Raw genomic sequence first — 57671 nt, 5'->3', positions numbered from 1 at the left:
CTATAGTAAGGTTTTACCTTTGTTTTGTGATGAATTTCATGATATTGTGATGAGCGTATTCAAAAAAAGTATCCAAGATTGATTATTTGCAACCTTGAATACTTTAAAATAGTAGTTAGTAATCTTTCCAAATTTTAATTAGAAAACACTTGTCTTTAATAAACATTGTTATTATTCATCTTGTACCTCTAATTTTTCTATATCTTCTTCAGTTAGTTCAAATATACTATTGATATCAAATCCTACACTTTCATTTGCCATTTCTACTGCCGTTGCTATTGTGTCATCCACTGAGTTAGTTTCTGAATCATCTGTTATAATCGCGCTATATTTATTTAAAAAAACTTCAATATCTAATAACTTGGCATAAGCTGTTGTATGCTGATATGCAGCTTGCCCAAAAAATCGAGTTATATTTTCAAGATTTCCTATACTTGAATGCAATGATTTAGGTATATATTTACTATTATACAATTTTGTAATGCCTTTTAAGAGTTTAAATTTACTTTTAATAACATCATCTATTGCATCGTCAAACGTCCCTTTTTTAAGTTCTATCCCTTTTACATGCTTGTATATGTATTGTTTCCCTGCTTCACTTTTTTTATTTGACTTTTTAAATATATTAAGTACAGCTATAAGAGCAGCATTTCCAAAACTTACATCTTCTATATTTCTATCTTTATCTTCATTTTTATAAAGACTTGGTATTGTTGCTAAATCTGTTCTATTCCAAGCTAAAGGCACAATATCTAAGCTATTTTTAATACCATGACATTTTATCCTTTTATCATTAATTTGGCTTTCAAAATAGTCAGTAAAACTCTTTCCTGTTTCACCTAATGGCCATGAATAAATTTTATGAACTCCTATTGTTGGTCCAGCAGTTGGGTATGTTGAAATTTCCATAGATTTTTTAGGATCCCATTCTGATTGTTTATCAGATAAGTATAATGCTAATGCTGGAGAAAGTGCACCACCTAAACTATGTCCAGTAACAGCTACTTCAGCTAATTTGATATTGTTTGTGGCAATAAAATCTTTTAGTCCCGTTAAAAGAGTTTTATTTTTATACTTCATTGTATCTCTAAGTATGTTTAGTCCAGTAGCAGTTCCTTGTGAAATGTTTCCATACCCTTTTCCTGAAATATCTTTCCATACGGCAGTTTTATTTACATGAAAATCTTCTTTCATCCAGCCAAAACTTGAGATAGAATTTGTTCCTGCAATAGCGATCACAAATAAATTTTGTGACTTTGAATAGTATGCTCCCATCGTATTATCAGCTACAGCGAATGAAGAATTCTGATCATGAGAATATACTACTGGTCCCCAAACAGTTTCCCAATCGTCCCCAATTAGTTTTTTTATTTCTTCATCTAGGAATACTTTCTCAGATACTTCTGTTACAAAGTTTTGTAGTTTCTCATATGATTTTTTACAAGTTGATTCGTCTTCAAAAACTTTTTTGAATGCTGAGTTACTCGCAAATGATAAACTGTGTATGATTTGTGTTTTGTTATATTGTGGTTTCATTATTTTTATATTTTAAATTGAATTTGTTTTTATGTAAAGAAAACTATTCATTACCAACGCATTTAAATAACATTACTAACATAGTATATGGCACCATGTTAGTAATGACATTTGTTTAATGATTTTTAGCAATAATTTTCTCAGTAATTAATTTCACCTAGGATCTTTTATTTTTTTTCCATTTTCCTTTTCCTCCTACTTGAAAAACTCCTACTCCAATCGCAACTGAATTAAATTGTCCAATTGGATCATTATTTCGGTCAAACCATGTAATTTGGTATACTCCTCCAGCTTTTGCTATTCCTTGTGCATGATAGCTTCGAGCTTCTCTAAAAAATCTTTCCCAATCACTATCTTCATATACATTATACATTGTTCCAAGTGAAGTAAAACCTGCTCCTCCAACTCCCCAAGCACTTTCTGCGAAAGAATAAGGCATATTAGATACATCGCAAGTAACTCTTCCATAAATAGCAAGCATTATAATACCGCCCGTTGCTTCAATGAATCTTGAATCTGCCAAACCACTTGGTTGTTTGACTGAATCATCTATATTTTTTAGTAGGTTATATAGTTTTACATCATCAACTTTATCTTTAAAAGCTTCAATAGTGGCTTCTTTGTAAGCAACTATAAGTTCTTGTTCTCGTAATAATTCTGTTGTCATAATGGTTTTTTTAATTGGTTCTCCTACTCTATTTAGGCTTTTCAGATTTCGCCATAAGAAGCTTTAAGTGACGCCATTTAGTTGCTTTTTACAATGTAAATGTAGACATGAATCTAATCCATAAGATGAAATATTCAATGAACGCAGAAGAATGTATCGTGAGTGATTAAAAGTGAGGAGTGAAAGAAAATTTACGAATTAACGAATAGTTTTTTGAAGCTACTTTGTATTGTATTTGATGTTGCGTAAGGGATTGAGCGATTTGTTGAAGCTCCTCCCAATAAAATTGGGAGAGCGACTCGCGAAAGCCCGACCTGAGTTTTCCACGAAGGTTACGCCCAAATTATAATTAAAAAAAGTATTCAAAATCATAGATAATATGATCTTGAATACTTTATCGTGCAGTAATAATAGTTAAAACCACAAATAATTGAAGCGTTAACAAATATAAACGCAACTCCTTGAAGGTATATAATTATCAGTATTAGTTTTATCATCTGTCATATCTGATGTTGGGTCTGTAGTTACTATTACACAGGTTGCATCTGGATTATTTACATCGCTTTCTAAATTTGTTCCTCCATATATGCTTTTTCTGTTATATAGATTTACAATTTTTGTTTTGTTAAATATTAATGTTTTCAATCGCTTTTTCATCTATTTATTTTTTAAATTTTGCAATGAAACTATAAAAAATACAGTGTACAGACAGTATAATTTACCATGATAAAGTACAGATTCATGAATCTGTAGTTTTTTATTTGCGCTTTATGAAGTTTGATTTACTTTTTTTAGTTCTCTAATGAAATAAGAAGGCTTAATACCTTTAACGTTATAAAATGCTTTTGAAAACGATTGTACATTATTAAAACCAACTTCTGCTGCAATCGCTTTTATGGTATAACGCATATATGTTTGATTATTTTTAAGCTGTTCTATTGTGTATTCAACACGTAAGTGATTGATATAGCTTGAAAAAGAACATTTTTTGTAATGATTTACAATTTTGGAAAGGTAGTTTGGATTGGTATTAAATTCTTTTGCTAACGAATTGAGTGTAATTTCATTTGATGTAAATGCAGCTTCTTGTTCAAATGTTTCTAGTTTTTGTAATATATATTCGATAATATCTTCCGGAACTGCAATTTTTTGTTCTTTTCTTAATTGACGCTGCGTATTTTTTTTCGTTTTAGGTGAATTGATAGCTTCTTTAAAGCGAAGTTGATACACTTTTTGTTTTTTATATTGTATTGCAAAACCAATTCCTAGTACTAGAATTAGCAAAAATAATATGATCACAATGGTTTTGAATATTTTTTTTTGTTGTTGTTTTTGCGATGCTAAATTTTCTTTTTCAGCTTTTAATTTTGGAATTTCATATCCTTTAAAAATCAATTTATTTAAATACAACTCATCAGCTTTCAAAATACTATCAACTTTTATCATTTGATTTTTATAGATCAGTTGATTCTTTAAGTCGCCTTTATTTTTATAATATGTATCTAATCGCACATATGCCTTTCTAGTAATTGGAAAGATCGATTGTGTTTTTTGAAAGATTGAATCTACTTTTTTATAATACTGAATTGCTTTTTTTTGTTGATGAACCGCAAAATATAGTTCGCCTGAATAATAATAAACAAATACTAACTTATCATCGTCCTGAGCATTTTCAAAGTATGGAGTATATGTTGAAATACTATCCATTGCTACTTGATATTCTTTTTTGTGATAATTTGTAACACCTTCATTAAATCCAAAATGATTTTTATATGATTCCTTCTGCAAGCGCGTAGCTTCTTTATAGCCCAGTTTATTATAATAGCTAGCAGAATCTATATTTTGTATATCATTGAATATGTTTGCCAATGCTGTGATAGAGTTTAAGTACTTCCTTGCATTGATCTTTTCACTATTTTCTTGACAGTATGAAAAATTTTTTCGATATAATTCCAATGCTTCTTCTGTATTCCCTGTACGTCTTTTTACAACACCTAAGTTATAATTGGCGCGTGCAACCATTCCTTTTTGATCAAATTGTTGTGCGTAGTTATAAAATTGAAGGTAATTATCTAATGCGCGTTGATATGCACGTTTTTGATAATAAAAATCTCCTTTCTTTTCATAAGCAATAGCTGGATAGTATGTGTTTGGATTTTTAGATGTCATTGCAATAATACTATCACTATACGCCAACACGTATTCGTCTGTATGTGTTACGGAAAGCATACGATATGCTTGAAGCGTTCTAGAAGTATTGTTTTCGTTTTTAGCTTTTTCTAGAAAACGTTTGGCAAAGAAAATCTTTTCCTGCTCCGTTTTAGCTTCTGAAAACATGTTATCTATTTCATTATAATCTTTTTTTTCAATTTGAGCATCAACGTTTATGCCTTCACAACTAAAGCATATAAAAGACAGCAAAAGTATAAGAGATTGAAAACTAACTTCTCGAAGTGAAAATTGGTTTTTCTTTATAAAATATAATATCAAGATGGCAGGCTTTTTCAGTTATGTAAAAAATGATAACTAAAAATACTCTTTTTTGAAGAAAAAAATACAGATTCATGAATTCATACTACATATTCATGAATGTCACCTACTATGTTTTGCATGTTGATTTTATGAATTGTTGTTTTGTAATGCATTGATTTAATGCACTTAGACACAAACAGTAAGTGTCTTAAACTGTTTACTGTTATATCAATTATTAAACATTTTATTCATGAAAAAAAACATTTTAAACATCGGAACTGTTTTAAACAAAGAAGCACAAAGAAACATTAATGGAGGAAATTCTTTAACAAACCTTCAAGAATATTGTGCATCACTTTCCATTGTATATCACTCATTAACAAATGATCCTGAAGGAGATGGAATTAGTCCTGAAAATGACTCGTTAGCAACACAAACATTGATACAATGGAATAGGCATTGTATAGGTGTAAACTAATATGCTTTTCTTGTTCTTAACAACTAAGTATACTGTATAAAGTAAAGGCTTTGAAAATTGTTTCGAAGTCTTTACTATGATAACAATGTATTGCTACGATAATTATTTTCATCATTTATTAACCAATAAAATTTAAAAACTTATTATCATGAAAAAACAAAAAACTAACCATTTATCTATCCAGAAAAAAACTATTTCTAACTTAAACAAGGCTAACTTAAAAGGTGGAACGAATATTCCTTTTACTGCTAACCATTTAGATTCACGATGTGTTTGTCGTACAGATGCATATCTATGCTTACTATCTTATCCTTATTGTGTTGGTTAAAAAACGTTAACTATATAAATATATGATGAGTTATAGATGTACTCACCAAAAAATTAATTTTTAAATTTTAATAGTATGAAACAACATATTTTAAATATCGGAAAAGAATTGACTAAGAATGAACAACGCACTATTTATGGTGGTTTTGGCGAAGAATGCGAACCACTTTTAGGCGAATGTACAAGTGATGAACAATGTCATCCTGTTCACAACGGTTTTCGAGCGTATTGTGAGTTTGGCTGTTGTGTAACTCCAATTTAATAGAAAATATTAGAAGACTCTGAAACTTTCAGAGTCTTCGGTATTTTTCTGGAAATGATCGATTGATTATTCAAAAATTAATTATTTACCATTCATTATGAAAGAACCTGTGTTCCTTTTCTCATTGCATTCAAAATAATCCCTAATACCATACTAATTAGTCTTGCTTCAAGGAATTCCGGTATAATTGGTATGTTAATCATCCGATTAATAATAGGAGTCAATCTTTTTTCTAAGACAGCAACTTCTTCATTTGTTACACCATCTTTGATATCATGAATACATTCAGTTAATTCTTTTGGCAGATAAAGTGTTAGTGCCTTATCTATTAATCGAATTCCAGCTAAGAAAACTTTCTTTTCACGTCTCTCACTCATAAAAGGAATATTTATTGCTCTGTTTACTGTATCTGCAATTCTTCCTTCTTCTTGAGGAGTTAAAACTCCATCATTATTATAATTTTCTTTTTCTTCACTAACGGTGTTGTATGGTAATGCCATAACAGTAATTTTTTTTGACATATTTTATAGTTTTTAATTGGTTCTCCTACTCTATTTGGGCTTTTCGGATTTCGCCTTAAGCAGCTTTAAAATGACGTCTTTTAGCGCTATTACAGGGTAAATGTAGCTACCTAATTGATGTAGGATTTATTATTTTCGTGAATGAAGAGAAAAGTTTCGTGAACGAAGAAATGTTAAGAGTAAAGTGATTCTCGGTTTTGGGTTTTGGGTGCAGTAAAGAATTCTGGATATATGTTAAAGGTGATGTTCTTCGATTGTAATTTATTTTTAGTTGTAATTGCCCATTTTTGTAGAATAAATAGGCAAAAATACAACGCACATTATTTGATAATTGTGAAGAGTTCTAATAGTAATTTTCGATGACGCTGACTTACAGGTAAGGTTTTATTATTTTTAAGTGTAAGCGTATAATCTGTTGGATACACCGATAGAATTTGATTCGTATTGACTACATATTTCCTATGCAATGCCACAAAGTTATTAGGCAATGTTTCAGAAAAACTTTTTAAACTTTTTTGGACTAAAAAACTAGAATCTTCCGTATGAATGAAGCAATATTTATCATCCGATTCTACATAATAAATATCGTTGATCGCTACTTTGACTAATACATTTCCTTTTTTAATGAGCAGTGTATTATTAATTTGCAATGCAGCTTCTTCTTTTGTAGATAATTGCCCAATTTGATTCACGTACTTTTCCAGAGCTAATTCTATTGAAAACCTAATTCCAAAAGGATCAACAGGTTTTAGTAAGTAATTATATGGTTGCTGTTTTTTGGCAGCAATAAACGATATTTTATCTTTTGAATTAGTCAGAAATAAAATAGGAATTGGTCTACTTTTGTTGATATAATCCGCAAATTTAATTCCGTCGCGTTCACCATCTATAAAGATATCGAGTATGGCGATGTCAGGAGATTTTTCATCATACAACTTTACAGCTTCTTCATAATTTGCAGCAATTCCCGAAATGTTGTAATGTTCAGAGAGTATTTCTGCGAGTATTGAAGCTTCTTCTGGACTATCTTCAAGAATTAGAATATCAATTTTCTCCATAGTAATTTATGCTACATTTTTATAAGGTAATGATATATTTACAATTGTTCCTCCATTTGGATTTTGCTTTATTTTTATTGTTCCGCCATTGAGCTGAATCATCGATTTTGTGAGCATTAACCCTAAACCTGAACTTTTTCTTCCTGTAGTATCTTTTTGTGCTTTGTTTGATTGAATTTCAAAAATACTTTTCAATACTTTTTCAGGAATTCCAATACCTGAATCTTTAATAAATACAGTAAACGAATCATCTTCAATTGTTCCTGAAATAATAATATTTCCACCTTTTGGTGTGAATTTTATTGCGTTATCCAAACAGTTTCGAATTACAATTTTAAAAATTTCCATATCACCATATACTAATATTGATTTTTTTATGTCAGTACTAAATTGAATGCTTTTCTCCTCTATTAATGATTGATATTGCAGTTCTATCTGATGAATAATTTGCCATAGTGGAAACCAATCTTTTTGAACTGAAAGTAAATCAGATTGACTTAGTGACCAATTCAATAGATTATCTAACAATAAACTTAAAGAATCAACGATTTTATATACATTTTTATCTGCCGAGGTTCCTTCGTTATTTTCTTTTATACTCCTTAATTGAAATAGTTGTTTTAAGCGAGCTACAGGACTACGCAAATCGTGTGCAATGATTGTAAACAACTGATTTTTGACAGTATTTGTTTCGCTTAACTCATAATTTAGTTTTTTGATTTGCTTGTTTTGTGCAATGAGTTTTCTGTAGAAAATAAATCCGATCACTAACAATAAAAGAATTCCTGCTGAAATTGCAATAAACGTATTTCGTTCTGCCGTTGTAAGGTCTATTTCAGCCTGTTTTTTTGCAATATTAAACGTTTCTTTTTGTTGTGCTATTTGCCATAATGAGTTTTGCTTTTGGAGCGAATCATTGATAGCTAAATGTTCTTTTAAATATTTTATTGCCTTTGGATGGTTTTTTAAAACCTCAGAAATTAAATACTTGTTGTATGTTATGTGACTTTTTAACTCTAAATCTTTGATTGATTTTGAATATACATAGGCAGAATCGAAGTATTTTTTTGCAATTGTATCTTTGTATTGTTCAAAGTATAAATTCCCAATATTAGAATAGTTTCTAGCTACTTGAATGGAATCTTGATTGTTTTTATAGAGTTTGAGTACTTTTTTATATAACGAGTCTGATGCTTTAAAATTTTCTTTAAATAAATAAACGAAAGCTTTACTTTCAAATATTTCACTTTTAAAATAATGCGTTTGAGCTATTGGAACATCTAATGCTTTATCATAATATATCATTGCAGAATCGAATTTCCTTTTTTCAAAATACAATCGTGCTAAACTTTTATTTGCAAACTGTTTTAAATCTTTGGAATCCGTTTGACTTATTCTAAAAAAGTAGCTTTTTGCATTATCATCTACGCCCAATTTTAAGAGTAAGTGCTTTTGTAATAATTCTTTTAACGTATCGTCGGTTACATTATCATTGAGAAGATATCGTTTTGCTTCTTTATAGTTTTTTTGAGCAAAACTCACATGTGCATTGTGCCATGTATTGTTTGGAACTGTTGTAGTTATTTCGTTTTGAGATGCAGTATTTTCTTTGCAGTATTTGCAATGATTGATAAACCATATTTCGTTAAATGAGTTTTGTCCAAATACTATAGTTGTTACGAATATACATATAGTACAAACGAGAAATTTGACCGTTTTCATAATGATTAAGATTGTTTAGTTTCTTAAAAAACTTCCAAATTCATTATTAAGTAGGAATTACTCTAGTTCCACGTCTTGGATCTCCTATTTCTGGCTTTGCAATTTTTGTTATTTCTTCAATTTTATCCTCTAAAGATCTATCTGTATCTCTGAGAACATTTTTTATATCCTCCATTTTTTCTCTCAGATTATCTTCATTAAAATCGAGATGAACATAAATCTCTTTTAAATCTTTAAGTCTAGTATCACTATTAGTCTCACTACCTGAGTCTTCTTGAAGTACTATTTCCCAATGAGAACGTTGATTTGACTCAATGGACTCTTCACTAATATCAGATTTGATATTTATATCAATTCGTATCTTATTATTATTAATTATTGCAAAATCTGGTACAGAAATGTTTTCTCTTTTGATATGTTCAAGAAAATGAGCCGTAATATAAATAGCATTCGTTCCTTTTTCCATATTTACAAACGGACCAATAGAATATACAGTATCCGTTGGTGAAATATGTCTAGTCATTGTACTAACTTGACGTACAATTGGTTGTTTAAATTTTATTTGACTCATGGTAAGTTAACTTTTTTGTATTTCTCATTTGCAATATAATCTTTATCCAAAAATAAAGAAAGAATACTCTCTCTTTATTTCTAATCGTTTATGACATATATTTCTTTAAGCATTAAACTTTGATAGCGAAAAAAATACACATAAAATACTTTTTTAAATAAGTTATAATAAGATAAGTTTCTATCATGAATATATTTTATCTCAACCAAACTTCTATAATATTGCTTAGCAAAATATCTTTTTGTTGTTCTAAATTTAGTACTAGTTCTCGCTACTTTTAAAATACAATCATACACTTTTGCGAATAAGTTCGAAATATTCTTTAGCGCTTTACAATAAATTCAATACGTTCGTACCATTTTCTTTTATCAATAATTGAATTCGTAACAAAAAGACGACATCCATACCTTCTCTTTTTTTTCTCTCTTAAATGAAGTTAAAATTGTCAAAGTGTTTTTAGACACTGGTAAACAATTTTATTAATCTTATTTAATTTTTTTAAATTATGAAAAAGCAAAAATCAACCAAATTAATGCTTAAAAAAGAAGCAATTTCAAAACTACAGCATGTAACTGGCGGTGCGCCTATTACTTTTATATGTACAGATCCACTTCCGTTTCCTCCTACATATAATCCGACACAATGCAAAACGCTGCGCATAACTCAGTGTGCAAATTTGTGTACTAGTCAAGTATATGATTGTCCAGATACACGTCTTGAATGCTAGTCAAAATTAGCATTTAGCATATTATACAAATAAGCAATGAGCTATTGAAGTTGTTTTAAATCTAAGAGTTATTTTGAAACGGCTTTAGTAGCAAATTGTATAATACAAATGCTATCCTAACCAATTCTATATCCAAACTTCTATATTGAATAGCTTCCGCGATATGATTTAGTAGAAAACTGACATACTGAATACTTGAAATTGTTAGCACATAAAGAAGATCGTTTTATATTCACAAATTAAAATGTATGTCAAAAAAACTATTTTTTTAAAGCATCTGAAGGTTTTGGTACAAAGTGTCCTTTTCCTCCAGCTCTGTCATCATTAAAAGTTACAGGAATATCATCATTTAACGTACGTTCGTGCCATGTTGTATGTTTTGTGCCATCGTCTTTTTTAACCATTGTTATACAGTCTTCAACTGGGCAAACTAGCGAACATAAGTTACAACCGACACAGTTTTCTTCAATGATACTTGGAATTCTATTTAAAGGATCATCTGGTAGTGCAATTGCTTGATGCGCTCCATCATCACAAGAAATATAACATAAGTCACAACCAATACATTTATCAGGATTTATTTCGGCAACAACTTTATGCTTTAGGTTTAAGTGTTTCCACTCCGTTACGTTTGGCAATGCTTTACCAGCAAAATCATAGATAGTAGTGTAATTTTTCTCTTCCATAAATTGACGTAAACCTGCTTCCATTTCACGTACAATTCCAAAACCATAATGCATTACCGCAGTACATACTTGCACGGAAGTTGCGCCTAAAAGAATAAACTCAACTACATCTCGCCAAGTTTCAATACCACCAATTCCAGATAATGGCAATTTTCCAATTTCTGGATGCTGTGCTAAATCTTTCAGCATATTCATTGCAATAGGCTTTACTGCTGGTCCACAGTATCCGCCATTTGTACCTTTTCCATCAACAATTGGATATGGAGCATAGGTATCTAAATCTATTCCAACGATACTTTTAATTGTATTAATTAATGATATAGAATCCGTTCCGCCCTCAAGAGCTGCTAGTCCAGGTTGAATAATTTCTGAAACATTAGGCGTTAGTTTTGTTATTACAGGAATGTTTGCGGCTTCTTTCACCCAACCTACAATCGTTTTTAAAACTTCTGGCTGTTGCCCAACAGCAGAACCCATTCCACGTTCGCACATTCCGTGTGGACAACCAAAGTTTAATTCTATTCCGTCTGCTCCAGCATTTTCAACATCCTTTATTATTTGTTCCCATTCTGCTCTGCTTTCTACCATTAAAGAAGCAATTACAGCATGATTTGGAAAGTATTTTTTAACTTCTTCTATTTCACGAAGATTATCTGCCAAAGGTCTATCAGTAATTAGTTCAATATTATTGAAACCCATCATTCTGGTATTTCTATAATTTACAGAACCATATCGACTTGATACATTCACAACAGGAACACCTAATGTTTTCCATACAGCTCCGCCCCAACCTGCTTCAAAAGCTTTCATAATTTGGTACCCTGAATTAGTTGGTGGCGCTGATGCTAACCAAAATGGGTTTGGTGCTTTTATTCCTCCGAAATCTACTGATAAGTCTATCATGTTTTTTTGAGTTATGAGTTTTATAATTATGAGTTATGAGTTGGTCAGTTATGAGTTGGTCAATTATAAATTTTCAACTCTAAATTCTTAACTTTTTAGTTCATAATTCTTTTATTTTGTTAACCAATTATGAATTCCTTGCGCTGCCATTTTTCCGTCATACGCTGCATTTACTACTTCTGCGCCTCCATTAACGGCATCACCTCCAGCAAAATACATTTCATTGGAAGTTTGAAATTCATCATTTGTTTTAATTCTTGTCTTTTCATCTATATCTAAGTCATCTATTAAATCATATAAATGACCTTGCTTTGCCTGACCTGTGGCTTTAATTACCATATCACATCGTACAATGAATGTGTTATTTATATTAGTTTTGAGTTTTCCGTCCACCATTTCAGTTTTGGCGAATCGTACTCCATCTACTTTTCCGTTTCCTAAAATTGCAATAGGAGTTACATTAAATAAGCTGTCAACTCCAGCGCTTATCGCTAAATCATATTCAAATCCATAAGCGCCCATTTTTTCTTTGGAATTCCTGTATGCCAATACCGTTTTCCTTGCGCCCATCCTTGCTGCTTCAGATGCTGCATCCATCGCAGTATTTCCACCTCCAAGAACGACTACTTTTTTAGGAACTTTCAATTTATGATGCTTCATTCTTAACTCTTCTATAAACTCTACAGCACCTACAACATTTTCTTTATCTTCTCCTTGTAAACCTAAGTTTCTTGTGTTCCCTAAACCAACACCAATAAATATAGCATCGTACGTATCTTCTAGACTTTTCAATGCTGGTTTTGAATTGATTGCTGTGTTATATTTAATATTAAAACCAAGCTGATTTTGAAGGTACTTTACTTCTTTTAAGACTTCTTCATTTGTAATTTTATAAGGCGCAATACCATAGACCGTTAAACCAGAAGGTTTTTCTTTGGCTTCAAATATATCTACTTCATATCCTAAAGTTCGTGCTTCACTAGCACACGAAATTCCTGCAGGACCAGCACCAATAATTGCTATTTTTTTGCCATTAGGTTCACCAACTTTAAAGATTACTTTATCAGCATCAATCGTTTTATTTGTAGCATAGTTTTGTAGTCTACCTATTTGAATTGGCGGCACATCTTGATGATTGTATACACAAGCACCTTCACATAAAACTCCAGTTGGACACACAATTCCGCACGCATTTCCCAACCAATTAGAATCGAAAATAGTTTTGGATGCTCCTGTGATATTGTCTGTATGTATTTGCTTGATAAATAGCGGAATGTCTATACTTGTAGGACATGCTTGAATACATGGCGCATCATAACAGAATAAACATCTTGAAGCTTCGTAAAACGCTTCAGTATCATTCATCAACGGTTTTTTCTGCTTGAAATTCTTTTGGAATTCTGCTTCGGTTGTTGGTTTTTTATATTCTGCCATTTGTGAGTTATGAGTTTAAAAGTTATGAGTTATGAATTACTTAACTAAAGAAATCCTTAACTCTTAATTCATAATTATAAAACTAAAGTTCTGTGAGCTTACCATACGTTTCTGGGCGTCTATCTCTAAAGAATTGCCATGTAGAACGAACTTCTTCAATAAGGTCTAAATCAAAATCTGCAATTAATAATTCATCATCATCTCTAGAAGCTTCAGCAAATATTTGTCCTCTAGGGTTTACAAAGTAAGATTGCCCATAAAATTTCCCTAAATTCCAAGGTTTTTCTTCACCTACTCTATTTATACAACCCATAAAATATCCGTTGGCTGCTGCATGTGCAGGTTGTTCTAATTTCCATAAGTATTCACTTAATCCAGCAACTGTTGCAGAAGGATTATAAACGATTTCTGCGCCATTTAATCCTAAGGCTCTTGCGCCATCAGGGAAATGTCTATCATAACATATATACACGCCAACTTTAGCATATTTTGTTTGGAAAACCGGGTATCCTAAATTCCCTGGTTTAAAGAAAAACTTCTCCCAAAACCCAGTTGTATGTGGAATATGATTTTTTCTATATTTCCCTAAATATGTTCCATCAGCATCAATAACTGCCGCGGTATTATAATATACGCCTGCTTGCTCTCTTTCATAAATTGGCACAATGATTACCATATCATGTTTCTTAGCCAATACTTGCATTTTTTCAGTAGTTGGACCAGGAACAGATTCTGCTGAAGCATACCATTTACGGTCTTGTCCTGGGCAAAAATATGGCGTGTTGAATATTTCTTGCAAACATAATATTTGAACGCCTTGTCGTCCTGCTTCTTCTATATACGGAATGTGCTTGTCGTACATAGCATCCATAATTTCTTTAATAGTTCCTTCGCCTTCTGTCATTGGAAGGCTCATTTGTATCAATCCTGATTTTACATTTCTTGGCATATCTTATAAGTTATGAATTATTAGTTTTAAGTTAAGAGTTGTTAAGATATCGTTGTTTGGTAGTTAAAATAATACTACTCAAAATCTTAATCAATTCTTCACATTTTTTATTTGATTTGTCAAACATTTCTTGATGAATAAAATTACTATCCTTTAATAAATTCAACCAGTATTTAGTTTCTCGGGCTTCTTTAAGTGAAATGCTTAACTTATGCACAAAATCTTTCTTTGATTCTGCTGAAATAGCTTCATTTACATTGGCTCCAATTGAAGTTCCAGACCGAAGAATTTGTTTAGAAAGAATAAACTCTTTTTCTACTTTTAATTCTTTATAAATCGAAATAATGAGCAAGGCAAACACATATGTTTTATCAGCAATAATACTTTTACTTTCTTTTTTTAACGTTAAACTCATAGTTTCAACTTTTTAATTCAAAATTCATAACTCTGAATTCTAAACTATATAACCGTTTTTGATGTTTTTCCCCTCGGAATAAATTGTCCGTGACCTGCTGATAATTTGCACTCTTCATTTTCTATAGCAACTTTTCCTCTTAAAATTACAGTTTCTGTCTTTCCAGTTACTTGTTGACCTTCATATCCTGAATAATCACAGTTCATATGATGTGTTTCTACAGAAATGATATGTTCCTTTTTAGGGTCAAAAATTACGATATCGGCATCACTACCGATTGCAATTGTTCCTTTTCTTGGGTACATTCCGAAAATTTTTGCAGCATTCGTTGAACTTACTTCCACATATTTTGTTAATGAAATTTTTCCTTTGTGAACTCCTTCTGAGTATAATAATTCCATTCGATGTTCAATTGCTGGATGTCCGTTTGGTATTTTAGAAAAGTCATCTTTTCCCATTTTTTTTTGTTCCCACATAAATGGACAGTGATCAGTACCAACAACTTGAATTAAACCTTGATTTATACCAGACCATAATGCTGTTTGATCTTTCTTTTCTCTTAATGGCGGACTCATCACCCATTTTGCGCCTTCAAAATCATTTTCATATAGCGAAGCATCTAATATTAAATATTGTGTGCATGTTTCTACAAATACTTTTTGATTACGCTGTGTAGCCTTTCTTACTGCGTTTAATGCTCCTTCACAAGTCATATGAACAATGTATCCAGGGCAACCTGTATATTCTAACATATCCGCAAAACGTCCTGAAGCCTCTGATTCCGTAACTTCTGGTTGAGATAAGTAATGATAGATTGGTGCTAAGTTTCCTTCCGCTTTATTTTTAGCAATTAGCGAATCTATCATATCGCCATTTGTTGCATGAACAGTTACTAAACCTCCATGTTTTTTTACAACTTTCATCAATTGCACCATTTGTCCATCATCAATCATTAATGCACCTTTATAAGCCATGAATGTTTTGAATGATGAAATTCCTTCTTCTTCTATCATTTGAACAACTTCTTTGGCTACATCATCATTAAAATCGGTTACAGCCATATGATATGAATAATCTCCTATAGCTTTTCCTTGTGATTTACTTTGCCAAGTTTTCAATGCATTGTGAAGTGTATCTCCTTGTGTTTGCAAAATAAAATCAATCACCATTGTAGTTCCTCCATGCAAGGCTGCACGCGTTCCAGTTTCATAATCATCACTCGAGTACGTTCCCATGAATGGCATATCGAGATGTACATGAGGATCAATTCCGCCAGGAAATACTAATTTATCAGTAGCATCAATCACTTTATCTGCTTGATACTTTAAGTCTTTCCCAATAGCGATAATTTGTTCTCCTTCAATAAATATATCTGCTACATACGTTTCAGCAGCTGTAACTATTTGACCATTTTTAATGAGTATAGACATATATTATAGTTATGATTTTTTAGTTATAAGTGTTGAGTTATTCTTCATTAATAAAACATATAACACAAACGAAATAAGGAATCCAGTAAACCAAGATAAGGAATACAAGAAATTCAATGCAGGAACCCAATATCCAATTAATGCAGCAAAAACACCTATAAATAAAGCAATCAATGCTGCTTTATTAAATCCTGTTTTTTCATATGAGTAGATTCCGTCTTCTTTATACAATTCTGCTAATTCTAATTTCTTTTTTCTGACTAAAAAATAATCTGCAATTAGAATACCTAGTACAGGACCTAGTAATCCGCTCACAAAAATTAAGAACCCTGAAATTTCGTTCAATAGCCACCAAGGCATAATCAATATTCCAAGAATTCCCGTAATTGTTCCGCCAGTTTTAAAACTTATTTTTTTAGGCCATAAATTTGAAAAGGCATTAGAAGGTGCAATTACATTCGCTGCAATATTTGTACTTAATGTAGCGATAATCATAAATATTTGAGAAACGATAACGACCGCTGGATTCTTGAATTTTGAAATCAACGAAACTGGATCCCATGGTGCATCATCAGCAATTAAAATGTCTTTAAAGTTAATAACTGCTGCACATGTTACAAATATCCCAACGAAGGAATATAGCATCATTGTTGCTGGCAATCCAATAAATTGTCCTGCAACTTGATCTTTTTGAGTGGCTGCATACCGCGTGATATCTGCAATACTAATTGACATCGTTGCCCAAAAACCTACCATTGCTGTTAGCCATAATAAGTAACTCCAAAGTTTACTTTCTGAGTTATTTTCTGAACTAACTATAGTTGCATTTACAATACTTGAAACTACATCATTGTTTCTAAACTGAACTTGAACGTTCTCTGCATTAGAAATTAAAATAGGTTCGTTTGTGAATTTTTCCCAAGTAGTATTTTTATCTGAAGTAATATTATATTCTAATGCTTTTAACTGTCCTTCCTTATCTTCTAAAGAGTTTAAATTCAAATAATAGACTTCATTGTCTTTTGTAATTGATGCCGCAGTTTTTTCTAACTGTACACTTTGGTCTAAGACTATTGAGAAACCATCCGCTTTTGCATAACTCCAATAAATTAGTACAATTCCCATAATGACCAATATTGGCGCTGAATATGTTTCTAACCATTTGATACTTTCCGTTCCTTTCCAAATGAAATACATATTGATGATCCAGAATATTCCAAAACCGACAAATTTACCTATGGATAATCCTAATTCACCTGTAGAACCAGTAATAGCATTAAATATGGCATAAATAGCCAAACCACCAATCCAAGTTTGAACTCCAAACCAACCACAGGCTATGATTCCTCTTGTCACAGAAGCCAAATGCACGCCTTTTGTTCCAAATGCAGCGCGTCCAATGACAGGAAATGGTATTCCATACTTTACTCCAGCATGTCCATTAAGTACCATAGGAATGGTTATAATTAAATTAGCCAGGCCTATGATAATCAATGCTTCATACCAATTTAATCCAGTTTTAATCATATATGAAGCCAAAAGGTATGTTGGAATACAAACTGCCATTCCAACCCAAATAGCAGCTAAGTGCCATTTACTCCAAGTTCTTTTACTTGAAGGAACTGGCGCCAAGTCTTCACTATATAATGATGAGTTTGAAACGTCTTCTTGTAATTCTACAATGTCTTTGTTCATTTGTTATTTTATTGAATTTTGCTTTCGCAAGAATGATGTTTAATTACAATATTCATCAGCAATCGCTAACGCTTCAGAAATAATTGATAAGCCTTCATCTACTTCTTCTTTTGTTACATTTAAAGGTGGAGCAATAAAAATCCAGTTCCATCTCACGAATGTGAACATTCCTAATTCTCTAATTTTAGAAGCCATTCTTAAAGTTGGCTCCATTTCAGATGGCTTCGCATTCCAAGGTGTGGTAGGTTCTTTAGTCTCTCTATTTTTTACTAATTCTATACAACCCAATAATCCTGTATTTCTAAAATCACCAATAGATGGATGTTTCGCTTTTAGTTTTTCTACTTCAGCTTCAATATATAATCCCATTTCTGCTGCTCGTTCAACTAAATTATCTTCTTCTATGATTTTAATGTTTTCTAAAGCTGCTGCACATAATGTTGGATGCGCTGAATATGTTAATCCAATTATCATTGGGTTTTCATTAAAATATTCCGCAATTTTATCAGTTACTACAAGTCCACCCAACGGTAAATATCCAGAAGTCAATCCTTTTGCTAGACACATAAAATCTGGTGTTACATCGTGATGATTTATTCCAAACATTTTTCCTGTGCGACCAAACCCACTCATTACTTCATCAACAATCATCATAATGCCGTATTTGTCACAGAGTTCACGAACGTGCTTTAAATACATTGGTGGATATTTTATGCATCCAGAAGAACCTGATTCTCCTTCAAATAAAATTGCAGCCACGCTATCTGGATTTTGAAATTTAACCACACGTTCTAAATGTGCCAAAGCACGTTCTCCGCATTGTTCAATTGAGTTAGAATTCCATGGACAGCGATATGCATACGGATTCTCTACATGCATTATATTAGGCATAGCCTGACTATCTACAGGAAATCGTCTAGGATCTCCACCGCTAGCAGTAATTGCACCATTTGTTGCGCCATGATAAGCTCTATAATGCGTAATAATTTTGTGGCGTCCTGTATAAATTCTTGCTAGTTTGATTGCATTTTCAATTGCTTCAGCGCCACCAAGTGTAAAAAAAGTTTTAGTTAAATTTCCTGGTGTTATTTCAGCTATTTTCTTTCCTAGTTTTCCACGTATTTCAGTTGCCATTCCTGGATATGCATAACTTATTTGTTGCATCTGTTTTGTAACAGCCTCAGTAATTCGTTGATTGCCATGACCAATATTCACATTCATTAATTGAGATGTAAAATCTAAATACTTTTTTCCATCTCTATCATAAAAATAACATCCTTTGGCATGAGATACATTTATTGGATTTAATCCACCTTGTTTTCCCCAAGAAAATAAAGTGTAATCTAAATTATCTTTTATAATTTGTTGGTTACTCATTAATTTTTAAATATTGATTATAAAGAAGTTTATTGTGTTTTTCTATATAAATAGATTAACTCATCCAGTTTGTTTGTGCTTCAGGATTCCATTTGGTAGTCGTCTTTTTATTTTGTGTCCAAAACTCTATAGAACTACGACCTGTAATGTCTCCTACTCCAAATTTTGATTCATTCCAACCTCCAAAAGAAAAAGGTTCGCGAGGTACAGGAACTCCAATATTAACTCCAATCATTCCAGCGCTGGCACGCTCCATAACTTGTTTTGCTAATCCACCACTTTGTGTAAAAACGGCAGCTGCATTTCCATAGTTTGAACCATTTTCAATTTCAATTGCTTCATCTAAGTCTTTTGCACGAATAATAGAAATTACTGGTCCGAAAATTTCTTCACGAGCTACAGACATATCAATAGTTACATGATCAATTATTGTTGGTCCAACATAATAACCGCCTTCTTTACCAGAAACAGTTGTATTACGACCATCTAATAATATTTTTGCTCCATTTCTTTCCGCTTCATCAATATAGCCTTCAATACGTTTTTTGGCTTCAGCCGTAATAACAGAACCTAAATTATCTCCAGGAACAATCGCTTTCGCATCTTCAACCATACGATCAATAATATGCTGTACCTTGTCTACACCAACCATAACCGAAGCTGCCATACAACGTTGACCAGCACAACCAGACATAGAAGCAACAACATTAGAAGCTGTCATTTCCGGATTTGCATCAGGTAAAACTAACAGATGATTTTTTGCGCCTCCTAAAGCAACACAACGTTTTAAAGTAGAAGTTGCTCTTTTGTATACAATTTTCGCAACTTTGGTAGAACCGACAAAAGATACCGCTTCAATAGTAGGATGATCACAAATAGCTTCAACAACTTCTTTTCCTCCATTTACGATATTAAAAACACCGTCAGGAAGACCAGCTTCTTTTAGTAGTTCTGCCATTCGAACTGTACTTAGTGGTACTAATTCAGAAGGTTTCATAACCATAGTGTTTCCCAAAACTAATGCGTTTGGAAGTGTCCAATGCGGCACCATATTGGGGAAGTTAAAAGGTGTTATAGATGCTACAACTCCCAGCGGTTTCCGCTCAATTCTACATTCTACACCTTTACTTACTTCCTGCACTTCGTTCACTACGATTTGCGGCATAGACACAGCAAATTCACAAAGTTCCATACTTTTTTCGACCTCTGCTTTTGCTTCACCATATGTTTTGCCATTTTCGAGCTGTACTAATTTTGTAAGCTCATCTATGTTTTGTTCTAATAGATTTCGATATCTAAAGAATATTTGGACTCGTTCTTTAAAGGTCATGCTTGACCATTTAGGAAATGCTTTTTTAGCAGCTTGCACTGCGGCATCTACATCTCCAACTGTGGATAATGGTATTGAAGAAATTTTACTGCCATCTATTGGGCTTAAAACATCCATGGCTTTTTGACCATTTCTTTCAAACTTTCCATTTATATAATTTTTAACTTCTACCAAATTTTCACCTGTTATCATTTTCATAATTATTTAAATATTTAAGAAAAAAAATAAGAATATCATTAAGAAGTAATCATTTTACTGATAAAACTTAACAATATTCTACAACAAGATAATGAATTAATATTAATTAAGATCCGTAGTATATCAAAATTATATTCACTTTAATATCGTTTTTACTTCTGTTGAACACAAAATAATTCAAGCATTAAATCACTGTCAAATCTGTTACTTTATATAATATACTGATCTTAAACCTATTAAAAGCTTGAGATCGTTTCACTTATAGAATAAAGAGCAAAGACCAGAGTATAACTATTTGATAATCGGACGCTAGTCATTATAAATTATAAAATTTCTTATCCAACCAATCTTCTGTTTTGAATGGCTTCTGCGATATGATTCGGTAAAACATTTGGGATACGTTTATAACTATTATAGATTAACTGATGTTTACACAAAAAATGATTGATAACTAAATACATTTAATCTGTAAAATAAAAATCTTATATTTAAGAGAGATTTTATTTACATAATTTAAAATATAAATGTATTACTCCTATATATCACATGATAAAGTTAACCAATTGTTACTCGATAAAACTGAAAGGGAAGTTTCTAATGAGAGAATTAAAGAAAAGCAAGGTTCTAAGAAAATAGATCTTATTGATTTAGCTAACATTCTTGAATTGAATGATTTAAATGTTCCCTATGGTAGGTCAGATATTTATCATTCAGAACTAGTAAAACGTGAATCTATTACTAATAAACTTAAGATCGTCATACAAAAAATCTCTAAAAATACTTTTTTAGCTAGTGATTGTGACGCGTTAGAGTTTGGGAAATTCTATAGAGTAAAATCTAATTTTAAAGTTAGCTATATTGCTGAAAAAGACAATATTGTTGTATTAGAAACTATTTTAGAAAATGAACTAGCACTAAATTTATTTTGTTCATTAAAGTATTTTAGTTCAAATACTGATTTTTCAAAACCTATTCAAATAAATTCTAGCAATTATGCATTTTTAAGAAAAGGGCGTTCTATTGAATTTGATACCATATTTTTCTTAACATCAGCTAATAAAAACCCTCATGAAGGTTCTCCTCTTTTTCTATTAATTGATAGTTATCATGGAAACTTCTGAAGAATTTGATCCTGTCAAACATGGTTTTGATAACATGATTGGTAAAACTATTGATATAAATGGCACTATTTATATCATAAATAATATTATTGCTATTGGAGGGGAAAAAATAGTAGTTTCTCTAAGAAATCAAAGGACTTCGGTAATTAGATTAGTAGCAAGAATATTTAAATTTAAAAAAGGATCAAAATTATATGAATTCTATAAAAAGAATATAAAGAAAAGTGGGTATTTGCATTATTTTAAATCTGAAAAATCAGCTCCTACTTCTGTCAATTCAAATAAAAAAGATACTATAAGACTTGAGTTAATTGATGTTGCTTCTGGTTCTGATTTTAACTTGAGTAATATAATAGTAATGGAAGGTAATACCTCTTCAATATTCGATTATCCAATGAAAATGATCGATAATTATGAGTTTTATGAAATAAATGGAGCTTTACTTCAAATACAATCAATATGGGGTGATTCCTATGATATTAATACTGAACTTAACAACTTATTAGTAAAATGTGAAGATCTTTTAAATAATGGGGAATTTAACCAATTAGAAAAACAAGTTAATGAAGTTCTTAAGATATCTCCAAACCATTCAGATGTTATTTTGATTTTTGGAATATCGTTAATTAGGCGAAAAACCTATAGCCACCTCTCCATTGGGATTGGTATGTTAAAGTCAGTTATCGCTCTTGAAAATAATTATGATTTATATTATGAAATAATAATCGAAGAGTTTTGTAAGGTTGGAAAATCAGAAGAAGCTTTGAAGCTAATTGACTATAAATTAAATTTATATAATGAGAATATTAAATTTATTTATCTAAAGTTTCTTGTGATTACTAAATTTGATTATATCGAAAGATTCAAAAATTTAATTACATCCTACGAGAAAATTATTGAACTTAATTTTCAAGATTATATTGTAGAATTATATGCTGAGAGTCTTCGTAGGTTTATAGATTTCAGGCTTGAATTTGATGATGGCATTGAATTAATGAAATCAAAAGATTATTCTTCTGCAATAGTTAAATTAAACAAAGCAATTGAAATAAGTAAACGTCCTGTTTTAGCTTCTGTAAATCTTTGTATTTCTTATTATTATTCATCTAATTATAAAATGGCATTTGAATTAGCTTTACATGAAATTTTTTGTAATAATCAGCCAAATATCAAAGATAGTTTGTTATTAGTGTTGGCGCTATCATATTTTGAAGTCGGGTTTTATGAATATTCTTTAAATGCACTAAAAGATATTGAATATGTTAATAACTTGAAAAATGATATGCCAGCACTTCCAAGTGTTTATATACTAACTGATAATGGCGTTGCCATTCAAGCTAATCAAGATTTATCTATCATTAAAAATTATTTAAAAAACATTAATCAATATTATTTTCATACCCAAGATTGTGTGAAAAAATTAATTGATTATTATGATAAGATAAACTAGTAATGTTTATAATTTATGACATACAACGCCGATTTTATCTCGATCACCCTTAAAATGATCGAGACAAACTTCTTAATTATTAAAATGGGTAGTAAAATTGAATATATTCATAACTTAATTTTTACCCTATTTAAAACTATTTTATAAATTACGAGTATTACGGATAATAAATTATTGAATTTCTATCTTTTTTTGAAGACATAATTCATCATCAATTTTATCCTTAAATGCGATGTAACATTTGTAAGCTGTATCTAAAGTAATTTCTTTTAAAAAAAAGTTTTCTCCATTAATCTCAACTTGGTCATCCTTGATTTCGAATGAATTTAAAGCTATAGAAAACCCTTTTCCATTTGCCTTTATTACAGCTTCTTTCTGAGTCCAGTAGTTAAAGAAAGCATCTGTTTTATTTGTTGCTGTATCAATATTCTGCCATTCATTTGCAGTCATTTGTATTTTAAAATCTTTAATATTGACATTGTGTTTTTTTTCAATATCAATCCCTATTTCGGAAGTGTTAGTAAGCACACAAATGACAATATCTCCTGAATGCGATATATTGAATTTTATATTTTGATCTTTTAATTTCGGTTTACCATAAACTGAATACTCTAAAAGTTCTTCAATATGTACTACTTTATTGATTTTTTTTAATCCATACTGTAATAGTAATCGTCCTAGTAAGGATAATTGTGCATCCTCCCATCGTCTATACTTTAGTATTCGCTCTCTAAATTCTTCAGGAAAGTCTGGTAAATATGTTTGTAATAATTCATCGTGATTCTCTTTTGATATGTAAGTATAATATATTTGAGTCATTTTTTCTTTTTAAGAAGTATATTCATAAATTATTGCTTCCACAGCTCCTGTTGCAGCATTAATTACTCCTGAAGTTGTTTTTTCTTCAGACATACGAACCCATGAACCAGCATACGTATCGCCAAAACCGAATGATCCCCATATGAGTTTATGCGGTGTCCATTCATTTTCTTTATTTGGCGCTAATAAATTCAATGAATCACTGAATTCCTGAGCGATGTATTTTTCACTTTCTATAGCTTCATTTACTGCATCATTCCATTCAGTTTCAGACATGAATTTTCCGATAAAAACATCTTTTCCTTGCAAGCCATCTATAATTTTAATTACAAATTTGTCTTTGCATTCTTTGAGTAACTCAATAATATTCTGTGTTTTTCCTTCATACGTAACAACGGTATCTGTCACAATCTCTGTCCATGGAATGTATTCTAAGACCAATTTATTTTGTTCTGGTTCAAACTTACCTTCATCGGCAAGTCTTCGTAGTAATGCTAAATTTCTTTTATCGCGCATAAACGTCGTTCCTAAATGGTCTGGAAAATAGACATTATTCATAATGAAACTGCGAAATAAATCAGGTGGAATAGTATGTTGTCCAAATTCTAGAATTAAAACACTATGTATACAATTTTCATTAAAATACAAGCCATCGCCTTTCATTTTTAAGGAATCAATTGTATCCATATATACATTTCCTGTTTTTCCAATGCGTTCTAGTTCTTGCTTTAGTAACTCGTTAAAAAAGTTTTTTACAACTGCATTTTGAGATTCTCCAGCTCCAGCATCAGAGACTAGAAAAAGATTGATTTTAGTACTTTTTGTTTGTGTGTATTTTAAAATTTGTGCAACTATAAACTGAATATATAGGTTTTGTGTTTTATGAAACATGAATTGTTTTCCCGTTGCAGTATCTGATAAAACATTGTGTGCATTTCGGATAATTGGTTCAAAGTTTTGCAATCCAATTCCCCCTATCGAAGATCCCATATTTATTTCCAATACTTTGAAGCCTGCTTTTGTTAGGCTTAAGTCTAATCGGCTACTTACAGGAACTTCTAGTTCTTGACACATCATAGAATATTGCGCTATCATTTCATTTCCTTCAAAATAAAAATCTGCTATTTTTTTTACATCATTTTGAAAATAAAGCTTGGGGATTTTTTGTAATAAATTTGGAATTAGAGTACTAACCTCTTCTAATTTTTGACTCAGTTCTTTATTCAGAATCACTGGATATGAAGAAATTGGGTATTTATAGTTTCGAAAAACAGCTGATATTTCATCAGTATCTGTATTAAGTAATGAGGAAACTTTTTTGTTAGGTTGCTCCATAAAAGCTTCATAGCTATCTGATAGGATTGTTTGTTTCATTTGTGTAGGTTTGTTTTTTTTAAAATATGATATGGTAATTTTGAGGCTAGAATAGTTTATAGAGCTTCGTAAACAATTGCTTCTACTGCTCCTGTTGCAGAATTAATAACTCCGGAAGTTGTTTTTACTGGTGACATACGAACCCATGAACCTGCGTATGTATCACCAAAACCAAACGATCCCCAAACCAACTTCTGTGGAACCCATTCATTTTCTTTATTTGGTGCTAATAAATCCAGTGAATCACTGAATTCTTGTGCAATGTATTTTTTACTTTGTAAGGCTTCTGTAATAGCATTTCCCCAATCAATGTCTGACATGAATTTTCCAATAAAAACATCTTTTCCTTGTAGTCCATCTATGATTTTAATTACAAATTTATCTTTGTTCTCTTTTATAAGTGTTATGATATTTTGTGTTTTACCTTCATACGTAACATCAGCATCTTCAATTATTTCCGTCCACGGAATGTATTCCAACACTAATTCATTTTGTTTTCCTTCAAACTTCCCGTCATTGGCAAGTCTTCGCAACAAGGCAAGGTTTCTTTTATCACGCATAAACACTGTTCCTAAATGATCTGGAAAATAGACATCATTCATAATGAAACTACGAAATAAATCAGGTGAAATGTTACGTAGTGCGTAGTCTAAAATCAATACGCCATGTATATTATTTTCTTCAAAATACAAGCCATCACTTTTCATTTTTAAGGTAGCTATTGTATCCATATACACATTTCCTGTTTTTCCAATGCGCTGCAATTCTTGCTCTAATAACTCATTAAAAAAGCTTTTTACAATTTTTCTCTCAGTTTGATCAGCATTCGCATCATACACTAAGAATAAATTGATTTTAGTATTTTTTGTTTTTGTGAATTTTAGAATTTGTGCTACAATAAATTGTATGTATAGGTTCTGTGTTTTACGAAATTTGAATTGTTTTCCATTAGTTTCGTCTGATAAAATATTGTGTGATTTTCGGACGACAGGTTCAAAATTTTGCAATTCTATTCCTCCTATAGCTGATCCCATATTTACTTCTAGCACTTTGAAACCTGTTGTTGTCAAGCTCAAATCTAATCGACAACTTACAGGAACTTCTTGTTCTTGACACATTGTTGAGAATTGTGCTACCATTTCATCTCCATCAAAGTAAAAGTCTGCTATTTTTTTGACATCACTTCGAAAGTAAAGTTTTGGAATTTTTTGTAATAATCTTGGGATTAGAGTACTTATTTCTTCTATTTTTTGACTCTGACTTTTATTCAAAATCACTGGATACGAAGATATTGGGTATTTAAAATTCCGAAAAACAATTGGAATATCATCTGTATCCATTTTAATTAATGGTTTAACCGTTTGATTCAATTGTCCCATAAAGGCATTGTATGAATCAGATAAGATTGTTTGTTCCATGTGTGTGTTAGTTTTAGTTATTTAGGGGTTGTATGCTTATTATAAAACTTCGTAAACAATTGCTTCTATAGCTCCTGTTGCTGAATTGATAACTCCAATATCAGTTTCTACTTCAGACATTCTAACCCAAACACCTCCATAGGTTTCTCCAAAACCAAATGCGCCCCATATTAGTTTGTGCGGCGTCCATTCTTTTTTAATATTAGGTGCTAAGAAGTTTTTAGATTCGCTGAATTCTTGTGCAATAAAAGCTTTGGTTTTTATGGCTAATGCAAGCGCTTCTTCCCATTCTTCTTGAGTTGAAAATTTACCTATAAAAACATCAATTCCTTGAAAACCATTAGATGCTTTTATAACAAATTGGTCTTTCTTTTTTAGTAGTAATTCTGATAGTTTATGCTTTTCTTTTTTAAATATTACTTCTTGATTTTCATGTTTAATCATTGAAGTCCAAGGAATACAACTTAGTACTAATTCATTTTCTTCCTCTGTAAACTTTTGCTGCTCAGCTAATGTTCTTAATAATCCTAGGTTTCTTTTATCTCGTATGATAGAAACTCCCAAATGGTCTGGAAAATGTATACTATCCATTATAAATGCTCTAAAAATGTCTGGCGACACTTCTTCCGTATTTAAACTTAGTAATAATACACTATGTATGGTTTCATTTTTAAATTGTAACTCTCCATTTATAAGTTTTAATTCTGAAAGAGCTCCAGAAACTGCTTTTCCTTTTAGTTTTCTTTTAGTCAGTTCCGTTTGAAGCATTTCATTAAAAAAGTCTACACTAAAATCCTTTAGTTTTTCACTTTTTACATGCGATAGTTCTATAAACACATTAATTTCATCATTAATGTTAACATATTTCAATATTTCATCAACAAGAAATACAACATATAGGTGTTGAATATTTTTAGAATAAAAGTTAGTTTCAGATACTGTATCAGATAATTTAGAATGTATTTTTCGTATGATAGATTCAAAACTTTGTACTTGCCAACCTCCTATTGAAGAACCAATATTTGCTTCTAAGACTTTAAATCCATCTGTAGTAAGTGTTAAGTCTAATCGGCAACTTACATCAATGTTTTTGCTATTTGCCATTAATGCAAATTGCGCTAACATTTCATTTCCTTCAAAGTAAAAATCAGCTATTTTTTTTACATCGTCATTAAAATATAGTAAAGGAACTTGATTTAATAGTTTTGGCAATTTAATGCATAGTTCTTTCAACCTTGAAGCAGTTTCTTTGCCTATTAAAACAGGCCATGGGCTTACTGGATATTCATAATCTTTAAATATATTAGGAACTTCTTTTACATTGGTATCAATCCATTTAGGAATACTTGAGTATGCTTCCGTAACAAAATCATTGTAGTTTTCAGAAAGTATGGAGTCCTTTGTTAATTCTTTAAGTAACATGGTATATATTTTTTGGTCGATTTTTAATCATTTATTAAATTGTCATAGACAACTTTTAAGGTCTACTATTTGCTCGTTATGAAATAGTCTAAAAAGCTAGAACTCCCCAATAGAGCAAGTATACAGCTAGTAATGCATTAGAAAAGATGATGGAAAACAAAATACTTCTATCCGTAATTTTTCTGATTTTTAGAATATAGTATAGCAGTGTTGCTATCAACAATACACTAAATATTAATATTCCAGTAAATACGATATTGTATGTATTCGGTAATCCGAAAGCGAGGATGTAATAGTTTTGATCCGCTACATTTCCTAAAGCAAGAATTAATCCTATGAAACTTAAAACTCCCACTAAAGAAGTTAGCATAATTAATAAACGAATAATTTTATCTGAAAGAATATTGTATTTTTTTCTGATTAGTTTTATTAAATGAGCAATTATAAATGCTAACATTATTCCTAATGCAACTACTAAAGGAAATAAGAAAAACGGATTGAATTTGTTTATACTATTCCCCATTTTTGAAACACCTTTGTTTAAGGTGATATTTTTCACCAATTGTATTTTATTCACTGCGGAATACGCATCAGTATCTGGTATCTGATTTGGATCTGTAATGAACGTCGTTGTTATTTTGTCTCCTATTTTGGTAAAACTAGGAACGTGTCCATACGTATCAGCATCAATAACATACGCTTTTTTGAATTTTTTAGCCAAAGCTTCTCCATTTGATTCTGGAGTTATTGGATCGTATTCTCCAGCAAATATGATTACTGGGAACGATTGTTCTGCCAGGTTTGTCAGATCATATTTCATTGCTAAAGAATCATTTTTCTTTGCATTCCAAGCATCACATACTTTGAAGTCAGATTTATAGAACGAGATTCCGCCTTCTAGTTTTTTGTATTGTGCTGCATTGGCTTCATAATCTGCATACGAATTGTTTGGTAAAACTTCATTACAACTTACACAGTAGTACACACCATAATCCATGTTTAATAAACTAGAGAATGCTGCTACTAAATTTCCTAAAGCTTCTTCATTTCTATCATGAAATTGAGTGATCAGTAATGGAATAACTTCCACTAATTGCTTATGATATAATGCTTGTTGAATAGCTACTTTAAAATCTTCAGCATTATAGGTAAACGTTCCTGTTTCAATAAGTTTTTCATCAACCTTTACTGTGATTGGTTTTTCTTCTAAGTCAGCAATTGTTTTGTAATATAATTGTTCTAAATCTGGATATGCTTTATTGTATTCTGAGTTATTTTTACAGAGTTCAAATACTTTGGAAAGACTTCCTATGTAGTTACTCGTATTTTTGGTGTAATATGTATTTATATCTTCAATTGAAGAATCGAGAATTAATGATTTTATGTCTTCAGGAAATGTACTTGCATATACTTGCGTCATATATGTTCCGTAAGAAACTCCATAGATAGTCCATTTTTTATATCCCATTTTTTCTTTGAGCGCATGTAAATCTTTTGCTACAGATAAACTGTGATAAGTATCAACATCAATACCTTTACTAATCAATGTTCTTTTACAGTCCATTGAAGCTTCCGATTTCTGAGCTTCATCTTCACTTTCTGTTTGATTTTTAGCAAGAATATTAAAAAACTTCTGACCTAATTCTGGACACAGTCGAGGTTCCGAATATCCAGTTCCACGTACATCAAATAATATAATATCATTCGTTTTTCGCAATGGATGATTAGTCCAATTCCAAATATTCCCAACACCACTTCCTCCTGGTCCACCTTGTGCAAATACTACAGCTTCTGCATTTTTTATGTTTCCTTTATTTTTCAATACAGCAACAGCTATTTTAACTTTATTTTCTGTAGGATTTTCCCAGTTTTCAGGAACGGTAAGGTATGCCCAAGTAACTTTTCTGCTTGCTAAATCTGTAGAATCACGATGAAAACTTTTTACTTCTTCAAAAACAATGTCTTGTCCATACATTCCTAGAGTAGACAGCACAAGTACTATGCTAACGGTTACTATTTTTTTATAAAAATTCATGCTTTTTGGTACTATTTTTTGGTGTTTAGTTATTTTAAAAATTAAAATCTATATCAATTACTTGTTGTTTTTCAAATGCTAATGTCACATCGATATCAGCAATATTTATAGTGATATCTGCTATAATTTGCGTAATTAATTGTTCGTATTTTAAGAATATGAGTTCTATTGTTTCCTTTTCATATCCCATAGCATTGTAGTTTACAATTCCATGCAATTTCTTTTCTCCTTGAATAAAGTTTATTAATAATGGAAGTCTATTATATATTGATTCCGCGTGTTGTAGCTCCAAATTGAGTTCAGGCGTTATCATTACATTTTCATAATTAAATGATGGTGTTTGCAATGCTATTAAGACATCTAAACGCAATTCATTTTGTATTGCTTCCGGAATGTCTTGATGCGCATCAATGGCTAATAAATTTTTATGTGCTTTTGCAAATATTGATGTTACACTTTCTTCCGAATCTATTGTTGTTCGTAATGGCAATGTCTTTACAAACATTCCTATCTGTTTTTCTAATTCAGCTAGTGTTCTTCCCGAGTTTACTGTTCCAACACAAATATCGTTGTGTTGATACATTTTGTGCATCAACATATTAAATGTGGTTACTAAAAATGTATGAAGTGTTATGTTTTGTGATTGAGAAAATTGAAGTATTGATTCTAAAAAATCATCATTCCAACTAAATTGATATTCATTTGCATTTGCATCATCTTCAATTTCTACACTTATTGGTATTGTAGCGTTCCATGAATAATCACTAAGATATTCTTTCCAGAATTTTTGATTTTTCTCTTCTACGTGCGTACTTACTTTTTGTTGCCAAATAGCATAATCTCTAAATTGAAATTCTAATGTTTTGGCAGCAGTCTTTTCTCCAGAAAGTAATTGTTTATAGTTCGTAATTACTTCTTGAATCATTAGTTCCAATGACCAACCATCCATTATAATATGATGTGTAACAAATATAACAGTGCTTTCTGTTTCTACATGAGCGACTCTTAGTAAAAGGTCTTTTTCTAGATTGAATTCTTTATGTATGTAGTTGTGTATATCATTTCCGTCAACTAAACTCGTGTCTACTTTAAAATCAACACTCTCATTATCAACAACTTTTTGATATGGAATTCCTCCTATTTCAATGAAATTAGTTCTTATAATTTCATGTCTTTGTATTACATTTTTGAATGCTTCTTCAAATAGTTCAATTTCAATCTTACCAGAAACTTTATATACGGCAGGCATATTATAAGCGATAGATTTTGTTTCTTTTTGAGAAGCTAACCAAAGTCCATATTGTGGCGTTGTTATTGAATACTGAGTTTGCTCACTTACTTTTTCTAGTGCAATTGAATTTTGTGTTTCATTGCGATCTAAAAAACTTGCTAAGCTTGCTATTGTTGGATAATCAAAAATGGTTTTTAATGTTATTTGATAGTGTAATTCTTTTTTGATGCAATTGATTAGTTTCACTGCCTTTAAAGAATGTCCTCCGAGTGTAAAAAAGTTAGCATCACAACTAATGCTTTCTTTTATTTCTAGTATTTCAGAAAAATAACCTGTCAACGCAATTTCCGTTTTTGTCTCAGGCTTACGATACATAACTTCGTCAGTTGTATGTTGTATTTCCTGTTGTGTTAAGCTTTTCCTGTCTACTTTTTTGTTTGGTGTTAATGGAAAGTGTGCTACTGGAAATATTGTATACGGAATCATGTATTCGGGTAATTCCTGACGTAATTCTCTTATGACTTGATCGGTATTTAGCGTTGCTTCATTAGGAATTACGTATGCTATTAATACTGCTTCTTGGTCTTTACTTTTTTTAGCAATTACAACGGCTTCTTTTATAGTGTTGAGCTGATTTAGTTTAGTTTCTATCTCTCCAAGTTCTATACGATATCCTCTTATCTTTACTTGATAATCATTTCTTCCTAAAAATTCTATTTCTCCATTCGTATTCCATTTCCCCAAATCTCCTGTTTCATAGATTTTTTGAGAAGTATCAAATGGGTTTGTAATGAATTTTTCATTGGTTAGTTCTTCATTTTTATAATATCCTTGCGCCAATCCTTCACCACCAATATAAAGTGCGCCCACACTTCCAATTGGTAACAGTTGTAGATTTTCATCTAGAATGTATAATTGTGTATTATCAATAGGTTTTCCTATCGTTGAAGCTTCTTTAGCTTCATTTATTTTTTTTATACTAGACCAAATTGTGGTTTCAGTTGGTCCGTACATATTCCATACCTCAGCACAGGTATCAACTAATTTTTCAGCTAATGCAGTACTCAATAAATCACCTCCACAGAGTATTTTTAGATTTTTATTTCCTGTCCAACCAGCATTAAACAATAATTGATAAAAACTTGGTGTAGCTTGCATTACACTTGGTTTTACTGTTTCAATTTTATCTAAAATCTCTAATGGATTTGCCAATAATTCTTTGGTAGCCATGTATACTGTAGCGCCAGAAATTAAAGGTGTAAAGAATTCTAAAATTGAAATATCAAAAGACTGCGTTGTTACTGAAAATAAAGTATCTTCTGAATTAATAGTTGGCTGCTTTTGTATACTGAGTAAAAAGTTTAGCAACGCTTGATGTCCAATACGTACACCTTTTGGATTTCCAGTAGAACCTGAAGTGTAAATGATATATGCCGTTTCTGAAGCTATTATTTTTGGCAGTTTTTCTACTGCACTGTGTTGTTGTATTGTTGAAAAAGTTACAAAGTCAGCGTCTGTATTTATTTTATCTACTAAATCTGCTGTACCAATAATACATTGTACTCCACTATGTTTTGCAATGTATGATAAACGTTCTTGTGGAAATTCAGGATCTAACGGAATGTAAGCTCGTCCAGATTTTAAAATCCCCAATAGTGTAACAATTAGATTTGCAGATCGTGATAGTAATACAGCTACAGGAGCTTTATTTTCAGTAGCATTAAAATGTGTATTGATATAATTGGCTACACGATTTGATAGTTCATCAAGTTCTTGGTATGTATACGAATGTTCTCCGTCCGTAACAGCTATATGATTTGATCTTTTAGCGACTTGTTTTTCAAAAAATGAGACTACAGTTTCTTCCTTATCATACACAGCAACAGTATCGTTGAATGTATGAAGTAACTGTTGTTTTTCGTTTGTTGAAAGGTAATTACAATTGTTTAATTTTTCTTTTGGGTTTTTACGAACTGATTCTACTAGTTCTTCTATATGACTTCCTACTTGATTTATGAGCGTTTCGTCAAAATAATTGATATTGTAGTCTAAATCTATTTTTACATCTTCTAATGCATCAAATTCACGAATATATACAGCTAAGGCAACACGTTCAGATTCGTGTGTTAATGGAATAACTGCCGTTTTTGTGTTTTTAAAATGATCCGCATAGTTTTGCTTCTCATAAGACAATGTAATGTTGAACAGTCTGTCTTTTTCTTGAAAAATATCTAATTCTTGAATCAATTTCCCTAATGGTAAACGTTGATGTCTATAATCTTGTCGTAATTGTTGTTTTATTGCAAGTATTAATTCTTCAAAAGTATCTTCAAAATTGAGTTCCATTCTCAATGCAGAAACACCCATAAAGAGTCCAACAGTTTTTTTAAAGATTGATTTTCCTCTGTTCAATACAGGCAAACCAATTGCAAAATCTTTGTTTTGATATCTTCTTCCAATAGATAGGTATAGAATTCCTAGTATCACATGAAATGTAGAACAACGAGATGCTTTTGCTATTGTTTCTAATTCATTGTAAACCGATCGCTTGATGATTAGTTCTTTGCGCTTACTTTTATTTACATGAATCGTTTCATCTATCTTTTCAAATATACGTTCAGGTAAATTTTGGAATTTGTTTTTCCAATACGTTTTATCTGAAATAAAACCTTCAGACGTATAGTATTTTTCGTCATCAAGTATAAAATCTGTATATGAATACGGATATTCAGTTTCTATTTTTCCAGTTTCAAGGAGTTCATTATAATTTTTAACAAATCGTTGAAACATGATAGAAGTTCCCCAACCATCAGTTATGATATGATGATACATTGAAAAAAGATAGTACTTCTTCTCCTCTATTTTTAGCAGAATGAATTTATGTAGTAATGTTTCTTTAGAAAAATCAAATGCTTCTTGAAACGTTTTCTGCATGTAGTTTTCTGCTACTTCTTGTGCATTTTTTTCTTTCGAAAAGTCTATAAATCCAAGTACAGAATCATGTGTTGGTAAGATTTCAATTTCGGCAGATGTTTCATTACTCTTAATGATACTACGATATGCATCATGCTGATCTATTAATGCAATGTATGCTTTATTTAGAACGTCATAGTCAATGTTCCCATCAATTATAATCTTTGCGCCAATGTTATATATTGGATCGCTTGGATATAAAAGTTGCTCAAAATAGACATCTTGTTGTGGTAAAGTTAGTTTCATCTAAATGTAGTTTAGAGATTATATACGTAACATAGTGAATAGAAATAAGTGTATTCTATTATGCCCAAAGGCTTTCAGTAAGCTTGTTTTGACTTGTTACATGCACATCTTTTACAATTTGTCCATAGTCAAATTTTACAATTCGGTCTGCTTGATGGAAATACGCATCATCATGTGTCACCGCAACAATTGTTTTTCCTTCTCTTTTTAGTTTTGGAATTAGTTCTTCGTAGAAATATTTTCTAAAATGTGGATCTTGATCGGCTGCCCATTCGTCTAATACCAAAATTGGCTTTTTCTCTAGTAATGCAAAAATCATAGACATACGTTTGCTCTGTCCTTTCGAGAAGTTTCTTCTTGCAGACTCTTCCTTATCATCTGTAATCACTTTATCAAGTTGCATTGTTTTTAGCAACTCGCTATACTCTTCATTGTTTTCCAGATTGTAGTTATCATAATTGTTAGAGAAGATATGATTGTTTGTAAAGATTGCCGCAATCGAATCTTGTAGGTCTTGCTTGATTTCTTTGTTTGATTCACCATTTATGATAATATCTCCAGCACTTGGTTCATATAAACCTGTTAAGATATTGATGAAGGTACTTTTTCCTGAACCGTTTCCTCCTACTATAAATACAACTTCACCTTGCTTCACTTCAAAATTGACAGGACCTAATTCAAATGCTTTTTCATTCGATTCACTTTTATAGCTAAAGCCAATATTTTTGAATGCTAATGATTTAAATTCATGATCTGCACTTTCTTTTATTTCGATGTCCTTTTCGATCTGAAAATCTTTCATAAACGTCTTTATTCTGCGACTTGCCACCATAAAACGCGTATATGATTGTTGTAAATTAATTAGATTATTTATAGGACCAGATATAAATAGAATTACAACAATATAAGCGATAACATCAGCGCGCTCTAACAACCCTAAAGCTGGTAATCCAAACATGATTGCAGCTATTACGAAGTATAATCCGTATTGGCTAATCATATTTATAGAAAGAAATACATAGTTGATTCTAAAGTCTAACCCTTCTGAATTATCTCTGTTTGGTCCTAAGTGATTTTTCATGATGTTTTTTCTTCGTGAAGCACTTAGTTTTAATTCTTTAAACCCAGAAATTAAATCCGTAACATAATTATAGTAATGTTCATTATATTTTCGTAAAACTCCAACATCTTTAGACATTGAATTCATTACAATAAAGTAACATATAGCGACTAATACTATTAGTGCCACTACAATGAATGCTGCAATTGTAGATAGGGTAAACATGTAGATAACACCTAATACCAACATTAATAATGAACTTACCGTATGTGTTACTGTATATGGAAAGTTAGAGAATATTCGTAAATCTTCCATTGCCGTATAGAAACGCTGTGTTCCATACTTTTCTAACATTGTTAATGGTGCTTTTAGTATTTGCCTGAATAGTTTTTTCTCATTGTCGTATAGAACTTTAAATGTGAATTGATTCAACCTTTTTTGAAATATTATATTTAATAAATAAGCATAACATACAATGGCTAAAAATACGATTGCGGTATAATCTTGTAGAAAGGCTTCATTTCCAGAAAGCACATTATTTATGATATATATAATACCAAAGTTTAAAATTGTATTTGGTATTGCATACAATATTAAATAGATAATGTTTTTTGATTTTAATTTCAACATTGTCTTGATTGTCGTTAGTATAGATAAAAATCTATAGTTATTATATTCGTTGTTAATCGATTTAAGAATAGCGAATTCAATAAGAATTCAGATATACTTTGAAGGTTTTGCTAGTTTAAGTATTTAGTATACTACTAAGCTTTGTGATATGATAAGATCTGCAAGTTGTTTTGCGTTGTCATGAATAAAGAAATGATTTCCTTTGAATATTTTACTTCTAAAATTTCCAGTTGTAAACGTATTCCAGTTATTTATTTTCGTATTCGTAATTTCTTCATCACCCATTATTGCGAGTATAGGTGTTTTTAATTTTGTGTTCTTTTCTGAAAATTCATCATTTTCAAGTACTCTAAAATCAGCGCGCATTATAGGTTCAAAAAAACTATAGAGTTCTTCATTGGTTAATACCTCTTCAGGAACTCCGCCTAATTCTCTTAATTCTTCTTTAAAATCAACATCATTCATCAAGTATCGTTTTTCATTTCCTGCATATTCTTTTATGCCTGGACCTGGATTTCCTGATACTATTAATGAGATAGGAATATCTCCTATTTCCTCCATTCTTTTTGTAATGGTAAGTCCGAGTGTTGCACCCATACTATGTCCAAAAATTAAATATGGCTGATTGTTTCTAAGTTGTTTTATTTGATGAATGTAATCATTGACTGCAGCTTCTTTATCTTTTACAAAATCTTCTTGATGGCGTTTTCCTCTTCCTGGTAATTCTAAAGCATGTATTTCTATGTTTGTATTCTTAAAGTATTTTTTAAGAAAATCATAGGAATATTTACTTCCACCAGCAAAGTGCAACAATATCAATTGTGACTTTTTTTTATACATGATTTTGTATTTGAAAGGTAATATATAGCATGCTCTTTATGATGAAGAGCATGCTATATGTGATAAGAGTTATAAAAAATTTAGTCTCTGTTTCCAGTATTCTCGTAACGTTCTCTAAATTTCTTGTTTGTGAACTTGTATACCAACGAGATGTTGAAACGTTCTTTATTACGCTTTAAACGTCTGTTTAATGAGTAATCTGCAGCTGTTGTTACTTGCTTGAATATTCTTGAATCGAAAATGTTTTCTGCATTCAATCCTACAGTTAATCGGTCATTGAAAAATGATTTGTTTAACGATAAGTTTAAGAATGAAACTGGTTTAGTAACCGTTTGTGCATTTTCTGTTCTTCCTCTATACAATGCAAATGCTTGCAATCTGTAGTCTTTTGGCAATCTAAATTGTGCACTGAATTGAATTTGTAATAATTCATCCGAAACATCAAAATTTTCTCCACCAAAATCTCCATCTTGAGTAAAGCTATAATAGTTAAAGTCAGAGAAAAGGTTTAACCATTTTGCAGCTCTCCACATTAATGACAATTCAAATCCGTAACGTTGTTCTACGTCTAAGTTTACAGGTGATGAAGTAAACGAAGCGTCCGCATTTTGAGTAATTATATCCTGAAAGAAGTCTTTTGTTCGCTTGTAATATATAGAAGTATTAAGCGTCATTTTACTAAATTTCTTGAAATAACTTAATTCAAAAGCATTTGTATACGAAGGATTTAAGTCAGGGTTTCCAGTAGTTTGGAAGTTGAAATCTTTAATTTCCGTAAATGGATTTAAGTTGAATAATGACGGTCTATTGATTCGTCTACTGTAACTTAATTGAAAAGTTGACGTTTCTGACATGTTGTAACCTAAGTTTACCGTTGGAAATAGATTGTTGTATTTCTTTGTTGAATTGAATACCTGATCTACATCTTCAATTTTCACAGTTGTATTTTCATTTCTCAATCCTATTTGGTAGTTAAACTTCCCAATTTCTGAACCATATTGTACATACGCACTCATTATAGTTTCACGGTAATCTAAATCGTTATTCAATCCGTTAAAAACGTCCCATACATTGCCATTTAAGACTTCCGCTAAGAACTTGTTTGAAACTTGACGATTTTCTGCTTTTACTCCAACTTCAAATTTTGACTTTTCGCCCATTGGCGTTACAAGGTCTGATTGAAATACAAAGTCATTATTAGAACTGTCGTTATTTGTACGCAACTGATCTCCTTGTATTGGTGTTGGAGCTATTGTTTGAGTACCTAAATTCCAATCTTTATCACTATTCCAGAAATCATATTGTAAGTCTATTGAGAAACGTTTTCCTTTTTTCTCAAAACGCTTTGTATAATTGAATTCTAATTGATTGTATCCTCTGTTTTCTTCCGATTTTCCATTACGTTGAATAACCTCGCTTAAACTTGATCCTGTAAAGTAATCATAGTCTATACGTGTATCATCCGTATCTTTTGTTCCGTTTCTAAAGAAAGCTAATGTTAAACTGTTATTATCATCAATATAGTAATCAGCTCCAACATAAATTAAACGTCCATCATCATGTCTATCTTCGTTTTCAACTTGTTCTAATGTTACGTTTTGACCTAAACTTGTAGATGTTTGTGTCGATTTATACAATCCAACATAATCAGTAGATCTGAATCCTAAAGTAGAGAAGAAATTAAATTTCCCTGCTTTAAAGTTGAAAGTAGGATTTATACGAAAATCTTGTGGCGTTCCAGCACGAACCATTACTTGTCCATTAATACCACCATTTTTATTTTTCTTTAGAATGATGTTTAAGATTCCCGCAGAACCCGTTGCATCATAACGTGCAGATGGGTTTGTTATTACTTCTACTTTTTGAATGTTTGCTGCTGGAATTTGTTCTAATGCGTTGCTTAGTGTCAATCCTGAACGACGTCCATTGATTAATACCGTTACGTTATTACTTCCACGTAAACTTACCACTCCATTTGGGTCAACTGCTACAGAAGGAATATTGTTTAAGATATCTATCGCTGATGAACTTTGTGCTAACACATCTCTTCCAACATTAAATACTTTTTTGTCTCTCTTTATTGAGTACGTACTCTTTTCTCCTGTTACAACAACTTCTTTTAATGCATTTTCATCTTGAACTAAAACAATTTCGCCAAGATTTAAACTTTTATTAGAAGGACTCAATGTAATTTCTTTAGTATATCCTTTATAACCTGTATAACTGACCTTTAGAGTTAGTTTTTTAAGAGGTATTTTTTTAAGCTTAAATTTACCATTGTCTTCCGTTATTCCACCTACTAAAATTTTATTATCAGCACCTTCTACTACAATTGTAGCATATGGCAATGGTTCTGAATTCTCATCTAGTACTTTCCCTGATATTGTACCAATATTAGTGCTAGATTCTTCTTGGGCATATAAGCCCGAGCATATAAATAGCAGTGCTAGTACAATTATTTTATGATTCATTAATTTCATTTTTGTTTTGTTATGATTAATAATTGGTTTCTTCTAATATCGGGGTTGTTTCGTTGTGCTTGTATTCAATAATTTTTTCACCAAATAATCGTTCTGGTTCAATTCCTTTGTTAAGGCAATACTCTATTAACATATTTGATTGAACAATTGGTTCTGACTCACTTGTATATTTAATAGAACTAATATATTTTAACCATGGTTCCATTCCCATAGCGTATACAAATACATTATCAGGATTAAAGACATCCACTAAGGCTTTGGCTTGTTCAAAGTTACAACCAGCAAGTCTTCGTGATTCATCCATATCTCTTTGGATTGCTTGCGGAATTATTGGTCCGTATAACCATGATAATGGCGCTCCATGACATTCCATTCCTAAAAAGATTACGTCTATGTTTCCTATTATTTTTTGTATTCTTTTATATAATTGCGGTGCTACATTACAAGAATCTGCTGCGAATAGAATTTTATATCCATCTTTAAATTCAACACTATGACATATTTTACTTCTTACATCTAAATCGCAATGTTCTCCTATAAATGGTAAGCCTGTAATAGAACAGTCATCGAAACGTAATACTTCCATTTCTCCTATTTCTATTACGCTATCAAATCCTAGTTTTTCAAACATCAGTTTTAAACTTGGATCTTGAAGACTTCCACCACCAGATTTAGGTACTACAACATGCTTTATTTTGTTTCGTAGACGAAGTAATGTTTCAAAAAGAATATGATCTTGATGATTGTGTGTGATTAATACATAATCTATCGTTTCTGGTAAATCTTCATACGAAAATCTTGAAATATCAGATTCATATCCATAACTCACTAAAGGATCAACCAATATAGTTGTATCTCTAGTTTCCGTTAAGATACATGCATGTCCAAAATATCTTGTCAATACACCATCACCATCATATTTTTTATATGGCTTTGGAGCTTCTGTTGTAAAGAAAGTTCTAAATAATGCTTCGTTTTCAGGAGTAATATTGAAAATTTCAGTTATTTCTTTATAGGTTTTCGGTGTTCTAGACATTTCAAAAAGCATATCAATTTCTTGGCTTTTGAATGGTAGATCTACTCTTAATATTTCTGGCGAAGGTAGTTTTGGTGTACTTAATACAAATGTTCTTGAATCATCATCTATTACTAAGAATAGATTAAAGCTTTGTATAGCTTCATTGTAATATTCTGTTTCGTATAAAAGTGCTTCAAAAAATCGAAATGATGGATTATCATTAATATCATATACTAATTCTACCAATCCTTGAAGATTTTCTGGTATTTTAGAATATAAATCATTCATTGAATATCCTTTTGCAGAATTCTTTAATAGTTCGTTTAGCTCTAAAATCTCGTCATTTAATTGTAATAAGCTAGCACAATCAGTTGTTGTTTTGTCTATTAAAGCTTGTATTTCTTCTACTCGCTTTCCATCATAATCAATGAAAGGTCCGCCAAGCATTTTAGGATTTTTTACTGCAGCTGCATGTATTTTAGGATTTTGAACATAAGACTTCATTATTTTGAGATGTCTCGTCTTTATGTTCATTGCAGCGGTTGCTGGTGACACTATGTGTGGCCATGCATACCAATTATCAATTAGTGGTTCTATGACTAAATTCGACTTAATATATACTAAATCGTCATTTTTTATATTCATAATTCTTTTATTAAAACGTTTATTATCTTAATCAATAATAAGTGTATGTATGCAATACAATTTCTTTAAAAGAGTCGTGATTATATTTTATAACACGATTGACTTAAGAAATTGTTACACACTTTCTTTATTATTTTTACAGAAAATTTAAGAAGTTATAAAAGCAGCATTAAATAATATTTGTAATTACATCAGAAACGCAACACAAATACTATTTAATGTGCTATTTTATAATGGATTAGTTCATTTGAACTTCTGAAGCTTCTAATGCTGCTAATTCTTTTTTCATATATTTCTTTAATGGAATTACATGTCTTACTTCATCATTCCATTGCGATTCAAAATCTTCGATCATATGATACGTAGATACTACTTCACCATCAACATATTGTCTGATAATTGGGTGTAATCCAGGACTCATATGTGCATTATCCACATCATCTTTGTGTACTCTTTCTACATTAAATACGCTTTTGGCTTTTTCAAAGAATTCGTTTCCGTATTCTAATGTGATCATGTAGTATCTATTCCCAAATTGGTCTCTATTATCTTTGATATAGTCTACAGGAATATCGTATACAAGTTTCCAAGAATTGGTTTCTTCATTTATTACTAATGCACTACCAATAAATCCAAATTGTTGCCATAAAGAAGAACTTTTGTTAACGTTTTCAACAATTTTATCTGCAACTTCATCAGAAGAAATATAGTTTTTCTCATATGCAGGCCACGCTTGTCCAAGTATTTTGTTTTGTAACATGTGTGCTAAACATTTACTGTTGTATCTAAATCCATGGATAAATCCAGAAGTTGATTTTTGATAATCTCTTACTTGTGTAATTGTTCCTGCAAAGTATAGGTTATCAATATTTGTAGATTCCCAGTTTGATTTTTGACTTGGGAACTTGTCCTTGATGCTTAATTCTGGAGTGATACTTTCGTGGAAGATACTACTATCAAACATAAATCCTGCACATACAATAATATCATCATATATGATTTCTTCTACTTCTCCGTGTGCATTTCCGTATAGGAATGTTACGTGGTATTTATCACCTTTCTTTTCAATTTTTGTCGCATCAGCATTTAAAAGTGCATTCTGAGATTTTAATTGGTACGTATCCAAAAAGTTGTTGTTGATTGCTCTTAAGTTTCCAACAAAGTGTGTTTCCCAAGCCAGTTTTAATGGATGTGGACTTGAACAGTGAATAAGTGTTGCATAAGGAATTAAAGCATCTGCTGTTTCTAAAGCAGAGTTCCCTTTTCCAAAAATTAAGACACGTTTCCCTGTATATTTTGCATAGTTTGTATCCAAATCAACATAGTTTGTACACATTTCTATGTTTTCAATTGGTGGCAAATATGGTTTTCTTAATCCTGTTGCAACTACTAATTCCTCACATTCGTAAGTTCCTTCAGAAGTTTTTACTTTGAATGTTTCATCCTTTGTAATTAATTCTACTTCTGTGTTGTACTTGATGTTTAGGTTGTATGTTTCCGCATACTTTGCCATATAGTCCAAAAGTACATCGGTACCAGGAAAATAGTCTTGTGAAAATTGAGAAAATAATACTCCATAATCATCAGCAAGTAATGAATTCCAATCGAATCTCATGTTAACCTCTGCATCATCAAATCCAGTGTTTACTTTATTGATTGAGATTAATTTTTTGTGAATTGGAAATTTCTTGAAAAAATGACCTGGAATGTCTGCTTTTTCAATAATAACATAATCAATGTTGCTTTGTTGTAGGTAATAAGCTAATTGTAGTCCTCCTGGACCGGCTCCAATAATGATAACTTTCTTTTTCATTTGTGTGTAAATTGGTTAATAAAATTCCCTTTTTTAATAAATTATTTAGTTAAGATTTGTTCATGCTAATCGCTAGCATTAAAAGCTTGCATACAGTTTTAGTATGTCATGTATTATAAAAAATCGAGGGGGAAATTTAACTCACTGTTTAATTAGCCAATCCAGCTAATTCTAGGTTTGTTTTAGTGAGTATTTTTTGAATCAATGCAGTAAAATGTTCATTTGTATATTGATATTTTTCACTTGTATTGAAGTCTACTTTTTTACTATAGTTGATATGAATTCCATTTTGATAGATGGAGATTTTCACATCAATTGGATACAATTGTTTTTGTGCTACTAATTCTTGAGTATTTACCAAATTTTCATCAAGATGTGTCTTCAATTCATTGCTATTGAACATTCCTGTAATAAACTGATCTAGTTCTTTATTTGTAGCTTCAAATATTACTTCTTGTATCTTTTTATAAGGTACTTCTTGGTATTTTCTTCCTGTTGAGTATACTTCTTGAATTGCTTGTATATTTTCAATAACTGATTTGTCTTCATCTAAGCAAACCGCTAATGGAATTACATTTGAAAATTGTCCGATTGCATCAGATAAATCATATCCATATAAGTTTACATCACGCCCATTTAAAGCGGTATTAAATATGTATGAAGTTTCGCCAGATGAATTATAATTAGCCATGCATATCATTGCTTGCATGAAACTTCCCATCGTAGTGTTATTTTGTTGCACTATTGTTTTTAAGTTTTCAAATGTTTCTCCTGTAATGTAATAATCTGAAACTGCTACTTCTACTGCATCTTGTTTACTAATGTTTGCTACAAATTCCTTTTCCATACTTGGAGAAATAACAGCTAGCAATTGTTGTTTCCAATACGCTAATTTTTCTGTAAACATTTCTGTTTGTAAAAATTTACTTTGTAGTTTTTGATACGCTTGATATCCTTCTTTTAGTACTTGTACATTTACATATTGATTATATGCAGATTCAATGTGTTTTTGAATTAATCGATTTGAATAATCGTCAGTTACTGCATGATGTATTGTACATTGAATAGCTGCATGATTTTTGTCTTTACATATATGTATTCGCATTACTTCTCCTTCTTCAAGATGAAATGGAATTGCTCTTTCTTTTTTGAATAATGCTTGAATTTCTGTGCTGCTTTTTTCTATATAGTCAAATTCTTCTTCTATGATTTTTGGTGTAAATTTTTCTACAGCTATTGGAATTTGAAGCATTTCATTTTCAGAATTCGTATAGAATTGAAGACGTAACGAAGGGACTAAGTTGAATAGTTCATTTATAACTTTCATGAATCGTTCCTTGTCAAAATCTTTCAAGATCAACACAAAACTTCCTACGGCATGTGTATATTCAGCATTTTCATTGAAGTATTGTTTTTGATTTTCTGAAAGTTGTGTTGGTATTTTGTAATCGTCTTTGTCAATCATTTTTCTGAAAGCTTCAGTACGATTGTTGTGCGTTACAAAAGCGGCTAATTCAATGATTTTTGGTGTTTTTAATACTTGAACAATGTCTAATTGATAATTTTGTAATCTAAGTTTAGCAGCGAGTTGTATTGCATTCAATGAGTTTCCACCTAATTCAAAGAAACTATCTTGGACTCCAACTTTTTCTATATTTAATATTTCTTCACAGATAGAAACTATTGCTTTTTCAATTGGTGTTTCAGGTGCTATATATGCGTTTTGTATGACATCTTCACTTCCAACAGATGGCAAACTTTTCGTATCAATTTTCCCGTTTGATGTTAATGGAATTGTTTCTATTTGAACAAAATAACTAGGCACCATATAATCTGGAAGTTCTTGTGCTATTTGTGTTCGTAAGTGTTGTTTATCTATTTCAGTTGTAGAAACTAGATATACAACAATACTTTTTTGATTATTTACTTCTTCTACAAATGCAGCAACTTGAGTGATGTCGCTTTCCGTTTTTAAGATTACTTGTTCTATTTCACCAAGTTCTATTCGTAAACCTCTAATTTTAACTTGTGTATCTTTTCTTCCTAGAAAATCAATTGTTCCATTTGCATTCCATCGTGCTAAATCGCCAGTTCTGTACAAACGTTCGTTTGCATTGTGTGGATTTTGAATGAATTTTTCAGCTGTCAATTCTGGACGATTTAGATAACCTCTTGCCACTTGAATTCCTCCAATGCATAATTCTCCAATGATTCCTATTGCTTGCTGATTTAAGAATGTATCTAAAATGTAAATATTCGTATTTGCCACTGGCGTTCCAATACTTACTTTTTCTAAGGTTTCTTCCGCTAAAGGTACATCCCAAAATGTAACATCAATTGCTGCTTCCGTTGGTCCGTAAAGATTGTATAGTTTTGTGTTAGAAAAACATTTTCTAAATTCTTGTACATGGTTCGTTTTTAAGGCTTCTCCACTACAGGTAATTTGTTTTAAACTTGGACATTCACCTAAGTGTATTTCTTCTAGAAACAAAGCTAACATTGAAGGCACAAAATGCATTGTTGTTACTTTCTTTTCTGTGATAAGCTGTTTTAAGTATCCATTGTCTTTATGTCCTTCTGGCTTAGCCAATACAAGTTTTACACCAGTAATTAATGGTAAGAATAATTCCCAAACCGAAACATCAAAACAATACGTTGTTTTTTGTAATATGACATCTTTACTTGTCAGTTGATAACAATCTCTTGCCCATAACAAACGATTGACAACTCCATCATACTGATTCATTACACCTTTTGGTTTCCCTGTAGATCCTGACGTATATATTACATACATTAAATCCGTTGATTTAAGAACTACTTCAGGATTATGATTGTTTGAATCAGCTTCCGCATTCGCATTTATTACAATTACTTTATGATTTCCTGTACTTAATTTTGTTACATGTTTTTGTGTTGTAAGTAAAACTGGCGTATTGATATCGTCAAGAATATAATTGATTCTTTCCATAGGATACGAAGGATCAATAGGAACATACGCGCCACCAGCTTTTAGGATTCCAACTAATCCTATCATCATTTCTAACGATCTGTCTAAACAGATTCCTACTAACGATTCTTGTTGTACACCTTGCGTTTTAAGGTAATGTGCTAATTGGTTTGCCTTTTCGTTTAATTCAACATATGTCAATGTTGTATTTTCAAATTCTATTGCAATTGCATTTGGTGTTTGTTGTACTTGTGTTTCAAATAGATCTACAATTGTTTTTGTCGTTGTATACTCGTTTTTAGTTGCATTAAACGAAGTCAGTTGTGTGATTCCATTATTCACTTCCAATATGTTTGTGTCTTTTACGAGAGCTTCTGGTGTGTAAATTATTTTCTGGAATATGTGATTAAAATAAGCAACAAAATCGTTTAGTGTTGTTCCTGATTTTAATTTTCTTTTTAGCTTGAAAGAACCGTTTAATTCTTCTCCCGTAACACTTATTGAAAAGTCAGAGTAAGCATCTGTATTTTCAAATGATTTCAGATTCATTTTTGGAGCTTCCGAAGTTTCTTTTACAGTTTTTTCCGCTACCTTATCAACTACCATCTTATCATATACATGAAAATTGACAAAGTTGAATATGATGTTGAAAAATGGATTATTTGTAATGTCTTTGTGCTCAACTATTGTGCTAATGTCTTGTAATGACAATCGATCCGTAGCATTTAATGCATCTAGATTTTGATGTACATTCTGTAAAAATTCTTTCCATGACCATGCATTGTTTTCTAGTTGCATTCGGAAAGGAATCGTATTTAAGAAACAACCTAAAACTTTATCACCATCTTCATGTGCTGGTCTGTTATTTGTTACCAACCCGATAGTTACATCTGCTCCATATTGTATGGTATTTAGTGCGTATAAATAGGTTCCAAGGAATAATGTTCGCAATGTAATTCCTAGTTTTTCTGAGGCTTCTTTTACTTCTGAGAATGTATAATTTGAAAATTTTTCTTCTACAACTTGATACATTTTGTCTTCTGTAAATAAATCTAGTCGTTGAAAACCGTTTAAATAATTTTTCCAGAATGTATGATTTTCTTTGTTTTCTTTTCCAATTAGCGTGTCAATAATAGCTTCCTTGTTGGTCACTTTTAAAGGTTGCGGTACAACTGCTATTCCTGAACTTAATTTTTTACAGGTAGAACTTAACTCTGCATTTAGTGACGCTAAACTCCAACCATCAATTATTGCATGATGACACTGGAATACATAAACCATAGTATCTTGAGATATTATGAAGAGTTTTGCTTTCCATAATGGCGCTTTGTCTATTGGAAATTTATTATTTTTTTCTGCTTCTAAATACGCTCTTATATGTGCTTCTTGTGCTTCAGTATTTAATGCTGTACAATCTTCATAACTAAGATGATCTGTCGAAATAGTTTTGTGAACCACTTGCAGTCCATATTCAAAATCTGTCAGGTTAAATCTAGTTCTTAAAGTTTCATGCTTTGCTGTAAGTAATTGTATTGCTTGTTTAAATATTTCAAAATCGACTATCGGTATTGTATATAGCATTTGATCATGATATATGTTTCCTGCATCGCCTTTAAAATACTCGAACACCATTCCTGTTTGTATATCACTCATTGGATATACATCCTCAATGTTTTCGCTATCAATTGCTTGCGACATGAAACTTGTCTTTATCGTAGTAATTTTTGATGTAATTTTTTCTTTTATCGAAAGTCTATTCGCTTGGTTTTCTTCGGCTTCATCCAAAAATTTTGCCAAGTCAGCAACTGTAGGATATTCATATACTTGACTTAGTTTTACTTCACGTTTAAATTCTTTTTTGATTTGAGATATTAAACGAATTAAGATAATAGAATCTCCACCAATTAAGAAGAAGTCATCTTCAACACTTATTTGTTCTAGGTGTAATAATTCTTTCCAAATGTTTACCAAACGTTCTTCAGTTTCATTCCGCGGAGCGATATAATCTTCTTTAGAAACATCTACTAATTCTAAAAGTATGTTTCTGTCCAATTTTCCATTGTGATTTACAGGAAGCTTTTCTATTTGTAAAAAGATTCCAGGAACCATGTAGTTTGGCAATTTTCCTTTTAGATATACTTTTAGTTGGTCTAAATCAATTGTTTCGTCAGATACTACAAAAGCGATTAATACGGCATGTCCTTGTTCTAATGTTTTTACAAGTAATGCAACATTTTTTATGACTGAATACGCTTTTATTGCATTTTCTATTTCACCTAATTCAATACGATAACCTCTTATTTTTACTTGGTTGTCTATACGCCCTAAGTATTCCATTTCTCCATTGTGAAGTAATCGTACTTTGTCTCCAGATCTGTATAGTTTCTCCGTTGGATTAAAAGGATTTTGAATAAATCGTTCATTTGTCAATTCAGGTCTGTTAAGATATCCTCTCGCAACACCTGCGCCTCCAACAAATAATTCACCAACTATTCCAATAGGAACTAAATTTTGCTCTTGATCAAATACATAACTCGTTAAGGTCGGAATTGCCATTCCTATGTTGCTAATGTTTTGATTTATTTCTTTTTGGGTAATTTCTTTATAAGTAACGTGTACAGTCGTTTCAGTAATCCCATACATGTTGATGAGTTTCACGTTTGGATATCTTAGATTCCATTTTTTTAAATTTCCAGGACTTAGCGCTTCTCCTCCAAAGATTACATAACGAAGGTTTAAGTCTTTGTTTGGCTTTTCAGTTTCTATCCAAATTAGATTGTAGAAAGATGAAGGTGTTTGGTTTAAAACAGTCACTTTTTCTTTTACTAATAAATCAATAAATAGATTGGTGTCTTTTGCTATTTCAAAAGGAGCAACTATTAATTTTCCACCAAATAGTAACGCGCCATACATTTCCCAAACAGAGAAATCAAAACAATAGGAATGAAATAGAATCCAAACATCATTTTCGGTGAAATCGAATAAATCTTTTTCATTTTTAAATAACCGAACTACATTTTCATGTTCTATTAGTGTTCCCTTAGGATTTCCTGTGGTTCCTGAAGTGTATATTACGTAAGCTAAGTTTTGTGGTGTGTTTTGTTTGGCTAAGTTTTTTACAGTGTAGTTTTCGGCTACAGCCATAAATTTTTCTAACTCATTTTGGTCTATAACTACTTTACAGTTGCTATCTTTTGTCATGTATGCAACACGATCAGCAGGATAATTTGGATCTATCGGAACATACGCGCCTCCAGATTTTAAGACCGCTAATAATGCGATAACCATCCATTCCGAACGTTCTAGTAATACACCAACTAAATCGTCTGATTGAATATTGAATTCATTTCTTAGATATTCGGCTAATTGATTAGATTTTGCGTTTATTTCAGCATACGTCAATTGTGTATTTTCAAAAACTAACGCAATGTTGTTTGGTGTTTTTGCAACTTGTTCTTCAAATAAATCTACAATTGTTTTTTCTTTAGGATACGTAACTTCAACTTCGTTAAATTCATGTAATAACTTATGCTTTTCTTCTTCCGTAACAATATCTATTTGTTGTACTTCTTGTTGTGCATTACCTGCTATTGTAGTGAGTATTTGCTTGAAATGATTACACATTCTTTCGATAGTTTCTTGCTTAAAGAGACTTTTTAAGTATTCAATAGAAACAACCAATCCGGCAGCAGTTTCTTTGATGTTGAATGTGATATCGAACTGCGCAAATGTATCATTGATTACAAACTCGTCATATTTGTCAACTGAAATTTCAATTTCCGACGGCGCTGTTTGGTTTTGAAACGCAAATAATACATCAAATAGTAAAGATCTACTTTGACTTCTTTCTTTAGAAATGCTATCTACTACTTTTTCAAACGGTGTATCTTGGTGTTTGTATACTTCAAGTAATTCTGTGTTTACTTTTTTAGCAAATTCAATAAATGCACTTTTAGCAGGAATTTGAGATCGCAATACAATGGTGTTTACAAAGAATCCAATTAATTCTTCTAAACTTTTGTGTCCTCTATTTGCTACTGGAGTTCCAATACAAATATCTTCTTGTCCTGTATATTTATAAAGTAATACTTTTAATGACGCTAATAATAACGAGAATAGTGTAATACGCTCTGAAGCTACTATTTTATTAAGTTCTTTTGTAGTTTCATTCGCAATTAGAAACGAAATAGAACGCCCTTCAATTTCTTTTACCGCCGGACGATTGTAATCTAATGGCAATTCTAAAGCAATGCTATTTTGTAAATATTCCTTCCAAAAATTTAGTTTTCCTTCTAATAGTTCTCCTTGTAATTGTTCTCGTTGCCAAACCGCATAATCAGCATACTGAATTGCTAATTGCGGTAAATTTGAAGGTTGATTCGTTAATTTTGCTTGATAACTTTGAAATAATTCTTTATTCAAAATACTCATAGACCAGCCATCGGTAACAATATGATGCAATACAATAACTAATGTGTATTCTTCTTTCGTATCAATTACTGCAGCACGCAACATATAATCATTGTCTAATGCAAATGGTTTGCTAATAAACTGTTGTGCAATAGCTGTTACTGTATTTTCTGCAGCTTCAATGTGCTCTAAATTCCATTCTGCTTCTGATTGAATTTCCTGAAAAGCATTCCCGTTTTCTATTTTAATGATGGTTCGTAATATTTCATGTCGTTGCATGATTTCGCGAAAAGCATCTTGTAATACATTTTTATTTAAATCTTTAGCAAATTTAGAAATTGCATGAATATGATATTCTTGACTTCCGCCCATTTGATCAATAAAATGCAAGCGTTCTTGAGAAAATGATAACGGAATTTCTTTTATAACAGTGCTATCTAACTTAGAGATTTCACCTTTAAGAATTCCTTTTTCATGTTCTTGCTGATTCTTTAGCATCTTAAAGATCTGCTCTTTATGATTTCTAATGTCATCAATTAAGCTTGCATTAGGTTTTACACCTTTAATCACTTTATATTGAAGTCGGTTATCTCCTATAAATAAAGAAACACCTTCTTTCGCAGCCGCTTTTATGAGTTGAATAATCTCAGTATTCATGGTAATGGTTTTATGTTTTTTGAATAAAGTGTTATTTACAGTTCAAAGATTTCGTAATTGTCCTCTTCTATTTCTTCCTTGGAGATTTTTATTGAATCCATGTAATCAGAAATATTCTCAATAGTCATTAATTTGAAATAAACATCTATCGGAATACTGATGTCAAATTCTTCTTGAATAGTTGTGATTGCTTTTAAGACTAATAATGAGTTTCCGCCTAATTCAAAAAAGCTATCCTTAATTCCTATTTGTGCTACATTGAGAAGTCTTTGCCATATTTTTACCAATCTTTCTTCTTCTTCATTTCTTGGTGCTACATATTCTTTTTTGATAATATCTTCTTCTGAAATACTTGGCAATGCTTTTCGATCTATTTTACCATTGAATGTCGTTGGAAATTCATCCATAATGACATAATAGTTAGGAACCATGTATTCTGGTAATCTTTTAGCAAGTGCTTCTTTTATGTCTGTTTTTGAAACATCCGTTTTGGCAACTATGTACGCTACTATTGATTTTTCATCATTTACTTCTCTAATATCAATAATGGCATGTTTTACATTTTCTGTTTGATGTAATACTTGCTCTATTTCTTCTATTTCAATACGATGACCTCGTACTTTTACCTGATTGTCTTTTCTTCCGATGAAAACGACATTTCCATCTGGCAACCATTTTCCTAAATCTCCAGTTCGGTATAAAAGTGCTCCTTTTTTAAATGGATTTTTTACAAATTTTTCTGCTGTTAGTTCTGGTCTATTTAAATATCCTCTACCTAATCCGTCTCCGCTTATGCATATTTCTCCAATAACGCCTGGCGCTTGTAGTTTTAAGTTTTTGGATAAAATGTACACTTCAACGTTTGCCATTGGTTTTCCTATCGGAATGATTTTGTCTTCTTCATATTGTCCTTCAAACTCAAATACAGTAGCAGTTACCGTAGCTTCCGTTGGTCCATACTCATTAAAAAATCGAGTATAACCATTTATCTTTTGAGCTAATGCATACGGGAAATATTCGCCTCCAGTTACAACTCTTTTTATAGTTGAGCATGTTTCTAAACCTTCTAATTGATTTAAATAACTTGGTGGTCCAGGAATGTGTGTCAATCCTCTTTTTATAATTCTTGCTTTTAGCAATGACGGATCATAAATGAATCCTTCAGGAGCTAATTCAACAGTTGCGCCATTTAACAAGACTAAAAATAGTTGCTCTACTGATGCATCAAACGCATGGTTTATCATCAATATGGACTTGTCTTCGCTTGTAAAATCTAATGTTTTTGTGAGGTCTTCTATAAGGTTTATTACTGAACGATGTTCAATCAATACTCCTTTAGGTTTTCCAGTAGAGCCCGAAGTATAGATTACGTATGCCAAGTTATCTGCTGTCAATGTTGTTTGTGGTAACGTTTCATCAACATCTTCTGTTGCGAAGAATGTAGCTAAGAAATCTGGATCAATGATGATTTTACAATTGCTATCAGCTTCTATAAATGCAATTCGATCTGCTGGGTTTTTAGGATCAATTGGTACATATGCACATCCAGTTTTTAAGACGGCAAGAATTGTAACAATTAGCCATTCATCTCTTTCTAGTTTTATTCCTATGAAATCTTCAACCAAAAGTGCTTTTTGCTCTAGTATATAGTTTGCCAAACGATTTGATGCTGTATCTAATTCTGCATAGGTCATTTGCTCTTCTCTGAACCACAAAGCAACTTTACTTGGGTTTGCATGCACTTGGTCTCTAAATACACCGACAATTGTTTTGTCTTTTTGATATGGAGCAACAGTATCGTTAAACCTAGTCAAAAGCGTTTCATTTGTAGTTTGCGTAAAGATTTTGCGATGATCAATTGTAGCTTCAACATTTTCACTAAGCATTGTAAGTATGCTTTCATAGTTGTGAACAAATTCTTCCAGTTGTATTCCAGAGTTTAATTCTTTTTTCTGGCTAAATGTTGCTTTTAATTGATCGCCCGTAATTCCAACTGAAATACCAAAGTCTATATTCGTTCTTTCGTAAGAATTGAGTTCTATATCATTTCTTTCTACAGCTTCCGTTTCTTGTACTTCTACATCTTCTGAAACTTTCCCCATTTCATTGTAAACATGGAAGTTTGTAAAGTTGAAACCTATATTAAATATCTTGCTTGTCGCCTTTGGATCTTCACCAATAATGGCACTAATTTGCTGTAAAGAGATGCGATCTCTTGTTTTTAGTGCATCTAAGTTTTTTTGAATATTTAATAAAAACTCTTTCCATGTATCACCTTCTTTATCTGTTTGAACTCTAAATGGAACCGTGTTTAAGAAACAACCTAGTATTTTTTCTCCATCTTCACTAATAGGCCTATTATTTGAAACCAATCCGATAGTGATATCCGTTTCATACGTCATAAGTTGTAATGTGTATATGAACGAACCTAAGAAGATTGTTTTTAATGGAATTCCTAATGTACTAGCCATTTGTTTGATAGCTACTAAGTCTACATTTTGAAAAAATTCTTGATGGTTTTTATCTACTGATGTTTCTGAAAGTATATTTAAGAGTTGATATTCTTCTAAATACGATTGCCAGAAGTTTGTGTTTTTTGGATTTTCTTGTTCTATTAATGACTCTATAACTGCAACTTTATTGGTTCCGCTTAATGATTGTGGAATAAAGTTTTCGTTTTGTTGCAGCTTCATACATATTTCATACAATTCTGTATTCAGCATTGCTAAACTCCAACCATCAATAATTGCATGGTGAAATTGGAACACATATACCATTGTACCTTCTGTGAGTCTAAAGATTTTAGCTCTCCATAATGGCGCGTTATGTGGTATGAATTTGTCTTTTAATTCTTCTTGTAAAAACGATTCGATATAACTTTCTTGCTCCGTTTGTGTTTGATTTGAAATATCTTCATACTGAACTGTCGCAGGAACTTCTTTGTATACTATTTGATAGTTTTCACTAAAATCAGTCATGTTAAATGCCGTTCGTAGTGTTTCATGCTTCGTTACAACTAGCTTGAAGGCTTTCTGGAAAATTTCAAACTCAATAAAAGGAACTACATATACAAATTGATCATGGTATACACTTTTGTCCTGACTTTTGAAATATTCGTAAATCATTCCTTCTTGAATATCGCGCATTGGATATACATCTTCTATACCTGAAGCATTTTCAAGTTTTGAAAGTACAGTTGCTTTTACAGCTGTTATTTCATCATTTTTTAATTGTCTTTGCTTGTTGTTTCTATCTTCTTCTTCAGCAGTTTCTATGAAGTTTGCTAAATCTTTTAAGATTGAATACTCATATATCGTTTGTAAGTCTACCGTTTTTTGAAGCTGTTTTTTTAATTGTGTCAACATTCGAATTAAGAGAATGGAATCACCTCCAATTAAGAAGAAATCATCTTCAATACTAACATTTTCAAGTCCTAATAGTTCTTTCCAAATTTCGGCTAACTTATGTTCTACAATCGTTGTTGGAGCAACATATACTCTTTCTGGTAGTTCAAATTGTTCTAGTAATGCTTTTCTATTTAATTTTCCACTATTACTCAACGGAAATGCTGCAACTTGTATAATTGCACTCGGGCTCATATATGCAGGAAGTTTTTCCTTTAAGTGCTTCGTTATTAAAGTAGTATCTATTTCTTCATTTCCAATCACAAAAGCAATTAGTTGTGCATGATTGTTTTTTCCTTTTTTAACTAATACCGCTGCTCTTTGAACCGTTGCAACTTCTTGAATTGCTGTTTCAATTTCGCCTAATTCTATTCGATACCCTCTAATTTTTATTTGATTGTCTATACGACCAATGTATTCAATGTTTCCATCAGGTAACCATTTAGCTAAATCACCCGTTTTGTAAATACGCTCACCCGCTATAAAAGGATTATTTATAAATTTTTCATCAGTCAATGATGTATTGTTTAGATAACCTCTTGCTAAACCATCTCCTCCAATACATAAATGACCAACAACTCCTATAGGCTGCATTTGACTTTCTTCATTTAGAATGTATGTTTTTTCGTTTTGAAAAGGTTTCCCTATAGATAAACTTGTGCTCGATTTTATATCTAAGAATGTACTCCAAATGGTTGTTTCTGTTGGACCATATACATTTTTGATGTTTAAATGTGCTATGAATTCTAAATTGTCATATACTTCTTTAGGAAATGCTTCTCCTCCAATTAGTAAATGTTTTAGAGAAGGAATTGCTGCTTTAGAAATGACATCTTTTAATTGTAATAATCGAGATGGAGTTATTTGTAAAACTTCAACATTATTTTTGTTTAATTCTCCTAGTAATTTTTCAGGCTCTATTAAATCTTTATCACCAATTACTACTAATTGTTTTCCATGTGCTAAGGCGCCAAATATTTCTAGAATAGAGATATCAAATACTGTATTTGTAGTAGCTGCCACACTTTTCCCATCTGTATAGCCTAATTGATCTTCAATGTTTAGTAAAAAGGATGCTAAGTTTCTATGTTCTAGCATTACTCCTTTTGGGTTTCCTGTAGAACCTGAAGTATAGATAACGTAGGCTAAGTTTTCAGCCGTGATTTTATTCTCAATTGTATTCGCTTTCGAATAATTAACTTGATTTTTAATGAAATCAGCTATAATTTCTTTGGTCACACATACTTTATATCCTGTATCTTCTGCTATAAACTTCACTCTGTTTTCAGGATAGTTCAGATCTAATGGTACATATGCTCCTCCAGATTTTAGAATTGCTAGTAATGTTATTATTAACCATTCTGTTCGCTCTAACTGAACTCCGATTAAATCTTCTGTTTTAATTGAATAGTTTTCGGTTAGGTAGCTTGCTAATTGATTAGATATTTCATCTAATTCTTGGTATGTGTAATGCTGCTCTTTATACGTTAATGCAATAGCTTTCGGACTATTTTTAACTTGTTTTTGAATTAAATCTAAAACAGTTACCGTTGTATCATAAGGTATTGCTGCGGTATTAAACTCGTATTGTATTTTATGTGCCTCTTCGTCAGATATTAAACTAAATGCACTTAATTTTTCATCAGCTAATGTGATAACTTTATGTAGAGCATATTCAAAGTGATCTCGGATCATTTTTATATGTGCTTCATCAATTAGGTCACTGTTGTATTGAAAATCTACATTTAATGTTTCGTGTAAATCTGCTTGAATCGATAACGGATAGTTATTATTTTCTTTTACACTATACTTCTGAATTGCTAATGAATCTTCCGATTTTTCACCATTAGAAGCTTTGATTGGGAAGTTTCTAAAGATTAAGATTGAATCAAAAAAGTCATCATTGATATTATTGTTTCTTTTTATCTCACTTAAAGAAGCATGTTGAAAAGCTCTTGCTTTAGCGTGTCCAATTTGTAAAGATTGTAGCCAAGTTGCAATGGATTGATCTTTGTCAATCTTTGTTCGCAATGGAATCGTATTGATATACAATCCTACTTTCTTTTCATACTTTGCTTCTGCTGGTCTACCAGAAACCGTTACTCCAAATGCAACATCATTTTTAGTTGTATACGTTGATAATAATAACGACCAAACTCCTTGTAATAATGTATTTACAGTGATATTTAGTTTTTTAGTAAACGTATTAAGTTCACTTGTAAATGCAGTATCTAAATGTGTAGAAACTTCTTTAAAGATTCCTTTTTTGTTTTCTTCTTTTACCGCATTATTTACAAAAGGTAATAGTGTAGATTTTTCAAATCCGTTCAAATATGTTTGCCAAAATTCTTTTTCCTCTTTTGGGTCAATTGCCTTGATATGTTTTATGTAATCTTCAAACTTATCTTCTCTTACTACTGGTGGAACTCTATGATTTGTGTAGGCATTATATGCTTGTAAAAATTCGCCCATTAATATTTGTCCAGACCAACCGTCCCAAAGGATATGATGTTTTGTCCAAATCATTCGAATGGCTTTAGTTCCTGTTTTTACTAAAGTCAATCGCATTAACGGTGGTTTTTTGAAATTGAATTCCTTTTTTCGCTCTTCTAATACTACTTCTTGAAATTTCTCTTCTAATTCAGTTCCTGTATAGTTTGTAAAGTCTAGTAACGTATATGCAAGTGGCGTTTCTTTATATACACATTGTACTGGAACACTTAATTGATCGTGAATGAATGATGTTCGAAGTATTGTGTGATTTTTTATCAAATATTCCCACGATTTCTGAAAAGCCTCTAAATTTAATCCATCAGAAAACTCCATACTAAATTGTGTTTTGTAGGTAGTTCCAGCCGGACTGTATAAGCTATGAAATAAAATCCCTTCTTGTAGTGGACTCAATTCATATAAAGCTGAT

Annotated in this window: 35 protein-coding genes (1 of these 35 running past the window's edge); 6 read left to right on the top strand and 29 right to left on the bottom strand. The window is 31.3% G+C overall.

Annotated features, from left to right (window positions below):
• Nucleotides 1-171: 171 nt before the first annotated feature.
• The 4 genes from ACUUYC_RS17540 to ACUUYC_RS17525 all read right to left on the bottom strand — a co-directional run bounded on the left by ACUUYC_RS17540 (nucleotide 172) and on the right by ACUUYC_RS17525 (nucleotide 4540).
• Entirely contained in the window at nucleotides 172-1536 is a 1365-nt protein-coding gene (locus ACUUYC_RS17540) for a lipase family protein (RefSeq protein WP_474267974.1), read from the bottom strand.
• A 157-nt stretch (nucleotides 1537-1693) separates the two neighbouring features.
• Nucleotides 1694-2203 carry a hypothetical protein gene (locus ACUUYC_RS17535; RefSeq protein ID WP_474267973.1) on the bottom strand — a complete coding sequence of 170 codons (510 nt, stop codon included), beginning with the start codon at nucleotides 2201-2203 and terminating at the stop codon, nucleotides 1694-1696.
• Between the two features lie 438 nt (nucleotides 2204-2641).
• The gene (locus tag ACUUYC_RS17530) at nucleotides 2642-2860 is read right to left on the bottom strand and encodes a hypothetical protein (RefSeq protein WP_474267972.1); all 219 of its coding nucleotides are present in this window, start codon (nucleotides 2858-2860) and stop codon (nucleotides 2642-2644) included.
• A gap of 111 nt (nucleotides 2861-2971) precedes the next feature.
• Entirely contained in the window at nucleotides 2972-4540 is a 1569-nt protein-coding gene (locus ACUUYC_RS17525) for a helix-turn-helix domain-containing protein (protein WP_474267971.1), read from the bottom strand.
• A 385-nt stretch (nucleotides 4541-4925) separates the two neighbouring features.
• On the opposite strand from ACUUYC_RS17525, the gene ACUUYC_RS17520 reads away from it, so the two are divergent.
• From ACUUYC_RS17520 to ACUUYC_RS17510, 3 genes are all read left to right on the top strand, one after another.
• A complete protein-coding gene (locus ACUUYC_RS17520) occupies nucleotides 4926-5153 on the top strand; it encodes a hypothetical protein (RefSeq protein ID WP_474267970.1) in 228 nt (75 codons plus the stop codon).
• Between the two features lie 148 nt (nucleotides 5154-5301).
• On the top strand, nucleotides 5302-5481 hold the full coding sequence (locus ACUUYC_RS17515; protein ID WP_474267969.1) for a hypothetical protein: 180 nt from the start codon (nucleotides 5302-5304) through the stop codon (nucleotides 5479-5481).
• 75 nt (nucleotides 5482-5556) lie between these two features.
• Nucleotides 5557-5742 (top strand): hypothetical protein, encoded by a 186-nt coding sequence (locus ACUUYC_RS17510; RefSeq protein ID WP_474267968.1) that lies wholly within the window; start codon nucleotides 5557-5559, stop codon nucleotides 5740-5742.
• Between the two features lie 95 nt (nucleotides 5743-5837).
• On the opposite strand, the gene ACUUYC_RS17505 is transcribed toward ACUUYC_RS17510, so the two are convergent.
• From ACUUYC_RS17505 to ACUUYC_RS17490, 4 genes are all read right to left on the bottom strand, one after another.
• A complete protein-coding gene (locus ACUUYC_RS17505; protein WP_474267967.1) occupies nucleotides 5838-6263 on the bottom strand; it encodes a hypothetical protein in 426 nt (141 codons plus the stop codon).
• 320 nt (nucleotides 6264-6583) lie between these two features.
• Nucleotides 6584-7321, bottom strand: a complete 738-nt coding sequence (locus ACUUYC_RS17500; RefSeq protein WP_474267966.1) for a LytR/AlgR family response regulator transcription factor — start codon at nucleotides 7319-7321, stop codon at nucleotides 6584-6586.
• 6 nt (nucleotides 7322-7327) lie between these two features.
• The gene (locus ACUUYC_RS17495) at nucleotides 7328-9043 is read right to left on the bottom strand and encodes a tetratricopeptide repeat-containing sensor histidine kinase (protein WP_474267965.1); all 1716 of its coding nucleotides are present in this window, start codon (nucleotides 9041-9043) and stop codon (nucleotides 7328-7330) included.
• A 46-nt stretch (nucleotides 9044-9089) separates the two neighbouring features.
• Nucleotides 9090-9614: a hypothetical protein gene (locus ACUUYC_RS17490; protein ID WP_474267964.1), complete on the bottom strand. Its 525-nt coding sequence runs from the start codon at nucleotides 9612-9614 to the stop codon at nucleotides 9090-9092.
• A 505-nt stretch (nucleotides 9615-10119) separates the two neighbouring features.
• Here ACUUYC_RS17490 and ACUUYC_RS17485 point away from each other — a divergent pair.
• The gene (locus ACUUYC_RS17485) at nucleotides 10120-10341 is read left to right on the top strand and encodes a hypothetical protein (protein WP_474267963.1); all 222 of its coding nucleotides are present in this window, start codon (nucleotides 10120-10122) and stop codon (nucleotides 10339-10341) included.
• Between the two features lie 260 nt (nucleotides 10342-10601).
• On the opposite strand, the gene preA is transcribed toward ACUUYC_RS17485, so the two are convergent.
• From preA to ACUUYC_RS17445, 8 genes are all read right to left on the bottom strand, one after another.
• The gene (gene preA, locus ACUUYC_RS17480) at nucleotides 10602-11930 is read right to left on the bottom strand and encodes an NAD-dependent dihydropyrimidine dehydrogenase subunit PreA (RefSeq protein ID WP_474267962.1); all 1329 of its coding nucleotides are present in this window, start codon (nucleotides 11928-11930) and stop codon (nucleotides 10602-10604) included.
• A 111-nt stretch (nucleotides 11931-12041) separates the two neighbouring features.
• Nucleotides 12042-13364, bottom strand: a complete 1323-nt coding sequence (locus tag ACUUYC_RS17475) for an FAD-dependent oxidoreductase (RefSeq protein WP_474267961.1) — start codon at nucleotides 13362-13364, stop codon at nucleotides 12042-12044.
• Nucleotides 13365-13446: 82 nt separating this feature from the next.
• Nucleotides 13447-14313, bottom strand: coding sequence for a nitrilase-related carbon-nitrogen hydrolase (locus tag ACUUYC_RS17470; RefSeq protein WP_474267960.1), 867 nt, complete (start codon nucleotides 14311-14313; stop codon nucleotides 13447-13449).
• Between the two features lie 31 nt (nucleotides 14314-14344).
• Nucleotides 14345-14728 (bottom strand): four helix bundle protein, encoded by a 384-nt coding sequence (locus ACUUYC_RS17465; protein WP_474267959.1) that lies wholly within the window; start codon nucleotides 14726-14728, stop codon nucleotides 14345-14347.
• Between the two features lie 44 nt (nucleotides 14729-14772).
• Nucleotides 14773-16158, bottom strand: coding sequence for a dihydropyrimidinase (hydA, locus tag ACUUYC_RS17460; protein WP_474267958.1), 1386 nt, complete (start codon nucleotides 16156-16158; stop codon nucleotides 14773-14775).
• 9 nt (nucleotides 16159-16167) lie between these two features.
• Nucleotides 16168-17853, bottom strand: a complete 1686-nt coding sequence (locus tag ACUUYC_RS17455; RefSeq protein WP_474267957.1) for an NCS1 family nucleobase:cation symporter-1 — start codon at nucleotides 17851-17853, stop codon at nucleotides 16168-16170.
• Between the two features lie 39 nt (nucleotides 17854-17892).
• Nucleotides 17893-19230: an aminotransferase class III-fold pyridoxal phosphate-dependent enzyme gene (locus ACUUYC_RS17450; RefSeq protein WP_474267956.1), complete on the bottom strand. Its 1338-nt coding sequence runs from the start codon at nucleotides 19228-19230 to the stop codon at nucleotides 17893-17895.
• 55 nt (nucleotides 19231-19285) lie between these two features.
• Nucleotides 19286-20752, bottom strand: coding sequence for a CoA-acylating methylmalonate-semialdehyde dehydrogenase (locus ACUUYC_RS17445; protein WP_474267955.1), 1467 nt, complete (start codon nucleotides 20750-20752; stop codon nucleotides 19286-19288).
• A gap of 569 nt (nucleotides 20753-21321) precedes the next feature.
• Here ACUUYC_RS17445 and ACUUYC_RS17440 point away from each other — a divergent pair.
• Both ACUUYC_RS17440 and ACUUYC_RS17435 read left to right on the top strand, forming a co-directional pair.
• Complete coding sequence (locus ACUUYC_RS17440) at nucleotides 21322-21879, top strand: hypothetical protein (RefSeq protein ID WP_474267954.1); 558 nt, start codon at nucleotides 21322-21324, stop codon at nucleotides 21877-21879.
• Entirely contained in the window at nucleotides 21866-23329 is a 1464-nt protein-coding gene (locus tag ACUUYC_RS17435) for a tetratricopeptide repeat protein (protein ID WP_474267953.1), read from the top strand. The genes ACUUYC_RS17440 and ACUUYC_RS17435 overlap by 14 nt, the downstream gene beginning before the upstream one ends.
• 171 nt (nucleotides 23330-23500) lie before the next feature.
• On the opposite strand, the gene ACUUYC_RS17430 is transcribed toward ACUUYC_RS17435, so the two are convergent.
• The 13 genes from ACUUYC_RS17430 to ACUUYC_RS17370 form a co-directional block, all read right to left on the bottom strand.
• Nucleotides 23501-24148, bottom strand: a complete 648-nt coding sequence (locus ACUUYC_RS17430; protein ID WP_474267952.1) for a 4'-phosphopantetheinyl transferase family protein — start codon at nucleotides 24146-24148, stop codon at nucleotides 23501-23503.
• Nucleotides 24149-24157: 9 nt separating this feature from the next.
• Nucleotides 24158-25522, bottom strand: coding sequence for a hypothetical protein (locus tag ACUUYC_RS17425; RefSeq protein ID WP_474267951.1), 1365 nt, complete (start codon nucleotides 25520-25522; stop codon nucleotides 24158-24160).
• 56 nt (nucleotides 25523-25578) lie between these two features.
• Nucleotides 25579-26940, bottom strand: a complete 1362-nt coding sequence (locus ACUUYC_RS17420) for a hypothetical protein (RefSeq protein WP_474267950.1) — start codon at nucleotides 26938-26940, stop codon at nucleotides 25579-25581.
• A 39-nt stretch (nucleotides 26941-26979) separates the two neighbouring features.
• On the bottom strand, nucleotides 26980-28362 hold the full coding sequence (locus ACUUYC_RS17415) for a hypothetical protein (protein ID WP_474267949.1): 1383 nt from the start codon (nucleotides 28360-28362) through the stop codon (nucleotides 26980-26982).
• A gap of 88 nt (nucleotides 28363-28450) precedes the next feature.
• Nucleotides 28451-30397, bottom strand: a complete 1947-nt coding sequence (locus tag ACUUYC_RS17410) for an alpha/beta fold hydrolase (protein WP_474267948.1) — start codon at nucleotides 30395-30397, stop codon at nucleotides 28451-28453.
• Between the two features lie 34 nt (nucleotides 30398-30431).
• Nucleotides 30432-34847, bottom strand: a complete 4416-nt coding sequence (locus ACUUYC_RS17405; RefSeq protein ID WP_474267947.1) for an amino acid adenylation domain-containing protein — start codon at nucleotides 34845-34847, stop codon at nucleotides 30432-30434.
• Nucleotides 34848-34905: 58 nt separating this feature from the next.
• Nucleotides 34906-36537 (bottom strand): cyclic peptide export ABC transporter, encoded by a 1632-nt coding sequence (locus tag ACUUYC_RS17400; protein ID WP_474267946.1) that lies wholly within the window; start codon nucleotides 36535-36537, stop codon nucleotides 34906-34908.
• 123 nt (nucleotides 36538-36660) lie between these two features.
• A complete protein-coding gene (locus tag ACUUYC_RS17395) occupies nucleotides 36661-37377 on the bottom strand; it encodes a thioesterase II family protein (protein WP_474267945.1) in 717 nt (238 codons plus the stop codon).
• Nucleotides 37378-37457: 80 nt separating this feature from the next.
• On the bottom strand, nucleotides 37458-39848 hold the full coding sequence (locus ACUUYC_RS17390) for a TonB-dependent receptor (RefSeq protein WP_474267944.1): 2391 nt from the start codon (nucleotides 39846-39848) through the stop codon (nucleotides 37458-37460).
• A gap of 25 nt (nucleotides 39849-39873) precedes the next feature.
• Nucleotides 39874-41520 carry an MBL fold metallo-hydrolase gene (locus ACUUYC_RS17385; RefSeq protein WP_474267943.1) on the bottom strand — a complete coding sequence of 549 codons (1647 nt, stop codon included), beginning with the start codon at nucleotides 41518-41520 and terminating at the stop codon, nucleotides 39874-39876.
• Nucleotides 41521-41758: 238 nt separating this feature from the next.
• Nucleotides 41759-43333 (bottom strand): NAD(P)-binding domain-containing protein, encoded by a 1575-nt coding sequence (locus ACUUYC_RS17380; protein ID WP_474267942.1) that lies wholly within the window; start codon nucleotides 43331-43333, stop codon nucleotides 41759-41761.
• A gap of 148 nt (nucleotides 43334-43481) precedes the next feature.
• Nucleotides 43482-51347 (bottom strand): amino acid adenylation domain-containing protein, encoded by a 7866-nt coding sequence (locus tag ACUUYC_RS17375; RefSeq protein ID WP_474267941.1) that lies wholly within the window; start codon nucleotides 51345-51347, stop codon nucleotides 43482-43484.
• Between the two features lie 35 nt (nucleotides 51348-51382).
• Nucleotides 51383-57671, bottom strand: the 3' portion of a protein-coding gene (locus ACUUYC_RS17370; protein ID WP_474267940.1) for an amino acid adenylation domain-containing protein. The gene runs 224 nt beyond the window's last position; only the last 6289 of its 6513 coding nucleotides appear in the window; the start codon falls outside the window, past its right edge — the gene reads right to left on this strand; the stop codon is at nucleotides 51383-51385.

The sequence above is a fragment of the Kordia sp. E genome (assembly GCF_056033805.1).
Note: the sequence above shows the minus strand (reverse complement) of the source record. Positions and strands in the feature narration are given on the sequence as shown.

What these genes read in the sequence shown, in the direction of transcription:
- ACUUYC_RS17410 (WP_474267948.1), bottom strand. Translation starts at nt 30,397, where the DNA reads ATGAATTTTTATAAAAAAATAGTAACCGTTAGCATAGTACTTGTGCTG.
- ACUUYC_RS17490 (WP_474267964.1), bottom strand. Translation starts at nt 9,614, where the DNA reads ATGAGTCAAATAAAATTTAAACAACCAATTGTACGTCAAGTTAGTACA.
- preA (WP_474267962.1), bottom strand. Translation starts at nt 11,930, where the DNA reads ATGATAGACTTATCAGTAGATTTCGGAGGAATAAAAGCACCAAACCCA.
- ACUUYC_RS17515 (WP_474267969.1), top strand. Translation starts at nt 5,302, where the DNA reads ATGAAAAAACAAAAAACTAACCATTTATCTATCCAGAAAAAAACTATT.
- ACUUYC_RS17425 (WP_474267951.1), bottom strand. Translation starts at nt 25,522, where the DNA reads ATGAAACAAACAATCCTATCAGATAGCTATGAAGCTTTTATGGAGCAA.
- hydA (WP_474267958.1), bottom strand. Translation starts at nt 16,158, where the DNA reads ATGTCTATACTCATTAAAAATGGTCAAATAGTTACAGCTGCTGAAACG.
- ACUUYC_RS17375 (WP_474267941.1), bottom strand. Translation starts at nt 51,347, where the DNA reads ATGAATACTGAGATTATTCAACTCATAAAAGCGGCTGCGAAAGAAGGT.
- ACUUYC_RS17525 (WP_474267971.1), bottom strand. Translation starts at nt 4,540, where the DNA reads ATGTTTTCAGAAGCTAAAACGGAGCAGGAAAAGATTTTCTTTGCCAAA.
- ACUUYC_RS17380 (WP_474267942.1), bottom strand. Translation starts at nt 43,333, where the DNA reads ATGAAAAAGAAAGTTATCATTATTGGAGCCGGTCCAGGAGGACTACAA.
- ACUUYC_RS17535 (WP_474267973.1), bottom strand. Translation starts at nt 2,203, where the DNA reads ATGACAACAGAATTATTACGAGAACAAGAACTTATAGTTGCTTACAAA.
- ACUUYC_RS17495 (WP_474267965.1), bottom strand. Translation starts at nt 9,043, where the DNA reads ATGAAAACGGTCAAATTTCTCGTTTGTACTATATGTATATTCGTAACA.
- ACUUYC_RS17505 (WP_474267967.1), bottom strand. Translation starts at nt 6,263, where the DNA reads ATGTCAAAAAAAATTACTGTTATGGCATTACCATACAACACCGTTAGT.
- ACUUYC_RS17465 (WP_474267959.1), bottom strand. Translation starts at nt 14,728, where the DNA reads ATGAGTTTAACGTTAAAAAAAGAAAGTAAAAGTATTATTGCTGATAAA.
- ACUUYC_RS17420 (WP_474267950.1), bottom strand. Translation starts at nt 26,940, where the DNA reads ATGGAACAAACAATCTTATCTGATTCATACAATGCCTTTATGGGACAA.
- ACUUYC_RS17390 (WP_474267944.1), bottom strand. Translation starts at nt 39,848, where the DNA reads ATGAATCATAAAATAATTGTACTAGCACTGCTATTTATATGCTCGGGC.
- ACUUYC_RS17530 (WP_474267972.1), bottom strand. Translation starts at nt 2,860, where the DNA reads ATGAAAAAGCGATTGAAAACATTAATATTTAACAAAACAAAAATTGTA.
- ACUUYC_RS17455 (WP_474267957.1), bottom strand. Translation starts at nt 17,853, where the DNA reads ATGAACAAAGACATTGTAGAATTACAAGAAGACGTTTCAAACTCATCA.
- ACUUYC_RS17400 (WP_474267946.1), bottom strand. Translation starts at nt 36,537, where the DNA reads ATGTTGAAATTAAAATCAAAAAACATTATCTATTTAATATTGTATGCA.
- ACUUYC_RS17500 (WP_474267966.1), bottom strand. Translation starts at nt 7,321, where the DNA reads ATGGAGAAAATTGATATTCTAATTCTTGAAGATAGTCCAGAAGAAGCT.
- ACUUYC_RS17540 (WP_474267974.1), bottom strand. Translation starts at nt 1,536, where the DNA reads ATGAAACCACAATATAACAAAACACAAATCATACACAGTTTATCATTT.
- ACUUYC_RS17415 (WP_474267949.1), bottom strand. Translation starts at nt 28,362, where the DNA reads ATGTTACTTAAAGAATTAACAAAGGACTCCATACTTTCTGAAAACTAC.
- ACUUYC_RS17520 (WP_474267970.1), top strand. Translation starts at nt 4,926, where the DNA reads ATGAAAAAAAACATTTTAAACATCGGAACTGTTTTAAACAAAGAAGCA.
- ACUUYC_RS17430 (WP_474267952.1), bottom strand. Translation starts at nt 24,148, where the DNA reads ATGACTCAAATATATTATACTTACATATCAAAAGAGAATCACGATGAA.
- ACUUYC_RS17385 (WP_474267943.1), bottom strand. Translation starts at nt 41,520, where the DNA reads ATGAATATAAAAAATGACGATTTAGTATATATTAAGTCGAATTTAGTC.
- ACUUYC_RS17445 (WP_474267955.1), bottom strand. Translation starts at nt 20,752, where the DNA reads ATGATAACAGGTGAAAATTTGGTAGAAGTTAAAAATTATATAAATGGA.
- ACUUYC_RS17405 (WP_474267947.1), bottom strand. Translation starts at nt 34,847, where the DNA reads ATGAAACTAACTTTACCACAACAAGATGTCTATTTTGAGCAACTTTTA.
- ACUUYC_RS17510 (WP_474267968.1), top strand. Translation starts at nt 5,557, where the DNA reads ATGAAACAACATATTTTAAATATCGGAAAAGAATTGACTAAGAATGAA.
- ACUUYC_RS17470 (WP_474267960.1), bottom strand. Translation starts at nt 14,313, where the DNA reads ATGCCAAGAAATGTAAAATCAGGATTGATACAAATGAGCCTTCCAATG.
- ACUUYC_RS17450 (WP_474267956.1), bottom strand. Translation starts at nt 19,230, where the DNA reads ATGAGTAACCAACAAATTATAAAAGATAATTTAGATTACACTTTATTT.
- ACUUYC_RS17485 (WP_474267963.1), top strand. Translation starts at nt 10,120, where the DNA reads ATGAAAAAGCAAAAATCAACCAAATTAATGCTTAAAAAAGAAGCAATT.
- ACUUYC_RS17475 (WP_474267961.1), bottom strand. Translation starts at nt 13,364, where the DNA reads ATGGCAGAATATAAAAAACCAACAACCGAAGCAGAATTCCAAAAGAAT.
- ACUUYC_RS17435 (WP_474267953.1), top strand. Translation starts at nt 21,866, where the DNA reads ATGGAAACTTCTGAAGAATTTGATCCTGTCAAACATGGTTTTGATAAC.
- ACUUYC_RS17395 (WP_474267945.1), bottom strand. Translation starts at nt 37,377, where the DNA reads ATGTATAAAAAAAAGTCACAATTGATATTGTTGCACTTTGCTGGTGGA.